The organism is Butyrivibrio sp. WCD3002, assembly GCF_000424265.1.
Classification (GTDB): domain Bacteria; phylum Bacillota; class Clostridia; order Lachnospirales; family Lachnospiraceae; genus Butyrivibrio.
The window spans coordinates 1-57671 of record NZ_AUJO01000006.1 but is presented as its reverse complement, the minus strand read 5'-3'; the positions used below and the strand labels follow the sequence as shown (position 1 = coordinate 57671).

The 57671-nt window shown below is 41.8% G+C and carries 55 protein-coding genes (1 of these 55 running past the window's edge); 51 read left to right on the top strand and 4 right to left on the bottom strand.

Annotated features, from left to right (window positions below; genetic code table 11):
* From G608_RS0108775 to G608_RS0108740, 8 genes are all read left to right on the top strand, one after another.
* Positions 1-304, top strand: partial view of an MFS transporter gene (locus tag G608_RS0108775; protein WP_026495718.1) — the final stretch only. It extends 1166 nt beyond the left edge of the window; 304 of the gene's 1470 nt are visible here — the last part of the coding sequence; the start codon falls outside the window, past its left edge; it ends in the stop codon at positions 302-304.
* Positions 305-330: 26 nt separating this feature from the next.
* Positions 331-2604, top strand: a complete 2274-nt coding sequence (locus G608_RS20555) for a family 78 glycoside hydrolase catalytic domain (protein WP_051209052.1) — start codon at positions 331-333, stop codon at positions 2602-2604.
* A 63-nt stretch (positions 2605-2667) separates the two neighbouring features.
* Positions 2668-4479 (top strand): family 43 glycosylhydrolase, encoded by a 1812-nt coding sequence (locus G608_RS0108765; RefSeq protein ID WP_026495717.1) that lies wholly within the window; start codon positions 2668-2670, stop codon positions 4477-4479.
* The gene (locus tag G608_RS0108760; protein WP_026495716.1) at positions 4476-6137 is read left to right on the top strand and encodes a GH35 family beta-galactosidase; all 1662 of its coding nucleotides are present in this window, start codon (positions 4476-4478) and stop codon (positions 6135-6137) included. The genes G608_RS0108765 and G608_RS0108760 overlap by 4 nt, the downstream gene beginning before the upstream one ends.
* Positions 6138-6155: 18 nt before the next feature.
* Positions 6156-7058: a sugar phosphate isomerase/epimerase family protein gene (locus G608_RS0108755; RefSeq protein ID WP_242829364.1), complete on the top strand. Its 903-nt coding sequence runs from the start codon at positions 6156-6158 to the stop codon at positions 7056-7058.
* A gap of 195 nt (positions 7059-7253) precedes the next feature.
* On the top strand, positions 7254-8525 hold the full coding sequence (locus tag G608_RS0108750) for a sensor histidine kinase (protein WP_081677369.1): 1272 nt from the start codon (positions 7254-7256) through the stop codon (positions 8523-8525).
* Positions 8526-8531: 6 nt separating this feature from the next.
* Positions 8532-9347, top strand: coding sequence for a LytR/AlgR family response regulator transcription factor (locus G608_RS20550; protein ID WP_051209051.1), 816 nt, complete (start codon positions 8532-8534; stop codon positions 9345-9347).
* Positions 9348-9540: 193 nt separating this feature from the next.
* The gene (locus G608_RS0108740; RefSeq protein WP_026495713.1) at positions 9541-12585 is read left to right on the top strand and encodes a glycosyl hydrolase 115 family protein; all 3045 of its coding nucleotides are present in this window, start codon (positions 9541-9543) and stop codon (positions 12583-12585) included.
* Positions 12586-12739: 154 nt separating this feature from the next.
* Here the strand turns inward: G608_RS0108740 and G608_RS0108735 are convergent, their stop codons facing one another.
* On the bottom strand, positions 12740-13375 hold the full coding sequence (locus G608_RS0108735) for a YczE/YyaS/YitT family protein (protein ID WP_081677368.1): 636 nt from the start codon (positions 13373-13375) through the stop codon (positions 12740-12742).
* Positions 13376-13615: 240 nt separating this feature from the next.
* Here G608_RS0108735 and G608_RS0108730 point away from each other — a divergent pair, with 240 nt between their 5' ends.
* Complete coding sequence (locus G608_RS0108730) at positions 13616-14782, top strand: hypothetical protein (protein ID WP_026495711.1); 1167 nt, start codon at positions 13616-13618, stop codon at positions 14780-14782.
* Positions 14783-14785: 3 nt separating this feature from the next.
* On the opposite strand, the gene G608_RS0108725 is transcribed toward G608_RS0108730, so the two are convergent.
* Positions 14786-15649 carry an AraC family transcriptional regulator gene (locus G608_RS0108725; protein WP_026495710.1) on the bottom strand — a complete coding sequence of 288 codons (864 nt, stop codon included), beginning with the start codon at positions 15647-15649 and terminating at the stop codon, positions 14786-14788.
* A 306-nt stretch (positions 15650-15955) separates the two neighbouring features.
* Here G608_RS0108725 and G608_RS0108720 point away from each other — a divergent pair, with 306 nt between their 5' ends.
* The 13 genes from G608_RS0108720 (at position 15956) to G608_RS0108660 (ending at position 32197) form a co-directional block, all read left to right on the top strand.
* Positions 15956-16867, top strand: a complete 912-nt coding sequence (locus G608_RS0108720) for an ABC transporter permease (RefSeq protein WP_155833255.1) — start codon at positions 15956-15958, stop codon at positions 16865-16867.
* A gap of 13 nt (positions 16868-16880) precedes the next feature.
* Positions 16881-17750 carry a carbohydrate ABC transporter permease gene (locus tag G608_RS0108715; RefSeq protein WP_026495708.1) on the top strand — a complete coding sequence of 290 codons (870 nt, stop codon included), beginning with the start codon at positions 16881-16883 and terminating at the stop codon, positions 17748-17750.
* An 82-nt stretch (positions 17751-17832) separates the two neighbouring features.
* Positions 17833-19488, top strand: coding sequence for an extracellular solute-binding protein (locus tag G608_RS0108710; RefSeq protein ID WP_026495707.1), 1656 nt, complete (start codon positions 17833-17835; stop codon positions 19486-19488).
* 21 nt (positions 19489-19509) lie between these two features.
* Positions 19510-20601 carry a Gfo/Idh/MocA family protein gene (locus tag G608_RS0108705; RefSeq protein ID WP_026495706.1) on the top strand — a complete coding sequence of 364 codons (1092 nt, stop codon included), beginning with the start codon at positions 19510-19512 and terminating at the stop codon, positions 20599-20601.
* Positions 20553-21773: a Gfo/Idh/MocA family protein gene (locus G608_RS0108700; protein WP_242829363.1), complete on the top strand. Its 1221-nt coding sequence runs from the start codon at positions 20553-20555 to the stop codon at positions 21771-21773. The genes G608_RS0108705 and G608_RS0108700 overlap by 49 nt, the downstream gene beginning before the upstream one ends.
* A 19-nt stretch (positions 21774-21792) precedes the next feature.
* Positions 21793-22983: a Gfo/Idh/MocA family protein gene (locus tag G608_RS0108695; protein ID WP_026495704.1), complete on the top strand. Its 1191-nt coding sequence runs from the start codon at positions 21793-21795 to the stop codon at positions 22981-22983.
* A gap of 261 nt (positions 22984-23244) precedes the next feature.
* Positions 23245-24534, top strand: coding sequence for an ABC transporter substrate-binding protein (locus tag G608_RS20545; RefSeq protein ID WP_051209049.1), 1290 nt, complete (start codon positions 23245-23247; stop codon positions 24532-24534).
* 81 nt (positions 24535-24615) lie between these two features.
* Positions 24616-25494, top strand: coding sequence for a carbohydrate ABC transporter permease (locus G608_RS0108685; protein ID WP_026495703.1), 879 nt, complete (start codon positions 24616-24618; stop codon positions 25492-25494).
* A gap of 12 nt (positions 25495-25506) precedes the next feature.
* Positions 25507-26322 carry a carbohydrate ABC transporter permease gene (locus tag G608_RS0108680; RefSeq protein ID WP_026495702.1) on the top strand — a complete coding sequence of 272 codons (816 nt, stop codon included), beginning with the start codon at positions 25507-25509 and terminating at the stop codon, positions 26320-26322.
* A 21-nt stretch (positions 26323-26343) separates the two neighbouring features.
* Positions 26344-28806, top strand: coding sequence for a hypothetical protein (locus G608_RS0108675; protein WP_026495701.1), 2463 nt, complete (start codon positions 26344-26346; stop codon positions 28804-28806).
* On the top strand, positions 28796-29683 hold the full coding sequence (locus G608_RS0108670; RefSeq protein WP_026495700.1) for an ROK family protein: 888 nt from the start codon (positions 28796-28798) through the stop codon (positions 29681-29683). The genes G608_RS0108675 and G608_RS0108670 overlap by 11 nt, the downstream gene beginning before the upstream one ends.
* Before the next feature lie 15 nt (positions 29684-29698).
* Positions 29699-30421, top strand: coding sequence for a GntR family transcriptional regulator (locus tag G608_RS0108665; RefSeq protein ID WP_026495699.1), 723 nt, complete (start codon positions 29699-29701; stop codon positions 30419-30421).
* Between the two features lie 12 nt (positions 30422-30433).
* Positions 30434-32197 (top strand): class I mannose-6-phosphate isomerase, encoded by a 1764-nt coding sequence (locus G608_RS0108660; RefSeq protein ID WP_026495698.1) that lies wholly within the window; start codon positions 30434-30436, stop codon positions 32195-32197.
* Positions 32198-32312: 115 nt separating this feature from the next.
* Here the strand turns inward: G608_RS0108660 and G608_RS0108655 are convergent, their stop codons facing one another.
* Positions 32313-32663 (bottom strand): hypothetical protein, encoded by a 351-nt coding sequence (locus G608_RS0108655; RefSeq protein ID WP_026495697.1) that lies wholly within the window; start codon positions 32661-32663, stop codon positions 32313-32315.
* 211 nt (positions 32664-32874) lie between these two features.
* Here G608_RS0108655 and G608_RS0108650 point away from each other — a divergent pair, with 211 nt between their 5' ends.
* The 5 genes from G608_RS0108650 to G608_RS0108630 all read left to right on the top strand — a co-directional run bounded on the left by G608_RS0108650 (position 32875) and on the right by G608_RS0108630 (position 37427).
* Complete coding sequence (locus tag G608_RS0108650; protein WP_026495696.1) at positions 32875-33054, top strand: DUF2179 domain-containing protein; 180 nt, start codon at positions 32875-32877, stop codon at positions 33052-33054.
* A 19-nt stretch (positions 33055-33073) separates the two neighbouring features.
* Positions 33074-34882, top strand: a complete 1809-nt coding sequence (locus G608_RS0108645; protein ID WP_026495695.1) for an ABC-F family ATP-binding cassette domain-containing protein — start codon at positions 33074-33076, stop codon at positions 34880-34882.
* A gap of 55 nt (positions 34883-34937) precedes the next feature.
* Complete coding sequence (locus G608_RS0108640; protein ID WP_026495694.1) at positions 34938-35768, top strand: alpha/beta hydrolase family protein; 831 nt, start codon at positions 34938-34940, stop codon at positions 35766-35768.
* Complete coding sequence (locus tag G608_RS0108635) at positions 35755-36606, top strand: Ig-like domain-containing protein (RefSeq protein WP_026495693.1); 852 nt, start codon at positions 35755-35757, stop codon at positions 36604-36606. The genes G608_RS0108640 and G608_RS0108635 overlap by 14 nt, the downstream gene beginning before the upstream one ends.
* Before the next feature lie 131 nt (positions 36607-36737).
* Positions 36738-37427, top strand: a complete 690-nt coding sequence (locus G608_RS0108630) for a YczE/YyaS/YitT family protein (RefSeq protein ID WP_026495692.1) — start codon at positions 36738-36740, stop codon at positions 37425-37427.
* A gap of 28 nt (positions 37428-37455) precedes the next feature.
* On the opposite strand, the gene G608_RS24275 is transcribed toward G608_RS0108630, so the two are convergent.
* Positions 37456-38370 carry an ATP-binding protein gene (locus G608_RS24275; protein WP_026495691.1) on the bottom strand — a complete coding sequence of 305 codons (915 nt, stop codon included), beginning with the start codon at positions 38368-38370 and terminating at the stop codon, positions 37456-37458.
* Here G608_RS24275 and G608_RS20540 point away from each other — a divergent pair.
* The 24 genes from G608_RS20540 (at position 38351) to G608_RS22385 (ending at position 57577) form a co-directional block, all read left to right on the top strand.
* On the top strand, positions 38351-38539 hold the full coding sequence (locus tag G608_RS20540) for a hypothetical protein (protein ID WP_026495690.1): 189 nt from the start codon (positions 38351-38353) through the stop codon (positions 38537-38539). The genes G608_RS24275 and G608_RS20540 overlap by 20 nt on opposite strands.
* Positions 38540-38754: 215 nt before the next feature.
* Complete coding sequence (locus G608_RS0108615) at positions 38755-39144, top strand: DUF6483 family protein (protein WP_026495689.1); 390 nt, start codon at positions 38755-38757, stop codon at positions 39142-39144.
* Positions 39145-39253: 109 nt separating this feature from the next.
* Entirely contained in the window at positions 39254-39598 is a 345-nt protein-coding gene (locus G608_RS22395; protein ID WP_051209047.1) for a helix-turn-helix domain-containing protein, read from the top strand.
* Between the two features lie 4 nt (positions 39599-39602).
* Positions 39603-40406, top strand: coding sequence for an ImmA/IrrE family metallo-endopeptidase (locus G608_RS0108605; RefSeq protein WP_196810165.1), 804 nt, complete (start codon positions 39603-39605; stop codon positions 40404-40406).
* 2 nt (positions 40407-40408) lie between these two features.
* Positions 40409-40615, top strand: a complete 207-nt coding sequence (locus G608_RS0108600) for a hypothetical protein (RefSeq protein ID WP_026495687.1) — start codon at positions 40409-40411, stop codon at positions 40613-40615.
* 311 nt (positions 40616-40926) lie between these two features.
* Complete coding sequence (locus tag G608_RS0108595) at positions 40927-41631, top strand: LytR/AlgR family response regulator transcription factor (protein WP_026495686.1); 705 nt, start codon at positions 40927-40929, stop codon at positions 41629-41631.
* A gap of 2 nt (positions 41632-41633) precedes the next feature.
* Complete coding sequence (locus G608_RS0108590) at positions 41634-43004, top strand: sensor histidine kinase (RefSeq protein WP_026495685.1); 1371 nt, start codon at positions 41634-41636, stop codon at positions 43002-43004.
* Between the two features lie 170 nt (positions 43005-43174).
* Positions 43175-43804 carry a hypothetical protein gene (locus G608_RS0108585; RefSeq protein ID WP_026495684.1) on the top strand — a complete coding sequence of 210 codons (630 nt, stop codon included), beginning with the start codon at positions 43175-43177 and terminating at the stop codon, positions 43802-43804.
* 156 nt (positions 43805-43960) lie between these two features.
* Positions 43961-44353: a BlaI/MecI/CopY family transcriptional regulator gene (locus G608_RS0108580; RefSeq protein WP_026495683.1), complete on the top strand. Its 393-nt coding sequence runs from the start codon at positions 43961-43963 to the stop codon at positions 44351-44353.
* An 18-nt stretch (positions 44354-44371) separates the two neighbouring features.
* Positions 44372-45640 (top strand): M56 family metallopeptidase, encoded by a 1269-nt coding sequence (locus G608_RS0108575; RefSeq protein WP_081677366.1) that lies wholly within the window; start codon positions 44372-44374, stop codon positions 45638-45640.
* A 139-nt stretch (positions 45641-45779) separates the two neighbouring features.
* Complete coding sequence (locus G608_RS0108570; RefSeq protein WP_026495681.1) at positions 45780-46628, top strand: hypothetical protein; 849 nt, start codon at positions 45780-45782, stop codon at positions 46626-46628.
* Between the two features lie 59 nt (positions 46629-46687).
* Positions 46688-47335: a hypothetical protein gene (locus G608_RS0108565; protein WP_026495680.1), complete on the top strand. Its 648-nt coding sequence runs from the start codon at positions 46688-46690 to the stop codon at positions 47333-47335.
* Positions 47336-47346: 11 nt separating this feature from the next.
* Complete coding sequence (locus G608_RS23210) at positions 47347-47502, top strand: hypothetical protein (protein WP_155833253.1); 156 nt, start codon at positions 47347-47349, stop codon at positions 47500-47502.
* Positions 47468-48082 (top strand): hypothetical protein, encoded by a 615-nt coding sequence (locus G608_RS20530; RefSeq protein WP_196810164.1) that lies wholly within the window; start codon positions 47468-47470, stop codon positions 48080-48082. Before G608_RS23210 ends, G608_RS20530 begins: the two co-directional genes overlap by 35 nt.
* Before the next feature lie 33 nt (positions 48083-48115).
* A complete protein-coding gene (locus tag G608_RS23580) occupies positions 48116-48904 on the top strand; it encodes a hypothetical protein (RefSeq protein ID WP_026495679.1) in 789 nt (262 codons plus the stop codon).
* A gap of 206 nt (positions 48905-49110) precedes the next feature.
* Positions 49111-50067, top strand: a complete 957-nt coding sequence (locus tag G608_RS20520; protein ID WP_051209045.1) for a DUF6033 family protein — start codon at positions 49111-49113, stop codon at positions 50065-50067.
* Between the two features lie 211 nt (positions 50068-50278).
* Complete coding sequence (locus tag G608_RS0108540; protein WP_026495678.1) at positions 50279-50515, top strand: hypothetical protein; 237 nt, start codon at positions 50279-50281, stop codon at positions 50513-50515.
* Positions 50516-50790: 275 nt separating this feature from the next.
* Positions 50791-51447 (top strand): hypothetical protein, encoded by a 657-nt coding sequence (locus G608_RS22390; RefSeq protein WP_022766337.1) that lies wholly within the window; start codon positions 50791-50793, stop codon positions 51445-51447.
* Complete coding sequence (locus G608_RS0108530; RefSeq protein ID WP_026495677.1) at positions 51440-53377, top strand: Mu transposase C-terminal domain-containing protein; 1938 nt, start codon at positions 51440-51442, stop codon at positions 53375-53377. The genes G608_RS22390 and G608_RS0108530 overlap by 8 nt, the downstream gene beginning before the upstream one ends.
* Positions 53378-53380: 3 nt before the next feature.
* The gene (locus tag G608_RS0108525; protein ID WP_026495676.1) at positions 53381-54379 is read left to right on the top strand and encodes an ATP-binding protein; all 999 of its coding nucleotides are present in this window, start codon (positions 53381-53383) and stop codon (positions 54377-54379) included.
* Positions 54360-55688, top strand: a complete 1329-nt coding sequence (locus G608_RS0108520) for a hypothetical protein (protein ID WP_155833252.1) — start codon at positions 54360-54362, stop codon at positions 55686-55688. The genes G608_RS0108525 and G608_RS0108520 overlap by 20 nt, the downstream gene beginning before the upstream one ends.
* 78 nt (positions 55689-55766) lie before the next feature.
* The gene (locus G608_RS0108515; RefSeq protein WP_013282470.1) at positions 55767-56027 is read left to right on the top strand and encodes a type II toxin-antitoxin system HicA family toxin; all 261 of its coding nucleotides are present in this window, start codon (positions 55767-55769) and stop codon (positions 56025-56027) included.
* Positions 56024-56371, top strand: coding sequence for a type II toxin-antitoxin system HicB family antitoxin (locus G608_RS0108510; RefSeq protein ID WP_022766333.1), 348 nt, complete (start codon positions 56024-56026; stop codon positions 56369-56371). The genes G608_RS0108515 and G608_RS0108510 overlap by 4 nt, the downstream gene beginning before the upstream one ends.
* 279 nt (positions 56372-56650) lie before the next feature.
* Positions 56651-57577, top strand: coding sequence for a GNAT family N-acetyltransferase (locus G608_RS22385; RefSeq protein WP_013282472.1), 927 nt, complete (start codon positions 56651-56653; stop codon positions 57575-57577).
* Positions 57578-57671 lie beyond the last annotated feature (94 nt).

The window sequence follows — 57671 nt, the reverse complement described above, 5'->3', positions numbered from 1 at the left end:
ATTTATCCCTGCGGTAATGACAGGCACCTACAGCTTAATTGACAAGATCGTTACTGCTTTTTCAGCAGTTATCGCAACAGGCGCAGTTGCTCTTGTTGGTTATACCCAGACACTGCCTCAGCCCGGCGATCCGCTGACAAGACCTATTTTCTGGATGACAATGTTTTTGCAGTACGGCCTTGCTATGATCGGCTGGATCTGTACCATCGTTGCCATGAGAAAATGTGATCTTACGAAGGAAGAAATGGTGAAGGTACAGCACAGAATTTCTGAGAAAAAGAAGGCAGCTAAAGAGTGTGCCTGATATTGAAAATATTTTGAAGGATTTTTATGACAGAAAAGATTTTTAAAAATGCAAAATGGATAACTCCCGAGCAAATGACGGAGCCTGAAATAAGAAAAGGCGCGGGATATTTAAGAAAAAAACTGATCCTTGAAGCTATTCCGGAAAAGGCGGAGCTTTACGCCACTGCCCATGGTCTTTATGAGATAAAAGTTAACGGAAGAGCTGTGACAGAAGCGAGACTTACTCCCGGATGTACGGAGTATAACAACAGACTTATGTACCAGCAGTACGACATCACAGGTCTTCTAACCGAAGGGAAGAACGAGATTTTCGTTACATTAGGTGATGGTTGGTACAGAGGCTGCATTGGAATTGACGGCACCAGGAACTTTTTCGGAGAAGATATTTCTTTTATCTGCAAGGCAATAGACAAAGCGGGAGAAGTGCTCTTTATGACAGATGAATCCTGGGAAGGCTCAGAGCAGGGGCCCATACTTCTTACAGACTTAGAGCTTGGCGAAAACTATGATGCAAGACTTGAGGATATACAGGAATGGAGCCCTGTGAGGACTATGGATTTTGATATGGAAAATCTGGTTCCGCAGGACGCTCCCCTCATCCTGGAGCATGAGATTTTTGAAGGAAAACTCATAAAAACATCTGCCGGTGAGGACGTTTATGACTTTTCACAGAACCTGGCAGGATACACGGAAATTACGATTGAGAATGCTGTGGCCGGCCAGACTGTTACTCTAATCCATGGCGAAACGCTGGATGAAAACGGGAATTTTACCATAGCAAATTTCCAACCGGGAGACCGAAATAAAGCAGGCGGAATCAAGCAGGAAATTAACTATATCTGCAAGGATGGTAGAAACGAGTTTAAGCCTCATTTTTCAATATTTGGATTTCGTTATGCAAAAATCGTAACGGATATTTCTCTCCAAAACATAAGCATTCAAAGCATCGCTGTTTACTCTGATATGAGAGAAACAGCGGACTTTGAATGCTCCGATGATGCTGTAAACAAGCTTTTTAATAACAGCAAATGGAGTATGAAATCCAACTTCTGCGATATTCCGACGGATTGTCCCACAAGAGAAAGAGCCGGTTGGACCGGAGATGCCGGAGTTTTTGTAAAGACCGGATCTTATCTTATGGACTGCGCGGGTGTGTATCGCAACTGGCTCGCCAGTGTCAGGTTTAACCAGCATTCTGACGGCAAGATGGCATATATCAGTCCAAGAAATGGTGTGCCAGGGAGAATTGCAGAAATGTTCTCCGCATCGGTGGGCTGGGGCGATGCTTCGGTTATTGTTCCTTACTTTTTATATAAGAAATCGGGAGATGTATCTATCCTTTCAGAAAACTATGAAATGATGAAGGCATGGGTAGGCTTTCTTGAGAAAAGAGCCGGCAAAAGTAAGCTGAAAAACCGCTTTGGCAAAAATCCCTTCAGGAAAAACATCATAGATACCGGCATGGATTACGGTGAATGGTGCGAGCCCGGAGCGGATGTCATGAAGGCCATGGCAGCTGCCTTTAAAAATGGTCAGCCCGAGGTGGCAACGGCTTATTTTGCTTATTCTTCAAAGCTGCTGTCAGAAATTGCAGGTATCTTGGGCAATGCAAATGACGCAGACTATTACAGGGATTTATCTGATAAAGCAAGAGCTGCATACAGATATCTTGTATTAAAGGATGGTCATATTCACTCAGAGAGACAGTGCGAATATGTAAGGCCGCTGGCCTTTGGACTTTTAGAAGAGGATGAAGCGGCGAATGCAGCGGAGGATTTGAACAGGCTGGTAATTGATAATGGATATCATTTAAACACCGGTTTTCTTTCCACGCCTTTCCTCTGTGAGGTTTTGTCTAAGCATGGATACGTGGAGTCTGCGTATAAGCTTCTTTTGCAGCGCACATATCCATCCTGGCTTTATTCAGTGGAAAAAGATGCTACAACCATCTGGGAGACCTGGGATGGTATCAGGGAGGATGGCACCGTTCACGATTCGCTAAATCATTATTCCTACGGAGCAATTTCCGGGTGGCTGATATCAGGAGTTTTGGGAATAAATTACGCACATGATGCATTAATTATCGAACCTTTTCCCAGTAAACAATTATCCTTTGCGAAGGGATATTTTGATTCACCAAAAGGCATGATAAGAGTAGAATGGAAGTATATTGATAATGATTGTTCTTTTCATATAGAAATTCCTGACGGAGTAACAGCAACAATCAGATTACCCGGCATGGCTGAAATAGCGGCATGCGGTGGAGAATATGACTACTCCATCAGATTAGGCGATTAGTTACGTACCCCGTATCAAAACGGACTCAGTTAGATATAGGCTGGCAATATAAGGAGGAATGAAATGAGCTACGTTTGCAACCCGATAAACATCAACTACAGATATCAGTTTAATGCTGACCCCAGAAAGGGCGGAGAAATCCAGATTTGCAGAGAAGCTGCGGATCCGTCCATGATCCTTTTCAAGGGCAGATACTATATTTTTGCATCCATGACACTGGGAGTATGGGTGTCTGATGACCTTACAAAGTGGGAAAATCACAGACTTCCTGATGAGCTTCCTTTATACGATTATGCTCCGGATGTACGAGTAATGGGAGATTACGTATATTTTTGCGCATCAAAAAGAGATGAAAACTGCGACCGCTTCAGAACGAAGGATATTCTGAACGGACCCTATGAGAAAATTCCCGGCAACTTTCCTTACTGGGATCCCAATCTTTTCATAGATGATGATGGAAAAGTGTATTTTTACTGGGGCTGCTCCAATACAGAGCCTATTTACGGATGCGAGCTTGACCCTGAAACCATGCTTCCAAAGGGCGAGAGAGTGCCTATGCTTGAGGGACATCCCACAGAGTATGGCTATGAAAGAGTTGGAGAAGATAATTCGATTTTCCCTGCTTCACAAGAGGAAATTGAGAAGGGATTTCAGGGCTTTCTTGCTATGCAGAACACCACAGAAGATCAAATTCCCGATGACCTTAAGCCACTAATCAAGGGTATGTTCTCCAATATGCCCTATATCGAAGGCGCATGGGTGGATAAGCATAACGGAAAATACTATCTGCAATATGCATTTGCAGGAACTCAGTTCAATACCTATGGTGATGGCGTTTACGTATCGGATTCGCCCCTTGGCCCCTATAAGCTGGCTGAAAATAATCCTTATTCCTACAATCCCGGCGGATTTTTACCGGGAGCAGGCCACGGCTCAACCATGGAGGATAAAAGCGGAAATCTCTGGCACACCGCTACCATGAGAATAAGTGTAAATCACGACTTTGAGAGACGAGTAGGACTTTGGCCTGCAGGCTTTGATAAGGACGGAGAACTGTTCTGCAATCAGAGATACGGTAACTGGCCTTTTGAAATAAACGGTGCAAAGCAGGATCCCTGGAAGAATCCGGATTGGTTTTTACTCAGCTATGGCAAAAAGACAAGCTGTTCATCCGCACTGTCAGAGAATCCTTCAGAAAATGTTACGGATGAGGATGTGCAGACACTGTGGCGTCCCGCATCAACCGGCAAGGACGAATGGATTACAGTTGACCTTGGAAAAGTATATAAAGTAAACGCTGTGCAGATTAACTTTGGCGATGGGAAGCTTGATATCCCTGTTCCCGGTGAGATCAGAGGAACCTCTCAGGCGCGTTTTATCGATGACAAGACCTATTACAGCCGCTGGAAAATGGAAGGATCTGTGGACGGCGAAGAGTTCTTTGTTTTAGAGGATAAATCAGAAGCAACAACTGATCTGACTCATGACCTGGTGGTAATGGAAGAAGGCAGGGAGATAAGATACATCAGAGTTTCTAATCTTGAAGTTCCCTATGGACAGATTCCCGCTCTTTCCGGCATTCGCGTATTTGGAAAAGGCGAGGGCGAGTTGCCAAAAGTTCCGGTTTTCTCTGTAAAAAGAGATTCCGGCATCGATATGAGTGTAAAGATTGAAGACGACGATAATGCCGTAGGGCATGTGATTCTCTGGGGAAGCTCTCCTGAAAAGCTCTATCACAGCTGGATGGTACTTGGAGAAGATGCTGTAGGTAGCGCGAAGCGCATAGGTGCTTTGGTTACCGGAAGAGATTACTATCTGAGAGTAGACAGCTTTAACGAAAGCGGCATTACTGAAGGAGAGGTTACAAAATTATGATGAATCACACAATTCCTCACATTGAGACAAGAAACAACAAGCAGGTGCTGATAGTTGAAGACAAACCCTTCATTTTACTTGCAGGTGAAGTTCACAATTCAGACTCCTCATCACCGAAATACATGGAGGAAATCTGGGATATCGCTGGTCAGCTTGGAATGAACACGCTGCTCCTTCCTGCAACCTGGGAAATGATTGAACCGGAGGAGGGCTGTTTTAATTTTGAAGTGCCCACAGAGCTTATAAATCAGGCAAGAGAGCGTGGAATGAAGATCGTCTTTCTCTGGTTTGGAAGCTGGAAAAATGCGGAATGCATGTATGCTCCAGGATGGGTAAAGCAGGACCTTAAGCGATTCCCCAGAGCTCAGATTGAAAAGGGAAAAAACAAGGCAGGCCGGGCAATTTCGCCATCACTTCCCGTAAAAATATCCTACACAACACTGTCTTACCTCGGGGAAGAGACCGTAAAGGCAGATGCAAAGGCCTTTGCCGCTTTCATGTCTTTTCTTAAAACCTATGATGAAGAACAACAGACTGTTATTGCGGTTCAGGTAGAGAACGAAACAGGACTACTTGGAGCAGCAAGAGAGGTATCAGATGCTGCGGATGCTGTATTTGAGGCAGCTGTTCCGGAAGATTTTGCCTCCTATATGAGAAGTCATACAGAGACCATGACAGAAGAAATCAAAGGAGCGGTTCTTTCTGGAAAAGAGCAGGGTAGCTGGAAGGAAGTTTTCGGAGACTGCGCTGATGAAGTTTTCTCTGCATATTATGTATCTAAATTCGTTAATACCGTGGCTGAAGCCGGAAAAAAGGTATATCCGCTTCCCATGACAGCTAACTGCTGGCTTGATAAGGGCGATAAGCCGGGAACCTATCCCACAGGCGGACCTGTCTCAAAGGTTCATGAAGTATGGGATTTTTGTGCTCCAAACATCGATGTATATTGCCCGGACATTTATGTGCCGCAATTTAAAGAAGTTTGCGACGAGTATACAAGGCGCGGAAACGCGCTTTTCATACCGGAGAGTGCAACCCACGGCTACGCTGCTCCAAGACTTTGTTATACAGTAGGGCACTATCACGCTATGTGTTATTCGCCCTTTGGCTTTGACGATATCGGTAAGCCTTTTACTGCAGTTCAGGCATTTTTATTTGGAATGGATGTAACTGACCCGGCCCTGAAAACACCTCAGAATTTTGAGGAATATGCGGCTTACGGTCAGATTTTGAAGGAAATGATGCCGATGCTTGCAGAAGCCTACGGCACAGATCGCCTGCAGGCCGTTTCAGCGGAAACAGATTCTCCCGCACCTGCTGCGGATGGAAATCCCTTCGGGGCACTACCGGCCACTATGAATTTTGGCTCATTTAGCGTAAACGTAACCTTCAAAAGTCCGGTAAATCCACGCTCAGACGGAGCATGTCTCTGCCTTAAAGTAAGCGATAATGAATGCTGGGTAGTAGGAAACGCCTGCGGAATTTCCTTGAATTCGGCAAATCCTGATGTTCCAAACCTGGATTTTTTAGAGGTTACTGAAGGATGCTTTGAAAAGGGCAGATGGATTCCAGGCCGCAGATTAAACGGCGATGAGGCGGCACAGATGTCCATGAGCAGCCCCAGCGTATGGCATATAAGATTTTTTACCTATGAATGATAATAGTGAGGTTTTATTTTGATAAACGGAGAACTTAGCGGAAGCTCTAATACGCCGAAATCAGGTGCAGATTCTGTAAAAAAGGGCCTTCAGCAGATAATGCTTGGAAGAGTCTGCAAAAATCACGACACTACCCTTAATGCCTTAAAAAGAATAAAGGCTGCCGGTTACGATTACATAGAGCTTAACGATTTTATGGTGCAGAAGTCTTCTCTGATAGTAAAGCTTCTGACAAGCTTTGGCGGAATGAGCATCGGAAACAGCGGGAGCCATGACTGGCATAGGCTGATTTCTGAAAGTGGTTTTAAGGTCAGCAGCATCCAATCTAATCTTGGAGCAATAGAATCAGACCCTGTCAGGATTGCTGCGCTGGCAAATAGCTTTGGCACGGACGTTGTGGTGATCACCGGAATGTACAGGTTTGATTACAGCAGCCGCAGCGAAGTAGAAAAGCTGGCGGAACGACTGAATGCAGCAGGAAAAACTCTAAAGGATCAGGGCATACGGGTTTTATATCACAATCATAACAGTGAGCTTCAAAAGGTGAGCCCGGGCGTAACTGCCTACGACGTGCTCATAGAAAAAACTGACCCGGAATACGTTAATTTTGAGCTTGATACCTATTGGATGACAGATGCAGGAGCAGATGTCTACCCGATAATTGATAAGCTGGGTTCAAGGCTGAAGTACTGGCATATCAACGACAGAGGCAACAGAGAAAAAGGTCCATACATGACGCCGATTCTCAAGGAAAATCCCACAGAGCTTGGCTATGGAAATATGAACCTTGAAGGAATTGCTGATGCAATTCAAAAGTATGGAATCGAGGCAGTAATTTTGGAAACCCACATGAACTGGATCCAAAATGATCCTGTTAAAAGCGCGGAAGTAAGCGCAGAATTTATTAGATCACATTTTTAAGTATGCCATTGGGGACGGTTCTTTTTGGCACGAAATGAGACATTTCGTGCCAAAAAGAACCGTCCCCAGTGGCATGCATGTATGACATTTGATGGACAGAAGAGGTTAAACTATTATTAAGAACTTGAACGCTTATTATAGCACCAGGTGTTGGCACGATAGCTACACCTGGTGCTTCTGTGATAAAGTAGTAGCATGAAAACTTATATTAATGATCCGGGTACACAAACACTAATAGCGCTAAACATGACGCTCATAGCACAGCTGGTAGGTGTAACACTGGCGGTTCTTCTTGATCCTTATATTAAAAAGGAGAATAGATTCCGAGTTTTTGTAATCGAGGTAATCATTGCATTTTTGCTTTTTGAACCGCAGTTCAGCGAAGATTTCGGGGATATTTTTTATAAAAATAATCTCTGTTTTTGGCTTACCTTTATGACCTCAATCAGCTATGTACTGCGTTCCATAACCCTGTATCTTTTTATAAGACTGTCGGGAAACGAATGGGGCAAAAAATTCCTATATGGTCTTTTGGCTATCAATGCGGCCATTTGCTTTACAGCTTTCTTTAAGCCCTGGGTTTTTGCCTTTGGAGAAGACGGTTCATGGTGCAGAGGTCCCCTTGGCTACGTGCCGTTTATAACCTGTGCGATACTTATCATTGTTCTTATAATTGGCGCCTATACGCGATATAAGGGTCATAGGCGGGCAGAAAACTTTGTGCCGCTTATAATTTCTGTTTTTGTAGTTGTAGCAGTTTTAATGGATCTGTCCATGAATTTTGGTCCCCGCGTATCTTTCTTGAACGTAGCAATGACCGAAAGCACTGTATTTTTCTATATCTGGCTGCATCTTCAGTTTGTCCGCGAGCACGAGGATGCGCTAAAAGCAGAGCAGAGAATCAGGATAATGATGTCCCAGATTCAGCCTCACTTTTTATTCAATGCGCTGTCCACAATTCAGGCTCTGACTGAGACCGATCCTGACAGAGCATCGAAGGTTATTGAGGAATTCGCAACCTACTTAAGACAAAATATTCATTCTCTGAACCAGGATTCGCTTATATCCGTGAAAAAAGAGATTGAGCATACAAGGGTTTATTCGGATATCGAGCAGGTCAGATTTCCGTCAATTAAGATTGATTACGATATAGATGATGATGATTTCATGATTCCGCCGCTTACGATACAGCCAATGGTTGAAAATGCCATTCGACACGGCGTAAGAGGCAACAAGCACGGTTGGGTAGCTGTAAATACCTACAAGGACGGTGCTTTTCACGTAATTTCAATCAGAGATAACGGAACAGGCTTTGATGTTAATGAGATGCTGGAAGCCACAGAAAACGGTGATCACATTGGAATAAGAAATGTCCGTGACCGTATCGTGAATATGACAGGTGGTACCTTCACCATGGAAAGCGTAAAGGGAGAGGGTACATCAATAACCATAAAAATACCGGAGTAACATTTTATGAACGCAATTTGTGTAGATGATGAGGAGCTTATTCTTTCAAGAACAGCTTCTCTCATGAAAAAAACTAATATTTTCGACTCAGTTGAAGCCTTCATGGATCCCGAAGAGGCCATTAACTACATGGATGAAAAGAAGGTGGATCTGGCACTTCTTGATATTGATATGCCGGGAATGGGCGGACTTGAGCTGGCAACAAATTTAGTACAAAAAAATCCCGAGATTAAGATTATTTTTCTTACAGGCTACTCGGAATATGCCATAGATGCTTACGCAATGCATGCAACAGGATATCTCCTTAAACCTATCGGTTATGACAAGCTGGTTTCCGAGCTGGAATTTGCACTTGGTCCGGCTTTAGAGGAAAAAACAGAGGATAGCGCTGAAGCCAAAAAACCCAAGGTTAAGATTCAGACCTTTGGATATTTCAATATTCTAGTGGATGATAAGCTTGTGACCTTTAAGCGCAACAAAGCCAAGGAAGTGATTGCATGTCTTGTTGACCTCAAAGGTCAATACATTTCCCGCAAGGATCTGTTCTATATCCTCTGGGAAGATGATGATTACGACAGAGCAAAGCAGAAGTACCTTGATACAATCATAAGAAGTCTTAAGGAAACCCTCGAGGAATACGGCATTTCTGATATTTTTGAGGTTGAGAGCGGAATGATGCGCATCGTGCCCGAGAAGCTGGACTGCGACCTCTATCGTTTCCTCAATAATGAAAAGGCTGCTGTGGAAAGCTTCAGAGGAGAGTACATGAACTCATATTCCTGGGCCAGCGCCACAGAAGGCTATCTGACAGAAAGAATGTAGTGTGCCACCGGGGACGGTTCTTTTTGGCACGATATGAGACATTTCGTGCCAAAAAGAACCGTCCCCGGTGGCATGGCATGAAGAACCGTCCCCAATGGCATGCTGGGGCACTAGATTTAATAAAAAGACCGCAAGATAAGACAAGCCTCCATGATTTTTATGTGCAATAATATAAAATCACGGAGGTATTTTTATGCGTAATTTTAGCTTATTTGAAAATGAAAAGATCGCGAGCTTCCTTATTGAGAAGGAAAGCTTCGAAGGAATAAAGATAATCGGTAAAACCGTCGCTGAGGATATAGAACTCGTAACCGGAAGAAGAGCAGAGATTCTTGATGAGATTTCAAATAAGGCTTCTGAAAATCTGATTCTTGCTGCAACTATCGGCAAAAGTCCGATTTTGGACAGACTTATTTCCGATGGAAAAATATCTGTCAATGACATAGACGGGAAACGCGAAGTATTTAAGCTTTCTCTTGTGGAGGCTCCCTTTCCGGAATATGAAAATATAAAAAAGCTGCTGGTAGTAGCAGGTAGTGACAAGCGCGGAACCATATACGCCATGTTTAAAATCTCTGAGCTGTGCGGCGTATCTCCGCTTGTTTTCTGGGGCGACGCAGCACCTGCCAAAAGAGACACTCTTGTTTTTGATTTTGAAAAAGAGATCGTTTCAAAGGAACCTTCCGTTAAATACCGCGGATTTTTCATAAATGATGAGTGGCCTGCCTTTGGAAACTGGTGTACTGAACGCTACGGCGATGTTAATGCAAAAGCCTACGAGAAAATCTTTGAGCTTCTGCTTCGTTTAAAAGGAAATTATATGTGGCCCGCCATGTGGAATTCCTCTTTTTCAGAGGATGGTCCAGGTACCCTGAGCGCAGAGCTCGCTGATACCCTTGGCGTAATAATGGGAACCTCACACCACGAGCCCCTGTGCAGAGCGGGTCTTGAGTGGCAGAGACAGTATAAAAACTACAGCGACGATAACGCCTGGAGCTTTATTACCAATAAAAAGGGCATAAGGAAATTCTGGGAAGACGGCGTTCTCAGAAATAAGGACTTCGAAAACGTCATAACCATCGGTATGCGCGGTGAGTCCGACTCCAAGCTTTTGCCTGAAGATGCCACACTTAAGGACAATATTGATGTGGTAAAAAAAGCTATCATCGCTCAAGACGATATTTTAAGAGAGCAGATGAATCCTGATCTTTCCGGCATTCCTCGCATGCTTGCCATCTACAAAGAGGTTGAGGATTATTACTACGGCGATGAAAGTACTGAAGGACTTAAGGATTGGGATGAGCTTAAGGATGTTATTTTCCTTCTCAGTGATGATAACCACGGCCATGTGAGAGCGCTTCCCACAAAGGACGAAGCGAAGCATCCCGGCGGCTTTGGCATGTATTATCACTTTGATTATCATGGCGCACCCATAAGCTATGAGTGGGTAAACTGTAACAGGCTTACAAAGACCTGCGAGCAGATGAGCCTTGCCTACGAGGCAGGTGTTAGGGAAATGTGGATCGTCAATGTTGGCGATCTTAAGATGAACGAATATCCTCTTAGCTTTTTCATGGAGCTTGCTTATGACTATGAAGGTCATAAGGATTTAGATAAAATAGAGGATTTCATCCGCAGTTGGATTGATTCTCAGTTTGGAGATAGCGCTACCGGTCAGCAGAAGAATGATATCTTCAAGGTTTTGACCGGCTATTCCATCTGGAATTCCACAAGAACCCCGGAAACAACAAATCCGATGATTTATAACCCTGTGGATTTCATGGAGGGTGACAGAGTTTATGCCGAGGTTAATGGCATTTTGGAAACTGCGTTAAAGCTTGATAAAGAGCTGAAAGAGCCTGCACTTACTTCCTACAGAAGTATGATTTTCTATCCGGCTGCAGCTTCGCTTAACAACGTACTTATGAATGTGGAAGCAGGCATGAACAGAGAGCTGGCGCAGCGTGGCTGCGTTTATGCAAATCACTACGCTAAATCCGTTATGGACAGAATCCGTGCAGTTAAAAAATATGTGGCAGATTTCCATGCTTTTAACGACGGAAAATGGAATCACATGATGAGCTCCGCGCACACAGGCTTTAGAAGCTGGGATGCCTATAACTGGTCATATCCCACGGCTTCTGTAGTTTCACCAATTCACGAAGCGAAGGCTGTTATCTCCTTTAGAGGTTCAAGGCAGCTGGATCTTGGCTCCCACTGGCAGGGAAGTCCTGCCCTTAAAAGTGATGCCTTTACAAGACCTGATACAAAGCAGGTTCTGCTTGATATCGACAGCAGAGGTGACATTGGATTTACATACGAAATTGAAAACGACTGCAAATGGCTTATTTGCAAAGAGCCCACAGGAAGAGTGGAGATAGTTGATAATGCTCTTGATATCATAGGTGGCGTGGCTTCCTCGGAAGGAGCTTCAGGCATAGTAAATGATACAGAATCCTCTGAAGGCAGAAAAACTGTGACATTTACTGTGAACAGGGACGCATTATTCGGTAAATCCGTAGCTGAAGCTAAAGTAAAGCTCACCTTCGATAACGGAGCAATATCTGAAACAAGGCTTTCATTTGAAGCTGATAATTCTGATATATCAGAGCTTCTTTCAAATCTTAGTGAGGATTTACAGACACCTGACGGTGCTGTAGACGCAAATAAAGCAGATAATAGAAAAATTTTCATAGAGCGCCAAAACCTCATCGTAATTGGCGCGGAGAATTTTGCAGAGAAAGAGGATGTTGAAGCTGCAGGCTTTAAGGCAATAGCACACCTTGGAAAAGCCGGAAGCTCAGCAATTAAGGTATTCCCTGCGACAGAAAACTACGGCGAAGAACAGATAAAGTCAGGAGCTGTACCCTGTGTTAAGTACTGTTTTATTGCTGAGGAAAGCGGAATCTATGATATCGAATTCCACTGCACAATGAGAAATCCCATCATCCGTGGCGGTCGCCTTAACTTTGGCTACGCCGTAAACGATGGGAATATATGCATTGCTCACGGAGTGGATGAAGGCTATTTTACTGATTATCAGTGCGCCGAGTGGGACAAGGCTGTCCTTGACCACGAGCATGTTACCACCGCCAAGCTTGAACTGCGCAAAGGTCTGAACACTTTGTCAGTATATGCAGGAGATGCGGGATTTGTGCTAGAGAAACTCGTTATGCACAAAGAGTCATTTGAACTTCCGCAGACATATTTAGGACCGGTAGAGAGCTATTTCATTTAAATATGTTGAAGACAGAGATAAAGGCAGGGCTGTTGGACCCTGCCTTGTTTATTCATGCCATTGGGGACGGTTCTTTTTGGCACGATATGCTATTGTGCCAAAAAGAACCGTCCCCAGTGGCATGCGTGCCAAAGAGAACCGTCCCCGGTGGCACTCACTTAACCAATATTTTCTCCGAAACAGTCCTATTGAAGAACTGAATAAATGGTCCAAACCCAAATGCGGAAACCAGTGTGCCGATGCCTACTATTCCGCCTGCAAGGAAGCAGATGAGGGCACAAATGGCATCGCACATGATTCTTGCAAGAAAATACTGGATTTTAGGGAATCTCTCATTGATTATGAGGGCCAGTGCATCGTATGGTGCAACGCCAAGATCCGCTGTCTGATATAACGACAAGCCAAGAGAGATCGCCAGAACACCCATAAATACTATAAATAATCTAAGCACAAAGCCCTGGGGTTCGCCCACGATTCCAAACAGCAGATTGTAGAAGAAGGTGGCAATATATCCAAGGAAAAATGCGTTGATCACCGTTCCGAAACCGATAAGTCTTCTTCCGAAAAGTATCTGAATTACAAAAAGAAGCAGGTTTACAATTATCTGCAAAACAGGGTAGTAGATGCCTGTAACCTCGGCAAGTGCCATGTTCATGCCATCAAAGGGATCGTTTCCCATCATGGAAAGCTTGAAGATGCCCACTCCAAGACCCACAAAAATATTTCCGATAATTACACCGATTACTGTTCTTTTCATGCCTGCATCGGCAAAGTATTTTTTCAAATTCATTTTTTTATTCCTTCTAAAAATTACTAAAACTATAGATTTTTCCTGCAAAATAGCGCAAGAAAATGCGTTCATATCAGTATACCATTTAAATTATTTTTTTGTTGGACTTTTGTTGGACTCATGATGATAATCTGCAAATGGGAAGATACATAGGGCATAAATCAGGAAATCCATAGTATTCAAATTCAGTGTTTTCCCAGGGTAACGAAGACAGATATCATAAATGAGGGGAAGATAGTTATGAAAAGAAATATAGTAAAGTTAATAACAGTATTAACAATATCAGCTGCCGGTGTTATGGGTTGTGGTAATGCAGTATCTGAGCCTGCAACGCAGGAAACCACGGAAACTGCTGCTACAGAAATTTCAGATGAGGAAGTGGCTCAGGCCGACACAGCTGAGGATACTTCTGTCGGAATGGCTAATCCCTGGGTAGAAATCACTGAAGAGGAGGCTAACGGAACCTGCGACAGACTGTTCAAGGCTCCCGATGGCGCACAGGATGTGACCTGGACAAAATGCGACGCTCTTGCCAATTCCGATAAGGGTACAGGTCCCTTGCTTCAGCTCAGCTTTTCTCTGGATGGTTTGAATTTCACTGCAAGAGCTCAGCAGGGTGCTGCAGAGGATGCAGATATCTCAGGCAATTATGTTGAGTGGATAGTTGGTCCTGATGAAGTAACCATGGCTAACTGGGGCGGCGGAAACATGATTGGAAAAACCTATCGCAGCGTAGACGACACAGGGTACGTTGATATGATCACCTGGTACGATATGGAGATAGGAATCGCTTATTCTCTTTCCGTTGCTGCAGCAGACCTTGATGGCTTTGATATCCAGGCTATAGCTGAACAGATGTATAACGGGGAAAACGAACCCTTTACGAATATGCCTAATGATTTCCTCGAGGAACAGTCAGGTAAAACTACCTTTGATTCCTATGATGATGTGATTACCGAACTGACCGAAGGACAGGGCTATGCTTACGTTAAGCTCGTAGGTAGCGATGAAGAGCTTCTTGCAGTAACAGACCTAGTTTTCGAATATGATCACTCTGCTTATCAGGCTTCCATCTATGGCAAGCAGGATGGTGCAGTAACATATCTCGGTCAGGTTACAGGTAACGGCTCCGCATGTCCCCTCAGACTTGAGGACGGAATAATCTATGCAGGCACCAACCACACCTATGAGACCTACTTCATCTCAGAGGAGTACAACTCTGTTATGATGAAGGATATGATCTCAGACGGTATTGGTAACGGTGCAAATGAGTTTAGCGGATTCACAAGAGAAACCAACACCTTCGAGGCCACCACAGAATACACTGGCGGACAGGATGAATTTGATAAGCTTATGGCTGAAAGAGAAAATAAGCCCATTATCGAATTCACACCTATCGGCGAATAATACTTATAAAATGGTTCTGTTGGCCATTTGAAGTTGTTTTGGAGATTTCCCAACATTCTTCGCGAAGGTTCTTGAAAAATTGGAATAATTATTAAAACCGGACATAAAACAGGCATCACTGGGAGAATAACCCTCTCTTAAGAGCTTACACGCCAGGGCTATCTTTTTAGCAATGATATATTGCTGAATGGATAGCCCTGAAAATTTTTTCACACATCTTGAAATATAAGTACCATTATGGTGAATGGCTTCTTCCAGCGTGGAAAGAGTGATCTCCTCCGTAAGGTGCCTGTCTATGTATTCAAAGGTTTTCTTTACGATTTCAGGCATGATATTGGGCAGATTCATAGTCGGAGAATTATTGTATTTAAGCGTCAGCTTGGTCATGATGAGCTTAAGATAAGCATCTGCCATTATATCCGTGCCTGGCTTTGCTGCTTTCAGATTTTTTTGCAGATTTATACAGTAGGATTTAATCTCTTCCAATTCATCATCATCGAGATGAATAGTATGAAGATTGGCATCATTATAAGGCTCAAAGCAGGAAAGAAGATTAAGACTCGGGGACGATGATCGTCTTAAAGCATTGTCATCAACGTTTATAACTGCTCTGTCATAGATACTCGGATCATAGATGGTTGCGGCGTGAAATACATAATTTGGAATAAAAGCCACATCACCGCGCTTCATTTCATGGCCCGTATATTCCGTGAAAAAACCGATATCCCCGTCAAATATGATAATAACCTCATGACATTCATGGTTATGCATATCATCAGTGTAATCAAAAGGCGAATCTACCGTCTTGTTCTCACATGCAAGCTCTGAATTAATTGCAGCATACTTCTTAATTCCCTTACATTTCATATATTTCAGCTCTCCCCAACGATGTTTTTACAAGATCTATAGAAATAGAATAATGCATCAGTTACACCTAAACAACAGGTAACTTTGCGCAAAATGACTTAATAATTTGCGCAAAACGACTTTTTTACGAAAATTCCGGGTATATAGCGAAAATCTGAGTCCATATCGAAAAATATGAAGTCATTTTACGCAAAAAAATTGTGTCGCCAAGTGTAAGAAGTCCAAATTTTTGAATGCTATATTTAGGCATGCAGGGGAGCGAGAGACGAAAAAAGTCGTCGGGAATCAGAGGGAGACTATATGAGAATGTATTTTGAAAAAACTGCAAAAAAAGTTTGGGGTTACAAATGGGTTTATCTGATGTTACTGCCGGTCATAACCTACTATGTTCTTTTTAAGTATGTTCCTATGTACGGAGTAACCATCGCTTTCAAGGATTACAACGTATTCAAGGGCATAACGGAAAGCCCCTGGTGCGGCATCGATGTTTTCCGAAAGCTTTTCAAAAGTAAAAATTTCTGGAACGCCATAAGGAACACGCTGATGCTTAATATGTCGACTTTGCTGGTCAGCTTTCCACTTACGATCATCGTTTCTTTGATGCTGAATGAAGTAAGGAGCAGGCATTTCAAAAAAATAACCCAGTCAGTTCTTTATCTGCCACACTTCATTTCCTGGGTTGTAGTTACGGGAATCGCAAGCAACCTTTTTTCCATGACAAACGGAAGCATAAACAGAGCGCTTGAAAATATGGGAAAGGATCCCATCCCTTTCATGAGCAGTAACGGCTGGTGGATAGTTACATTCGTTATATGCAACGTGTGGAAGGAAATCGGTTGGGGAACGATCATTTATCTTGCTGCGCTGACAGGCGTTGATGAATCTCTTTACGAGGCAGCATACCTGGACGGAGCAACGCAGTTCCAGAGGCTTATCTATATCACCCTGCCTTCGATAAAATCGGTCATCGTCACTATGCTGATACTTCAGATATCAAAAATGATGTCCATCGGACTGGATGCACCGCTTTTGCTGGGGAACAAAAAGGTGGCAGAGGTTTCAGAGGTTATAAGCACTTACACCTACAGATTGGGTATTGAAAAAGCCAAGTACAGCGATTCCACTGCAATAGGATTATTCCAGTCACTGATCAATATCATAATTCTCTTCATTGCTGATAAGTTTGCAAAGGCCATCGGCGAAGACGGAATTATTTAAAAAGGAGAACAGTATGAAAACCAAAAAAATCAGCGCAGGACATGTCATAAATTACATTTTGTTATCCATACTGGCATTTGTATGCATTTATCCCTTTATAAATGTTCTTGCATATTCCGTCAGCGGCTACAACGCAGTTCTGTCCGGAAGAGTAACTTTTTATCCCATAGATTTTAATCTTGAAGCCTATAAACAGATCCTTGGAAAAACACAGATATGGATGGCCATGAAAAATACGGTGGTCGTCACAATACTTGGAACACTTCTGAGCCTTGTTTTAACCATTCTGGCAGCTTTTTCGTTATCAAGAAAGGATCTGCCGGGAAGATCATTTTTAACAGGATTCATACTTTTTACCATGTATTTTAGCGGCGGTATGATCCCCACGTTCCTGACGGTTAAATCCCTGGGACTTTTTGACACAGTATTTGCACTGTTTGTTCCGCAATCCATAAACGTTTTCAATTTCATCGTAATGAGAACGTTTTTCAAAAACATTCCGGAGAGTCTGGAGGAAGCAGCAAGAATAGACGGTGCTTCATATATGAAGGTTCTTATCAACATAATCCTTCCGCTGTCTGTTCCGATTATAGCAACCATGGGACTTTTCTATGCAGTAGGCTACTGGAACACATATTTCGACGCTCTCATTTATATTCAAAAGCCGGAGCTGTATACCCTTCAGCTTACACTTCGAAGCCTTCTGTTTGGTGAAGTTCTGAACAATTCTGGAGCAAATGTCGAGGGCATAGGAACCCAGGTAATGAGCCAGTCTCTTAAGATGGCAACAGTGGCAGTTTCCACAGTTCCGATTCTGGTGGTTTATCCCTGGCTTCAGAAATATTTCGTAAAGGGCGTAATGCTCGGATCAGTTAAAGGATAAATATTCATTCTCAATAAGCGCGCATTGATGAATGTATTTAAAAACAACTATTTAAACTCTAGAAAATAGAAAGGGAAAATGTATGAAAAGAAGATTATTGGCAGGAGCAATGTCTCTGGTATTGGTTTCTTCAATGCTGACAGGATGCGGTGCAAAGAGTACACAGGAAGACGTTTCCGTAGATATGGCACCGGCAATGGATACTAATGAAAATGCTGCAGCTGAGACCACAACACAGACACAGAAAAGTAAATATCAGACTACTTACGGTTCAAAGCAGTTTGATGACGTAACCATCACAGTTGAGCTTTTTGACAGAAGTAATGCACCGGATGGCTCAACCATCACTGACAATAAATGGACAAAGTATGTAAATGAGCAGATGAACAAGGTTGGAATCAACGTTGAATTCGTTCCGGTTCCAAGAGGAGATGAGGTTACAAAAATGCAGGCTATGGTTGCATCACAGACAGCACCGGACCTTACTCTTACTTACACCTATGCTTACGCTGAAGAATACTATAATCAGGGCGGAATCTGGGACCTCAACGAATTTATCGACGGCGAGGATCAGGCTCTGAACATGAAAAAATATATTGGCAAAGATGTCCTTGATATCGGAAGAAATTCCGAGGGCAGTCTGTACGGAATAGTTGCCAGAAGAGCAACCACAGCAAAGAGTAACTACTTCATGAGAAAGGACTGGCTGGATAAGCTTGGACTTGATATTCCCACAAATCCAGATGAGCTCTACACAGCACTTGATAAGATGGTCCATGAAAATCCCGACGGTCTTACAGGTGTATCAGGAATGGTTATCTGGACCGGTTGGAACCTGAAGCAGGTTTTCTCTAAAATTGCATCCGATCCGCTGGCAGTAAATATCTGCGGTGGCGGCGAGTCCGTTATTCAGGACTACTACGATCCCGGTATGTATGACTACTATAAGTACCTCAACAAGCTCTACAACGCAGGTCTTATAAATCAGGAATATTACAACCTTGCAGAGGATGATTTCAAGAGCGAGATCGTTACCGGAAATATCGGTTTTTGCGAGTATAACGTAAACGGAAATGTGGATGTACTTCGCGGTTCACTTCACAAAACACTTACGGAAAATGTTCCTGACGCTGAGTTTGTTTCGATTCCTCAGTTTAAGAATGTAAACGACGGACAGGTTTATTCCGCATCCTACGGTGCAGGCGGTCTTATAGCATTCTGCCCCAAGACAGCAGATGAAGAAACAGTTGAAGCATGCATGACCTACCTTGACTGGATGTGCACAGAAGAAGGCGGTTTCGTTCTTTATCACGGCTTTGAAGGTGAGCACTACAACATGGAAGACGGAATTCCCGTTGTAATCGATGCAACCTACAACGCTCAGGATAAGGATTGGATCAGAACAGATCTTTTCCTTGTTGGAAATCAGGGATATTTCGAAACAGTGGATGATTTCAATAAATGTACCGCAAAGGAAGCTCCCGGCTACGAGGATTATGTAATTCAGAATTATCAGTATGCCCTTGAGGGAAATCTTGCCTACGACACATCATATACATCACCTTCAACAGCAGATCTTCTTACGGATCTCAATATCGCAAGGGATGAGTATCAGGTAAAAATGGTAACCTGCAATCCGGATGAATATGATGACGTTTATGCAGAGTACATGCAGGAATTAAAGGACTACGATATCGATACTATTATTTCGGAGAGAGAAGAACACTACTCTAATTAATAAAAACACAAGAGGTGTGAGATGGCAGATAAACAAAACGGCATGAATTATGCTCCGACGGGTAAGCCTGACCCTGTTGTAAAGGAAGGTGAGTTTGTAATAGCGGCTATTGCTCTGGACCACGGACACATATATGGAATGTGCAACGGTCTTATAGAAGCCGGTGCAACCCTTAAGTGGGTTTATGACAGAGACAGGCAAAAGGCTGAGGCCTTTAAGAAAACCTATCCTCAGGTTACGATCGCAGATTCGGAGGATGAAATCTTAAATGATCCCGAGGTAAAGCTTGTGTGCGGCGCAGCTGAAACCTGGAAAAGATGTGATCTTGGAATCAGAGTCATGGAGCATGGTAAGGACTATTTTACAGATAAAGCTCCGCTGACCTCACTGGAGCAGCTGGAAAGGGCAAAGGAAACCGTCCTTAAAACAGGGAAAAAATACATGGTTTATTACAGCGAAAGAATCCATGTAGAATCCGCAGTTTTTGCAGGACAGCTCATAGAGCAGGGTGCCATTGGAAAACCGATACATATCGACGGCTTTGGCCCTCACAGAATCGGTGACCCCAAGAGCCGCCCGGACTGGTTTTATGTAAAGGAACAATATGGCGGTATTCTGTGCGATATAGGCTCACATCAGATCGAGCAGTTCCTTTTCTACTGTGGCGCAAAGGATGCTGAGGTTGCCTACAGCGAAGTTGGCAATTATCACCATCCGGAATATCCGGAGTTGGATGATTTTGGAGATGCTAACCTTGTTGGAGATAACGGTACAACCCAGCATTTCAGAGTTGACTGGTTCACACCTGACGGTCTTTCAACATGGGGCGATGGTAGAACCTTTATCCTTGGAACAGAGGGCTATATCGAGATCAGAAAATACGTGAATGTGGGAACAAATGACGGAACTTCTAACCATGTTTTTCTTGTAAACAAGGACGGTGAACAGCATTTCGAAGTAAGCGGTAAGGTTGGATATCCCTTTTTTGGTCAGCTCATTCTGGATTGCATGAACAGAACAGAAAATGCCATGACTCAGGATCACGCCTTTAAGGCTGCTGAGTTATGCGTAAGGGCACAAATGAAGGCGGCAGAGCTAACAGGAAGGAAGTAAATAAAATGATTGATGTTGCTATAGTAGGAACCGGTGGTATTTCCAATTTTCATATCCAGGGACTTCTGGAGTTTCCCGAAAGATGCAGGATTGTGGCTTTATGCGACATTTATCCGGAAAAGTGTGAAAAAATCAAAGAAAAGTACCATCTGGATAAGGATATTCCTGTTTTTAAGGATCACGAAGAAATGCTTGAATCCGGCGTTCATATAGATGTGGTTCACGTATGTACTCCTCCTTATGTTCATTCGCAGATAAGCATCAACTGTATGAATAAGGGAATCAACGTTCTTGTGGAAAAGCCCATGGCAGCCAGCATTGAGGAATGCGATATGATGCTGGCCGCCGAAAAGGCCAACAATGTGACCCTTGGCGTTATTGCACAGAACCGCTTCAGGAATGGTGTTTACAAGCTGAAGAAAATCGCAGATTCCGGTCTTGCGGGAAAAATATGCTTTGCAAGAGTCAATTCCAACTGGTGGCGCGACCACAGCTATTATGACCTTTGGTGGAGAGGCACCTGGGAAAAAGAGGGCGGTGGTCCTACCTTAAACCACGCCGTCCATCACATCGATATGCTGAACTGGATTGAAAACAGGTCTCCTGTAGAGGCAACATCAGTCCTTACAAATATCATGCATGATAATGCTGAGGTTGAAGATCTGTCTTTTTCCTGCTTCAAGTATGACGACGACAGCATAGCGGAGGTGATTGCATCCGTTGTAAGTCACGGCGAAGAGCAGGGCATTGTCCTTCAGTGTGAAAAGGCAAGGATATCAATGCCCTGGGATGTTAAGGCTGAGATCGGAATGGACAACGGTTTTCCTGATGATAAGAAAAATGAGGAGCTGATCCAAAAGCTTAATAAGTGTTATGAGGAGATAGAAGACCTTAAATATGAGGGACATGTTGGCGAGATAGACAACTACCTGTCCGCAATAGAAAAGGGTGAAAAGCCCCTTATAACCGGTGTCGATGGAAAAAGAACCCTTGAGCTTATAACTGCTGTCTATGCAGCAGGCTTTGAGAAAAAGACAATTTCACTTCCCGTAACTCCTGATTCAAAGTATTACAGGACAGGCGGTATTCAGGAAAACGCTGTGCACTTCTATGAAAAGGCAAACTCTGTTGAGAATTTTGAAGAAGACAAGCTCACAGTAGGAAATTACTAATTCCGGGCAGGAGAAGTCAATGGATAAAGTAAGATTAGCAGTAATTGGAATAGGAAATATGGGAAGCGCCCACGCCAAAGCCATATTTGACGAAAAAATAAGTAACGCGACGCTTTCCTGCGTTGCAGATATCGATGAAGATAAGCTTAAATGGGCCGGTGAAGCCTTTGGCGAAAAGGTTGCCCGTTTTAGGGATTATAACGAGCTGCTAAGTTCAGGCCTTGCAGATGCAGTAATCATCGCAACTCCGCATTATCTGCATCCGATCATAGCCATTGCGGCCTTTAACAAAGGCTTCCATGTGCTTACCGAAAAACCCGCAGGTGTTGATACTACTGAGGTTGAGGCCATGAACGAAGCAGCTTCCGCAAGCGGAAAAACCTTTGCTATCATGTTTAACCAGCGAACAGACAGCCTTTATCTTAAGCTTGCCCGGAGTGTTCGTGAAGGCAAGCTTGGCACCATAAAAAGATTTGTCTGGATAATAAATAACTGGTACAGAACTCAGGCCTACTACGATTCAGCTTCCTGGCGTGCATCCTGGAACGGAGAAGGCGGAGGGGCGCTGCTTAACCAGTGCCCCCATAATCTGGATATCTGGCAGTGGATCCTGGGCGTTCCGGATACCCTTAAAGCCTTTTGCCATGAGGGCCGCTTCCACGATATCAAGGTGGAGGACGACGTTACGATCTATGCAGAATATAAGAGCGGTGCCTCCGCGGTTTTTATCACATCAACAGGAGAATTTCCCGGAACCAACAGGCTTGAAATAAGCGGAACAAAGGGAAAAGCAGTAGTTGAAAACGGTAAGCTTGAATTTTTCATCCTGGATGATGACGAGAGAAATATCTGCTTTAACTCAGATGAAGCCATGCCTAAAGCGCATTATTCCGAGGAGATAATCGAAGCCCAAAAGGCAGAAGACGGGCACATTCTGATTATACGTAATTTCGTCAATAACATTTTGTTTGGTGAGGAACTTATTGCTCCCGGCGAGCAGGGCATAAAAAGCCTGCAGATAAGTAACGCTGCCTATTTGTCCACCTGGACCAACTCTGAGGTAAGCGTTCCTGCAGATAAGCGCCTTTTTTCCAGACTTCTTAATGAGAAAAAGGAAAGAGAAATAATTAAATATCATTCGGATGCCCATACGGCAAGCCTAAAGGAGAGTGCAGGAGTATACAGCAGCCGGTGGGACGTTACATGGTAATGTATATAAGCTCAGAAATTCTTATGGATTTCTGAGCTTTTTTATTGCCATGGGATTTTACAAATAGCCTTTTTAGAAGTAAAATCCGCTCATTCTGTGCATTTTAGACAAAATGTTTTAAGTAAAAACATGAAAATAAACTAAATGAGGAAAATGAATTGACTGGTTTAATTATCGTAATATTATAATGTTATAACATTTGAAAGAGCGGTATACCATCTTAAGAAAATTGAAATACATAAAAACCATAGGAGGATTGAAATGAAAAGGGAACTAATAGCTTATGCTCTTGGTACAGCTATTTTGGCGGGAGCTCTTACAGGATGCGGAGCATCTAATGCCGGCAGTGCAGGTGCAAATGATGAAGCATCCGTTTTAGGAGCAAAGACCGGAACAGTAGAATTGTGGAATGACAAATTAAATAATACAGATCAGTCAGCGATAGATGAGCTCACGGAAAGCGCATCCTCTCTAAGCGGAGTTAACGTATCCTGCGTGGCTTATCCTGACACAGCTTCTTACCAAACAGCACTTCAACAGTCAATCACAACGGCTGATGCACCGGGACTTTTCACCTGGTGGAGCGGCCCACAGCTGATGACTCTTGCTGAGAGCGGAAATCTGGCGGATCTGACTGATATATGGAATGAATATGTCGTGCCTAACGGTGTTGCAGACAGTGTTAAAGACTCACTCACATACGATGGCAAAATCTATGCAGTACCCTATAGCATAATCTACAACATGATCATCTATAACAAAAATGTTTTTGCTGAAAACAAAATTGATGTACCTACCACCTTTGATGAACTTTTAGCTGTATGCGAGACCCTTAAGTCAAAGGGTATCACACCAATTGCGCTTAAGAATGACAGCTGGGCAGGATTTATCTGGTTCCAGGCTATGCTGGCTGCTTATGATCCGAATCTGTATCAGGGCGTTTGTGACGGATCCATAGCCTATACGGATGATAAGGTTGTTGAGGTTATGCATATCTGGCAGGACATGATCGATAAGGGCTATTTTTCAGAGCCCATGCAGATTACAGACATGGATAAATCCCTTGCTAACGGAACTGTTGCCATGATGCTTGAGCCTAATTATGAGTGCAAAAACCTGACCAATGATTATGGCATGGAGCCCGAAGAAGATATGAGCGTATTTGTTGTACCTTCCATGAATGGGGAAAAGAGCATCATCTTTTATGAGATAGCACCTCTTTGTGTAGCGGAAAACAGCGGTGATAAAGATTCTGCCAAAGAAGTGCTAAAGAGCTGGTATACAAAAGAAAATCAGACAGTATTTACCAACGTAACAGGATTTTTGTGCACCAGCCAGGTTGTAAGTGAAAATGCGACTTCTAATCAGATGGTTTCACTTACTCAGGACGACAGCAAATATGAAATGATGCTTCGCTACTACGAAAACACAAATGATGCAATAAGGGATGTTGCACTGGATGAGCTTATGAAATTCGAAACAAAGGCAGCTACCGCAGATGATATTTTACCAGTAATTCAGAAGAAGGCTGATGAAGTATTCGGACAATAAACTAGATCACAAAACGGACTTTAGGCGGGGGACATAAGGTCCCCCATCCGTTTGTATGATCACGGAGGAGATGAGAATTATATGGCTTTTAAAGCTGGCCAAAATAAAGAAAAGTCAGTTATAAGGGATTATTTATATATCGCACCGGCTGTTTTACTGGTAGCAATATATTTTATATCTTCAATTCTGTATACATTTTTCCTTAGTTTCCATGACTGGGATGGCGTTAATCAGATGATGTTCTGCGGAATAGATAATTACAGGTCTCTTTTTGCAGATAGTAATTTTCTGATATCCGTTGGAAATACACTTATTTGGGTAGTGTCTTCGCTTGTGATATCGGTTTTACTACCGCTTTTACTGGCTATTATGATAACCAAAAGCTCATTTGCAAAGCTTTTTACAAATGTCTTTTATTTCCCTACAGCCATATCCGCGACAGTAAGCGGAGTTATCATGGCTACACTTTTGTCTACCTATGGAATTCCTTACCTTTTTGGACTGATGGGGCATCCTGAAATGGTAAAGGACTGGCTTGCCGTTCCCTATGTAAATACTTTTGTAATGATACTGACGGGGATCTGGCAGGGCATTGGACTTAACCTGGTTTTATATGTGGCTGCTTTCAGAAATGTGGATCTTTCGCCTGTTGAAGCCGCCATGATAGATGGAGTAGGCGCAGTAAAAATGTACACAAAAGTGATACTTCCGTTGATAAGACCGACGATCATTGTGGTACTTTTAATGTCACTTGTAAACAGCTTCAAAGTATTTGATGGCATCTGGGTTATGACAAAGGGAGGACCTTATCGCTCATCAGAAACATTGGCACTTACAATGTATGAGGAGAGTTTTATCTATAACAGATACGGAAGAGGCGCTGCAGTAGCCATAGTCTTAACGGTAGTCATTCTTATCGTTTCATACTTCAACCTAAAAAATACATTTCGAGAAGATTAGAGGTGCTGCAGGATGAAAATTACAAAAAGAACTAAGGTTATATTTAATGTTATTTTATCGATAATATCGATTATTTGGATGTCTCCCATATTCTTCGTTTTTCTTAATGTTTTTAAAACGAAGCAGGAGTACAATCTTGGATCCTTATGGGCTATGCCGCAGGGAAATTATCTTTTGGAAAATATCAAAACTCTGGTAAGTAACCGTGTACTGCAATCACTTATGGTCACATTGATATATGCCCTTAGCGGTGCGATTTTGGCAGTTGTTATCGCGATGTTTTCAGCCTATGCTCTTACGCATCTTAGGATAAAGCACAAGTTTTTCTGGTTCATAATGATATACTGCGGAACAATTTTCCCGTTTCAGGTATATTTGATTCCAATTTTCAAGGCATATCAGAAGATTGGATTGTATAATACTCGTATAGGAATGATCATTTTTTATTGTGCCATCTGCATTCCTTACAGTATGTTTGTTTTCAGGAATTTTTTCCTGGGAATAGACAGGGAGTTGTGCGAATCTGCAAGAATCGAAGGGGCTTCTGAGTTCAAGATTTTAACAAGAATTTTTCTCCCGATGTCAACGGCGCCGGTGGCGATTGTATTTTTATCACAGTTCACCTGGTGCTGGAATGATCTGATGTTTGGACTGACATTCACAAAATCTGAGGAAACGCGTCCAATCATGGCAAGCCTGTCTATGATAGGCGGAGGTAATCCTCCTGCACTGTTTGTAGCCTGTATTGCCACATCACTTCCGACTCTGATACTCTTTTTCATTTTAAATGGAAAATTTCAGACCGGATTTGCTTATATGAGTAAATAGTTAAAGAGGAGTATAGAAAAAATGTCAGAAAAAATTTGGGATGTATATCTGATACACCACTCACACACTGATATCGGATATACAGAAAGACAGGATAAAATCACAAGATATCATTATGATTTTATCAGGCAGGCAATCAAGCTTTTGGACCTCATGCACCAGCAGCAAAAACCGGAATATCAGGGATTTGTGTGGCAATGCGAGAACTTTTGGCAGGTCAAACAGTTTTACAGATTTGCAGATGATGAATTAAAAAATAAATTTGAAGCCTATGTAAAAAGCGGAGAAATCGGACTCTCCGGCAATTATCTCAACATGACCGATCTGACGCTTGAAGCTGCTTTTTCCGATGTTATGGAGCAGGTGAAAGATTACGGGAAAAGAATAGGCCATACTATTACGGCAGGAATGAGCGCTGACATTAACGGTCTTGCCTGGGGATATCCCGAGATTTTGTTCAAGCATGGTCTTAGATACTTTTATACCGCTTTACATCCGCATCATGGAATGTTTCCGCTTAATAAGAAAACATGCCCATATTACTGGGAGACTGAATCCGGAAACAGGATACTAATGTGGAACGGTGATCATTATCATCTTGGTAATGAGATGTTTTTGGTTCCTCATGCAGGTTCCGATTATACTTTCCATGATGAATATACGGATGGCCTTAGAAATAATTCCATTTTAAATAAAGATGCAGATTCCATAGAGCAAAAGGAACTTGAAATTTGTACAAAACGAATTGGGCGTTATCTTGATAATCTGGAGCAGGAGGGATATCCCTATGATCTTGTTCCCTTCATGGTATCAGGGGCTATTACAGACAATGCTCCGCCAAATATTGAAATAGCAAGAAGAGCCCACAAATTAACAGAACTTTTCGAAGGACGAGTTCGCTTTAAAATGGTTACCCTGGAGCAGTTTTTTGAGCAGGTTGAAAAGCGCTGTTGCAACATTCCCACCTATAGAGGAGACTTCACAGACTGGTGGGCAGATGGTGTTGGTTCTACGCCAGCGGCTACTAAAATTTATCTTGATGCTGCAAGAAAATATGATCTGTGCAAAAAGCTTGATCCTGATAACAAGGTCATTTCAAGTGAAGATATGCTAAGTGCTGCGGAAAACCTGATGCTCTATGCAGAGCATACCTGGGGCTATTCCAGCAGTGTTTCCGAACCCTGGGACAGCATGGTAGAGTCCCTGGAATATAAAAAAACAGCCTACGCAACCAACGCAAATACTGCAATATCAAAGGGTCTTGATGATATTATGGCAGATCTTGGAGAAGTAGCGATACGTCAGGATAAACCCCAGCATTATATTATAAAAAATCCGCACAACCACAGACTTAGAACAAGCTGCTATCTGTATATCGAATTCTGGGAATATATTGATGGCGTATGCTATGACTCATCAATGCCTATAGTCGTGACAAACAGTAAAACCGGAGAGGTATTAAAAAGCCAGATAAAGGGAATTGCAAGAGCCACGCAGGTTGAAGTCACTGTAGACTTAGCCCCTGGTGAAATGATAACAGCAGAGCTGCATCTGGAAAATGATGTATGTGGCAAAGAAAACACTGTAAAAAATCATGCACATATAGGTGCAGATGGGATAGAAGACCTACTTCAGGATGTACGAAAAGACGAATATCAGATTGATACAAAGTGCTTTAGAATCCGCTTTAATGAAAATAAAGGAATTGAGTCTATCGTATGGAATGCAGATGGTACTGAACTTTTGAGACACGACAGTGATCTTGCGCCTTTTTCCGGAGTGTACGAAATAACGGATATAGATACCAATCCCTGTGATGTCAGAAGACGTATGGGAAGAAACCGCAAATCCTGTGCAACTCACAGATATTTTAGCAAACTAAGGAACAGAAGAATTGTCGAGGATGGCCCCGTTTACAGTGCTATAGAGCTGGATTATGAGCTTATGGGGACCGGTATTTACACTATTTTTCTTAAGGCTTATGCCGAACTGCCAAAGCTTGAATTCAACGTCCGCATTCATAAATCCAGCAACTGGGAGCCTGAAAATCTCTATATTGCGCTTCCATTTACAACAGGGGATGACAGCAGCCTTTATGTAAATAAAACCGGCTGTATAATACGCCCAGGAATAGATCAGTTGCCCGGAACCTGTCAGGATTTTTATTTAATCCAAAATACAGTGGCCTGGAACAATGGACACAAAACTGTTGCCCTTATCACAAAAGATGCTCCTCTTATCACTCTTGGTGATTTACAGCCAAGAAGGATAGTCCTTTGCAATCAAGCTGATGAAGAGCGAAACAGAGATCAGGTATTTTCCTGGCCCATGAATAATTTCTGGGAGACCAATTTCAAGGTTAGTCTGGGCGGCTTCTATGAGTTTCGCTACACGTTGATGGTGGATGAGGATTCTGCTGTGACAGATGTTTTCAAAAAATGTGAATCTGAGAATGAAGGAATACTAACCGGCTATGCAGAATAAAAACGATTGTTACATTCTACTTGATGTTGGCGGAACAGGCATAAAGGGCTGCGTTTCCGATATTGCAGGAAAGCTTACATGCGATTACCACGAATATCCTTCTAAAGCAGATAAAACAAAAGAAGAAATCTTTGATAACTTTTATAATATAATACAGGATTTAAAAGGCGACAGGCACCTTATAAAGCTAGGCTTTGCATTTCCAGGACCCTTTGATTTTGAAAATGGAATAAGCCTGATGCAGGGACTAAACAAATACGATGCAATATTGGGCATTCCAATAAGAGCCGAACTCGTAAAGCGCGACGAGGCCCTGGCGGATACTCAAATGTTATTTTTACATGATATAGAAGCCTTCGCGCTTGGATGCTTTAACTACGGAGAAGCTGCTAATTTCAGCAATATTATGTGTCTCTGTATAGGAACAGGTGCAGGATCCTGCTTTATAAAAAATGGACAGGTTATTAAGGATAGTGCAAAAGGAGTTCCGGAAAACGGCTGGATTTATAATACGCCGTTTCGTGAAAGTATTATAGATGATTATCTGTCGGTTCGAGGTTTAAACAGACTGACCAAAACCATGATCGGTGATGACATTGACGGATATGAGTTATATAGTCGGTGTATTGTTGGGGATCCGGATGCGAAGCGAGTTTACGATGTTTTTGGCGAGTTGATTGCGGAAGCAATTTCGCCTTTTATCGCTGAATTTAAACCTGAGGTACTTGTACTTGGCGGAAATATTTCTAAAAGCTTTGCATTTTTCGGAGGTCCGCTTAGAAAGATTCTTAACAATAAGAACACAGTAATCATACTTGAAGAAAATACTTCAATACGCGCTATGCAGGGCTTACTTGCAGAATTAAGGAAACTGTAGAAAAGGGGTTATGTTATGGAACTTAACAGAGAAAAGGGGGCAACACCGCTGTATCTTCAGCTGGAGGATTTGATTCGAATGGAGATAGAGAGCGGCAAATACATCAAAGGAGACATTCTTCCGTCAGAGAAAGAATACATGGATAAATATGATATTTCCAGAGTGACGACAAGACAGGCACTGGCTGCACTGGTTCAGGAGGGTTATATAAAAAGAGCCCGAGGAATCGGTACTGTTGTTTCTTATGAAAAAATCAGTGAAGCCATCAGTAACGTAATCAGCTTTACCGAGGAAATGAAAAAGCACAATATCACCATGGAGACCTCCTACTGCAAGATGGAGCTGATATCTCCGGATACCAAAACCGCACTTTCTCTGGGAATTCTTAAAAGTGATACCTGCTACAAACTAAGCAGAGTCAGAGATGTTGAGGGCAAACCGCTTGTCTATACAGTTACATATTTGAAAAATCTTATGGAACTCCCGCTGGACCCCGGATATTACAAAGAATCTCTGTATAAGTTCCTTCATGATAAATACAATATCAGCATAGTCAGAGGCAATGATACTCTTGAAGCAGCTCTTCCAAATGATGATGTCAGAAATATGCTTCAAATCAGTGCTGATATGCCTATTTTTATAAGGACCCGCAAAACTTTTCTGCCAAATGACGAAATATTCGAGTATTCCGTCTGTTACTATCCAGGTAACAGATATAAGTACTCGGTAGATTTATAGAAAGAGAGTCTTATGGGTAAATTTAGCAGTTATAACAACTATGATTTTGCTCCCATTACCGAAATAGAAGGCTATGACAACCATGCCTTCGGTAGCTTGGAAGAAATAATCACAGAATTGAATTCTGCTGTTTTAAGAAAAAAAGAGCAGGAAAATAAAAATCCGCTTGTTGTATCTCTTGATCTTTATCCTGGCGTAAACAAATCGGCGATTATGGAGATTGCAAAAAGACTCCGGACAGACGAGATAATAGATATTGAAAATGCCGCTAAATCAGAACAGGAAAGATTTGAGGAATTTAAGGATTTTATAACAGATGACCGTGTTTTTGGCGTCATTTGCCATAAAAAGCCTGAATCCTTTTACGACGAGAGCAAGAGACTGTTATTGTCAAAAGAAATAAGTGAAAAAGATGGAATCGTTGTGCTGGTGGGCTTTGCAACGGAGCTTTTTGCAAAATCAGATATACATGTTTTCTGTGATATCTCAAGATGGGAGATTCAGCTGCGATACAGAGCCGGAATGTCTAACTGGAATTGCAGCAATAACGATGCACCTTTGCTCACCAAGTATAAAATCGGATATTTCATTGAATGGAGATTGGCCGACAGATATAAAAGGTCTCACTTCGATGACATGGACTACGTGATTGACGCTAACAGAAATGAAAATCCTAAAATGGTGACAGGAGAAGCTTTTCTTGCCGGACTAAAAGCAGTGTCCACAAGGCCCTTTAGAATGGAGCCCTATTTTGATCCCGGAGTATGGGGCGGCAAATGGATGCAGAACATGCTTGGTGTTGGGCAAGAGGAAAAAAATCTTGCCTGGTGCTTTGATGGCGTACCGGAAGAAAACGCAATTAATCTTGGCTATGGTGATAATGTACTTCAGTTTCCTACAACAGACGTTACGCTGTATTGTCCAAGGCAGCTTCTCGGAGAACGCGTCCACGGAAGATATGGTGCGGAGTTCCCAATTCGCTTCGATTTCCTGGACACAATCGGCGGTGAGAATCTTTCACTTCAGGTACATCCACTGACTGAGTATATACAGGACCAGTTTGGAATGCACTATACACAGGATGAAAGCTATTATATTCTCGATGTTGATGAAGAAAAGCAGAACTATGTATATCTGGGAGTTAAGACAGATGTAGATAAAGAGCAGGTTGCCAGGGATCTTAAGGCAGCTGAAAAAGGAGAATTATCTTTTCCCGCTGAAAAATATGTAAACAAAATACCTGTAAAAAAGCATGATCATCTGCTAATTCCTGCAGGAACGGTGCATTGCTCTGGTGAAGGCTGTATGGTACTTGAAATAAGCTCAACTCCTTACATTTTTACCTTTAAATTATGGGATTGGGGACGCGTAGGATTAGATGGTATTCCAAGACCAATTCATGTAGATCATGGTCTTAACAACATACAATGGGACAGAGATACAGAATATGTATATAGAGAGCTGGTTCATCAGGAAAAAACCATAGCTGAAGGTCATGGTTACACGGTTGAAAGAACCGGTCTTCACAGCAGAGAACCTATAGAAGTTATGCGCTACTCTATTGACCGCCCCCTTGATATTGATAGTGATGATTCCGTTATACAGGGTAATCTGGTAAACGGAAGAGAGGCGGCAATAGAGAGCTGCGATGGAAGCTTTCCGCCATTGACGGTTCACTATGCCGAAAGCTTCATCATCCCTGCATCCGTCGGAAAATTCAGACTTGTTCCGAAGGATAATGATGTCATGGTTATACTGGCATCAATAAGAAAGTAAACATTATTGTCTTATTTAGTGCATACATATATTTTAAGCTTGGTTTTGACGGCCTTGGGCTTACTCCAGTTTGAGTAGGTCTTTGCGCCGCCATTTTGCTTGTAGGTACGGATTCTTACTTTTCATATTTAACAGTGCCGTGAACAGGCTCCTGCTTTGGCTTTTCCTTAGGCTCCTCCTTCTGATCCTCTGAGGATGCTATACCATTTTGAATACGGAAAACATATTCGTGATACTCAGGAGTTTTAGCTGCATAATCATCGCAGGTCTCAACGGTAAGATGCGTATTTTTCGCAAGATCACCCCAAAAATCCACGTAATCCGGCTCAAACCATTTTGCACAGGATGAAAGGTCATATTCATTTCCGGCAACGCCTTGACCAGCCAAAGTGTGCATTCTGACACTTGAGAGCATCATAAATACTGCCATTATCATAATAATGGCCTTTTTAAAACTTTTTTTCATACATTCACCCCTAAATATAATTAAAATTTGAGAACATTCCTGTTCTCACCCCGTTAATGAATTTATCAAAAATTACTATTCAAAACAAGTCATCATCCGCGGAAATATGCTAAACTTTAAACGTATATATTTGAATTCCGGCTCAGACCGTAATCTACATATTTGACAGCGTTAATAATACAATCCGGTTTAGGGAAAAGGAGAAGATCTTTTGGCTAAGAAACTCAACAAGACCTGTACTCTTATGAATTCCTACGGAATGATAGCAGGAGAGAACAAAACTCTTATCTGCTATGTGAGCTACTTTGAACTGCAAAAAATGAAGGAGATCATTTCAAGGAACAAGGGTAGTTTTAGTACAGTTTCAACTGTTGATGAAATATTGAGATAAAAACTTATTTTTAAATGCCATGAATATATTAAATATAGAAAACGTTTCAAAATCATATATGTCAAAGCCTGTACTTAGTGGGGTTTCTGTGGGAATAAGCGATACGGACAAGATCGGCGTGGTAGGTACCAACGGAACAGGTAAATCCACCCTTCTTTCCATAGTTGCAGGCGTGACCACTCCCGATAGCGGACAGGTCATAGTAAGCAATGGTCTTCGCATATCATACCTGCCACAGAACCCTGTTTTTGATATGGACAAAACTCTTTTGGAAAACATAGCAGGAACCATTTATGCCGGAGGTGATCACTGGGATAAAATGGGCGAGATAAAAGCAACTCTTTCCAAATTTGGGATTGATGACCCGGAGTGCAATCCGTCTATCTTATCAGGAGGGCAGAAGAAGAGAGCGGCCCTTGTTGCAGCGATCATGACGCCTTCAGATCTTCTGATTTTGGATGAACCCACCAACCATCTCGATTCTGACATGATCGAGTGGCTTGAGGATTTCCTTCAGCATTTCAGAGGTGCGCTCCTTATGATCACCCATGACAGATATTTCCTTGATGAAGTGACCAATCAGATTCTGGAAATTGATAAGGGCAGCGTATATCGCTATGAATCCAATTATTCGGGTTTTCTTGAATTAAAACAGCAAAGACTTGACTACGAGCAGGCTGCTGAGAGAAAGGCAGCAAGTCTCTACAGAAAAGACCTCGCGTGGATGCTAAGAGGTGCAAGGGCACGTTCAACCAAGCAGAAGGCCCACATTCAGAGATTTGAGGAGCTCCGTGACAGACAGCGCCCGGAAGAGGAGAGGCAGGTGGAGCTTTCCTCACTTCCCACAAGAATGGGCAATAAAACCATCATCGTTGATAGTATTTCAAAGGCCTATGAAGGAAAAACTCTTTTCAGAGACTTTTCCTATATATTCGGTAAGCTGGACAGAATAGGAATTATTGGCCCTAACGGCTGCGGAAAATCCACGCTCCTTAAGTGCATCGTGGGAACCGTAACCCCTGATTCCGGCTCTGTGGAAATAGGGCAGACCATCAAAATAGGCTACTTTGGACAGGAAAACGAAGCCCTTGATGAAAGCAAAAGAGTTATCGACTACATACGAGATACCGCGGAGTTCATAAGAACCACTGACGGTCTGACTTCAGCATCTGTTATGTGCGACAGATTCCTGTTTAATCCGGAGATGCAGTATGCTCCGATTTCCAAGCTTTCCGGCGGTGAAAAGAGGAGACTATACCTCCTTAAGGTCCTTATGGAGCAACCAAACGTCATCATATTGGATGAGCCCACCAACGACCTGGACATCCAGACCCTTAGAATTCTGGAGGACTATCTGGACAGCTTTGCAGGAATCATCATCACCGTAAGCCACGACAGATATTTCCTCGACCGCGTGGTTACAAGGATTTTTGCCTTTGAAAAGGACGGAAGCCTGTATCAGAGCGAGGGCGGTTACTCAGATTTTCTTGTTCATAAAAAGGAAGCTGCCGGTGCGACGGAGGTTAACTCTGGCCCCAAAGCTGCCACAGCAGAAGACAAAGCCCCCAAGGGTAAGTACCGCGCTCCGCGCGAGAAGACCAAGCTCTCGTTTAAGGAACAGCGCGAGTACGATAATATCGAGTCTGAGATAGAAGCACTCGAAGAAAAGAGCGCTGAGCTGGAGTCACAGATTGCAGAAGCAGCAACCGATTATCCAAAACTTATTGCTCTTAGCAAGGAAAAAGAAGAGGTTGATGCTGAAATAGAGAGAAAAATGGATAGATATGTGGAGCTTCAGGAGATGGTGGACAGTTTCCAAAATAATTGATGTAAAGACAAAATAAAACTGTTTTGGGAAAAGGAATTTTGGGGAGGTGATCAGTATGGATTACAAGAAGGCTTTTGTAGAATATGATATAGATGATCCGCAGTATTTTCCGGACATAATAGAACTTAACATTGTAAGCGGTGGCGTTCACCTGTATGGATATCTTCTTTCACCGGACAAGAGAATTAAAGGTCCCTATCCAACCGTCATTACGTCCCACGGTTTTCCGGGATATACCACCAACAATGATCTTGAACTGGCCCTTATGAGAATGGGATGTGTTGTAATTCATATGAATCACAGAGGCGCCTGGGGAAGTGAAGGAAATTATCTTTTTACTAATCTGAAGGATGATTTGGTGGCAGTAGCGAAATGGGCCCACAATGCTGCAATTGCGGATCAGTACAATATTGATGTTAACAATATTTTCTTGGTGGGACACAGTATGGGTGGCCAGACCGTGCTTAATGCAGCTAAGGATTTACCCTTTATAAAAGGAATTGCCGCTATGGCTGCATACGATATTGGCGCGGCGTTTAGGTACAAGATGGAAAAGGATCTGTTCCTAATGATAGAGACAGAGGGGCAGTGCCTTAAAATGCAATCAGCCAGTGAAGTATTCGAAAATGCCTTAATTTATCAGCAGGAGCTGAGCGTCCTCAACAGATATGAAGACTTATTAACCAAAAATGTTCTGTTTGTGGAAGCGTCCTATGACACGATTGCTCCACCGGATAAGATGCTGAAACCTTTGGCAGACAAGCTTGAAGAAGCCGGCGGAAAAATCATGTATGAAAAAATCGCCAGCAATCACAGCTTTATCGGACAGCGCATGAAACTGACACAGATTGTCGGAAAATGGATACAGTCAGTTGTGGAATATTAGGGTTGTAAATGGCTCCTGGACTGACGGCACAACGGAAGATAAGCTAGTAACGCTCTCAGGATCTCCGAGTGATGTGTTAAAGCTGGCTAACCGCCAGATCCCCAAGGTTGGTGACAACCCCGGGCAGGGCTATATGGCCGGAAGCTGGGATGTGACACCGAAAAAAGATATGGTGATCACATCAGATAAAACCTTCACCTACACATATATTGCTGAAAGCATCATTGAAAATAACTTTGAAAATGACTCTGAAAATCAGCCGAAAACTGCTAGTTTTAACTCAGGCATTAAGATGGCCCAGAAAAAGGGGAAAATTAATCTTTCCTGGGATAAGACTGAAGGAATATCAAAATATGAAGTATATATAACCTATTATGGAAAAAAATTTACGAAGAAGCCCGCAAAGGTTGTAAATTCCAATTCTGTGACAATCAAAAAGATAAACAGCAAAAAGATTGATTTCACAAAGAACATAAAGCTTTATATAAAAGGCTATGACAGCAATAACAATCTCGTTGGCGAGACAGTGACTGCGTTTTTTGCCGGAAAGGACAGTACAAAATATAAGAACCCTAAAGAAGTGAAGCTTTCCACAAAAAGCATAACTCTGGGAAAAGGCAACAGCGCAGCGATCAAGGCATCTGTAAAGATGGAAAAAGGAAAGAGAAAGGCTCTTCCTGAAAAATATGCAGCCAAACTTCGATACAGGTCAGACAATCCAAACGTTGCAACTGTCGATAATAAAGGAACAGTAACAGCAATTAATCCCGGAACCTGCACTGTATATGTATATGCCAAAAATGGCCTTGCAAAGAAAGTTGCGGTTACCGTTAACTGACAGGTGCGAAGTTTTGATTGGGAGGAATTGGAAATTCTTAGTATGAAAACTCACATAGAGAAAGTAGTCAATAAAGTCTTAGACGTAATTATTTTAGTAGCAATTTTTAATTAGATAGGTAGTGTTGATTAATGTTTAGAAATTTTGTAGTAAAAGAAAATAGAACGACCAGAGCTATAGTTGCAAATATGTTTCTGGCAGCTATAAGTTTATTTGTTAACGGTTTCGGTGTATATCTCACAATTCAGGCAAATATCGGTGCCGGTCCCTGGGATGTACTTAATCTTGGATTGTCAAATACATTGGGGATATTATACGGAACAGCATCAGTCGCTGTTTCTTATGCGATTCTTGGAATAGACATCGCGCTTAAGGAACCCATTGGTATTGCCATGTTTATAGATGCCTTTGTTGTAGGCAAGGCAGTGGATCTTTTTAATAAATTGAATGTCGTACATAAATGCGATTCCCTGTGGACCGGTATACCTGTAATGATCATTGGACTGGTAATCATGGCGTATACCCAGTACACGTATATGAGTGCTTCTCTTGGCTGTGGTCCCAGAGATACACTCCTTGTTGCACTTGCAAAACGTGCAAAGAAAATTCCTATTGGAATTGTAAGCATTACACTTCTTAGTCTTGCAACTTTTATCGGATGGCTATTGGGAGGACCTGTAGGAATAGGAACACTTATCTGTGCCTTTGCAACAGGCCCTATTATGCAGATAGCTTTTGCCTCAGTAAAATTTAATGCTACCAATGTTCATCATCAGCATCTTGCAACGACTATCAAAATATTCATGAATAAAACAGCCTAAGCATTTGCTTGGCTGTTTTTTGCAAATATCAATACATATCATCGATTCCGATAAGCAAACAATCTCCTTTGTTGTTTTTTACATAATCAGAAAATCCGCCAAGAGAAAATATGCATACCAGAGGATTTGTGACCGGAAGGTACTTTATCTTATCCATCAGATTTTTAAAATCAGACTTGTCAAACTGGGAGTTCTTAAATTTGCATTCACCAACAAGGAGAATGTCTTTTCCATTTTTGCCAAGAAGATCTATTTCTATCTGTTTAGGTTTTCGTTCTTCGTCTAAAACAGAATCCTGATAATCAGTAATTTCAGTCAAGATAGGGAGCCCATTATTGCCGGCATTGAGCATGAGGTATTCTTTTGCCATTTTTTCAAATATTTTCCCCATAAAGTCATGAAGATGATCTTTTACATTTGAGTAATAATATGCCTGGCCGTTGTCTGCGTTTATTAAGCTTGTTGCTCTGTTTACATATCGAAACCAGAATTCGAGCATGCTATCATTAAGCACGTAATAAGGTTTTTTTGACATCCTCTTTTCAAGGATTTCTGCATTGGTAAGGACCTTAAGAGGATAGGTCACATCATCTGCACCTACACATGAAGCAATCTCTCCGTTTTTTGTGTGTCCGGTTGCTACTGCAGATATGATGGAGTTATATAAAGCCGGACTCTGTTTTTCACTGGTGACAGTGGTCCTTATCTGTTCCTCAGAGAAATATCCGCCAATAGAATAGAACTGATCAAGGATGTTTTCCTCAAGACTAAGGGATGTATCGAACTGTACAATGTATTTTGCCACTCCATTGGTGAGTCCATAGCAGATTGCTTTATCTTCACTATTGTATCCACCAAGAAACTGTGCTGTTTCAATATGAGTGTCGGGGAGAACTGTGTCAAGATGGGAGACCGGATCAAATATGCCAGATCTTGCAATCATGATAGAACTCGCTGATTACTATGATATTGACATTAAGGAGCTCCTTAATGGAGAAAGGAAAAGCGAGATGGATAAAGAACTAAAAGAAACCTTGAAAACGGTAGCTGATTATACAGATATTCAGAAGCAGGAGCATGGAATGGCACAAAAAAGGAATCTGATGTCATAAGCAGGAATCTCCTTGTCAGTGCGGTTACTTCATTGGTGTTTACAGTACCGTTTTTCTTAATTGCACTTAGATATTCTGTAAGAAATGAATTTCAGCTGTCGATTGCTTTCTTTGGAATTATCTTTATCATATCCTTTGTTGTGCTAAGAACCCTGGCCGCCATTTCGTCCAGGCACAGGAAATAATGCATTATCGTTTAAGAGCGGAGGTGCATTATGACATTTGACGATGAAAAAGACTACATCATTCGAATCATCAAGGAAATGGCAAGAGTTCTGTTTTCGCTGATGCTTGGGAAAAAGTATGTTGCTGTTGAGATGGAGCGCAATAACGGATATGAAGTTTCCGGGAGAAAACTGAATGAGCTGCTTGGTATGATAGATTGCGGAGAGATTAATAGAGCTGAAAATCTCTTACTGGAAAGTATTGATTATTCTGATAAGCAAAGCGTTGCTGCTGCGGCGTTGTTCTATCAATACTTGTCTGAAAAAGAGGAAGGGTTCCTGACGGAGCATGATTTTTCGAAAGAAGAAGTCCTTGATGGAATGAATCGGTTGCTGCAGAAATCAGGATATGGTGATGTTACTCATATCGTCAATAATTAGAAAACGATAGCAGGTACCTGGTAAACATATTGTTGACCAGATGCCTGTTTTATTATATTCTTAAGTTGTAAGAATGGTTTAATTTATAGATTGAAATGGAGGAAACATTATGTATGCAATGGATTTTGCACAAGTTGGCGCTAATATATTGAGCAAAATAGAAAGCAGGGGTATGACTCAGCAGAATCTTGCGGATGCACTCGGTATTTCCAAGCAGGTTATGAATAAAATAATTAAGGGCAGCAAGGCTATCAATGTAAATGAACTTGCAAAGATAGCGTCAATAATTGGAACTACAACAGATGAGCTACTTACTGTAACAGGAGAGCCAGTGTCTGCAGATAGTATGAGTTTCATGGGATCAGTAACGGACGATGAGACGTTAGAAAAAATAGAACTGATGAGATCAGCTATTGATGAGATTCATATGTTGGAGGAATTACTCCATGCGTAAATCTTTGAATGATTTTGAAATAGAAGAAGTAAAAAAACAAGCCTGGGAAAAACTTGGTATATGCAGAAAAACAGGGGATGTTATCGGGACCCAGATTTTCTCTATACTAAGCATTTATGCCAGGGTAATATATTATCCGCTTGGGGAAGCGGCACCATGGGGATTTACAAGGATAAGCGGATGTAGGGATGATGCTTCTTTAGAAAAACCCTTTGTTGCGATTAATACCTCGATTCCGGTTGACTGCCAGGTCTTTGCAGCTGCTCATGAGCTGTATCATATCTGGTATGAACAGAAACCCGACATTTTACCATCAGATTTACTTAACGAAGACGGCAAGGAATCTAATGAGAAGAAGGCAAATAGATTTGCTGCGGAATTTCTGATGGATGAAGGTATGCTCCGACAGGAAATTAACACATATGGAACAAGAACTTTTGATATAAAAGAAGTTCTACAGTTAGCGCAGTTGTTTGTAGTGCCATATAGGGCTATGGCAAAGAGACTTTACGAGATTTCAGTAATCGATGAAAAGAAAATGGATGCTTTATTGTCTGTTTCCGAGTCTGAGGTTGATCAGTATAGAAAGAGATATGCCATTGTTGTCCCGAACTTGGATAACAGAATCTATATTGATAACCTTGCGGAACTGTCGGTTACCGCATATGAACAAGGCCTTATTACTTATGAGAAATTGGAATATCAGTTGTCTATCTGTGGATTGAAACCAGAAGATATAGGTATTGCAAAGCAGAGCATAAACGCATTTCCTTCTGATGAAGAATTAGACAGCATTATGGAGGAATGAGCATGATAAAAGAAATGATCGTTGATGCGGACCTCTGCATAAAGCTCGGAGGCAGCGACAAGTACAGATATCTTTATGATGTTTTGCCTCTTGTTGCTGAAAAAATCTACATGCATACCCATGCGCATGGTGAAGTCATGATGCCACCAAGTGCGGTCAAACTACTGTTCTTAAAGTTGAAAGACGCGACAAGACAACTGGAACAGTGATACCTGTCTTTATACATAAAAACTATAAGGAATGATAATATAACTATGACCGGGTTGGAGTATTCCAGTCTGGTCTTTTATTTTATAGAAAATGCAGAGGAATAAAACACTGAGGATAAATACGCCACTGACATTTCACACTCAAAAAAGGTCGTTTCACATATGTATCATATAAAAAATCCAAGACCCGGCCTACAATAAAAGTGGAGCTGTATGCCGTTATCGCACGTACTTTGGGCGATTACGGCATACGTATCCGATCGGTTTAATAAAAGTTTATTCGTATGATAACAGAGGTGGATTAGACCATTATGAGAATAGCTATATGTGATGATGAAGAAAAAGTAAGGGAGATACTTCTGAGGAAAGTCGGGGCTGCATTTCCGGAAGATCCAATAGATACTTTTTCAAGTGGGGAGGAGCTTCTCAAAGCGAGCGAAGTACCGGACATTCTCCTTCTTGATATAAAGATGCCGGGGATATCAGGGATGGAAGTGGCAAAAGCGCTCCGTGAAAGAGCCGATAAAACTGTGATCATTTTCATAACCGGAGAAGAACAGTATGTCTTTGATTCTTTTGACGTACAGGCTTTTCATTATCTTGTAAAGCCGTTCTCAGATCAGAAGCTGGAAGAGGTGCTTAACAAGGCTAAAGAATTGATTACAAAAGAAAAAAGGCAGCCTGAAAAGAAGTATGTCATGGTCAATTCAGGAGGATCCCATATTCGTATATGCCTAAGCGATGTTATTTATGCCGAGGTTTTTAATTCCAAGGTCATAGTCCATACCACAGATTCAGACATTGAGTATTATGGAAGACTAACGGAGCTTGAAAAACTGGCAGGTGAGGATTTTTTCAGGACTCACAGGGCATATCTTGTGCATCTGAAGTTTGTGAAAAAATATGATGCCACAAATGTTTACCTGAAGAAGGGGCAGGCACTTGTTTCAAAACAGAATTATCCAAAGCTGGTAAAGAAAATACTTGATTATAACAGAAGAGAGGGGCTTTTCTGATTATGGATATGGAAAAATATTGGGATATTGTCAATTTGGCATTCAGGATAATAAATCTCTTGGTTAATGCTATATTGGTCGGAACATTTGTGAAACCGTTTTTACGTGAAAAGCGAAATCAGCATGTGGTGATGGCATCGTTCTTATTGTCAATGATAGTGCTGTTAATCATGCCTTATGAAATCAGTAGCAGCGCCGCATATGGAATAGGGGTTCTTATCACCTTTTTGTTGTGTGTGATTACAGATAGATACAACAAGTTGCAGAAGATATTCTTGGCAGTTAGTGCATATCTGATACTGTGGATAGCATCGGGAATAATAAATGAACCATGGAATCAGATATGGATGCTGACTGTTGGAAAAATCCCAGCTGAGCGAGATGGATTACAGTTTGTTGCATTCATATTTATGGAAGTCTTATTCGTAGTGTTTGAAAACACAGTTCTCTATTTAATGATAAGACTTTTACACAGAGTCTATAAAAATAAAATGGAAATCATGAGCGGAAAGGAGCTGTTTTTACTTCTTTCCCCATATCTGTCGATAGTGTCGGGATATTGGGTTATCCAGTTTTTGACAAGCGTTTATGAGATGGATACTTCTTTTTATTTATGGAATGAACATACATGGTACCGGGGGCTTGTGTCTGCATATCAGATACTGTCATTTGCCGCGATCGTAACTGGTGTAATGTCATATGGATGGATAAAGGAATCTGAGGAAGACAGGCTTCAGAGAGCAGTGCTCGCAGGACAGATAAAAGATATGAAGGATCATGTTGATAAAGTAGAGGGACTATATCAGGGAATAAGAAGCATAAAGCATGACATTAATAATCACATCATGGTATTGGAGGATCTCGTAGCAAGTGGAAACGGAAAGGTTGCCAAAGAATATCTGGAAGATATGAGGAAAGACTTTGATGACAGCAATCTTTCAGTAAAAACAGGTAATCCTGTTACGGATGTGATCATATCGGAAAAACAAAAAGATGCATTGGATAGCGGCATGGAATTCCAAAGCAAATTTGTGTTTCCAAATAATGGAAATATATCCACTTATGATATAAGCGTTGTGCTTGGAAATATGATAACTAACGCTTTTGAAGCTGCACAGAAAAGTGAAAGAAAAAAGATAATTGTATCGTCCGCGATGAAAGATCAGATTTATTTTATTGAGGTTAAGAACAGTTTTGATGGTGTGTTGAGCATAGATGATGTAACAGGGCTCCCTAAATCAGACAAGGAGCAGGGGCATGGTTATGGTCTAAGAAATGTTAAAAAGGTTGCAGAAAAATACTTCGGCACACTGGAAATTAGTCAGAATAAGGGTGAAGTGAGGACTACGGTAATGATGATAATGCCTTCTTAGCAAAGGTTAATAGTAAGATAAGTCCGTTCACAAAGGAAAAAGGGCCATTCACATAATCTTTATTATTATAAAGCTATAGTATTCCGAAGCAGATTATAAGAAACCATATTGTGTTTAATGTCAGATTTGAATCTGACTTATGTTATTGTCAGAAACAAGGAGGTACTAAGATGGCTATAACAAATGTGATGACGCAGTCACTTATATCTGCGGGTAACACAATGAAACAGATCCAGTTGCAGCAGAGTGTCAGGAAAGAGCTTAAGGGAAAAGCAGGAGTCCTGGATTCTGAGATAAAAAGAGATGAAGCATCCGGGGCGGATACCACGGCAAAGAAGGAAGAACTTGCTGAAACAGAAAAGAAGGTCGACGACATTGCGAACAAGCAGATGACCCAGATGTCCGAGATGAACAAAGATATGAAGGAAGCGGCCAAGGCTGATGCCGAAGAGCAGAAAAGGAATGAGAAGCTCGAAGCTCAGAGAGAAGCCAAGCGTGCTGAACGTAAGAAGCAGGCAGCGGCGCTCCAGGAAAAGAGTGCCCAAAGAGCAGCAGAGAACGAGATCAGACTGGAAAATGCAAGAGAAAATGCCGTAGAAGAAGGTACAGATACAGTATCTGTGGGGGACACAAACGTCAAGACCGTTGTTGTCGGCGGAGCAAAGACAAAAGTCATTTCTGAATCGAACCATGCTACAAAGGTCCCTCATATCGACGAGAAGATCACTCCACCGACCTCATCTGAGATTTCAGTATCGGTTTCAGATGCCGGCGGGCACAGTGTCGATGTGAAGGCATAAATTTTTGATAAAAATTTAATAACAAGGGTTAACAATTAACTTATGTTATCCGATAATAAGAGTGTAAGGAATACTATAACTATTTCCTGCACTCTTATTATCACTGAACATACTATCTACGTGCAGGTTCCACATAAAACGATGGGAGGATAGCATATGGGAAGAGAAGAGATGCTTCCTAGCGAAAGTGAATGGCTGATCATGGAGACACTTTGGAGCTGCGGACATGACCTTACATCTGCAGAGATCACAGACAGACTCCCCAAAACATCAAGCATGACACAGAGAATGGTAAGGGTTCTGATAAACAGGCTCTGCAAAAAGGGGCTTTTATCTTACACTGTGGATACCAATGACAGCAGGGTGTATCACTACACAGCCACTAAAGGAAGGGATGAACTCAGGCGTGAAAAGAGCAGGGAGTTTATAGACAGCTATTTTGAAGGTAACAGGCTCGGAGCAGCCTTTGCATTTCTGGAAGACGGAAAGCTGACTAATGAGCAGATAGATGCTCTTGAGGAGATAGTCAGGAAAGCAAAAAGAAAATAGATTATTCAAGGCTCATGGATGAGCGGAGGGAAACACGGAATGTTTACAGCTTTCTTTTATGATCTATATCAGTTTTTAAGATTTGTATGTGTATATTATGCGACCATACTTGGGTTCTGTATGGTCATTTCTATCTGGGCTTTAGGAATCATAATGCTTCTTAGAGGTACGCTTTTTTCAAAGTATGTATATGGGAAAGCGGCACTGTGGATGCTTGTGGTTCCTTGTTTATTTTGTGGGAAGCTTCACCTTTATTTTGAAAACAGGGTAGGCGTCAGGCTTTTTTACTGGTGGTATTACATATGCTCGAAGTTTCAGGCATTATGCCTGATCTATATCGCAGGCGGAATAATTTTAGCGGTATATCTGATCCGAAGAAGAAAGAAACTGCATGGGTATCTTAACACCCTGGATGATTATGGAAAGGTCAGGGGATCCAGTCCTATAAAAATGTTTCCGGCGGAAATTTCATCATTCTGCACCGGCTGCTTTTACCCGGTCATTGTTGTCCCTGAGAATATCACGGATGATCAGGCAGAAGTTATCGTACGGCATGAGGAAACTCATATAAAGACGGGACATCTCTGGATAGAGGCTGGCTGGGAAATCATAAGAGTTCTTCTATGGCCCAATATCCTGCTGCACATATGTGAGAGATTTCTAAAGCGTGACCTTGAGGAGGTCTGCGATGCAGTAACAATACAGAGACTCGGAATAGACCAGGCAGATTACGGACAAATCCTGCTTGATAATGCCAGGAAACTGTCTCTGTCCGGGAAGAGATCCGGTACAGTAAGCAGTATGTCCTTTGCATGGGATGACAGCTACAGGGCTCTTAGAAAGAGATTATTCAGGATCACAGAACACAAACCTGTAAGGAAAGGGACAATATATATCGGACTGTCAGCCATGCTGGTTATGGTTTTCATCATGATAGCAGGGATAAAACAGGTTTCCTATGCAAGAACAAATCCTATGGAAATATCAAGTGTATTCAGTGTTGATAAGATGGAAACTGTCATTTTAGACACTGATTCATCTGTTGTAACACATTTTGATGATGAGCACATCTACATAGATGGAAGAGAATTAAAAAAGCAGTATCCTTCAGTTAATAAAGAAAAGAAGGAACTCTATTTTGGTGTGGGCGGATACTATAAGATACCGGGAATCGGCGGTGGCGGAGGATGGGGATTTCTTGATCCTTCGCTTGTAACAGATGGGATCATCACAATAGAAAATCATAACGATACGGATATCTGGAACATGATAATCCAATGGCTATGATCAGAAAAAATGAGATCATATACAAAGCAGAAGCAAGGAGCTGGGGACCGTTAGCGCCTGTCCTGTAGGCGATTACGGACCCCGTATCCGAACGGATTCAGATAGATACGGATTAAGATATACAAAGGTGGCGATGGCTATGTATGGATATGAACTTGAGATAAGAGGGAATACGGAGAGATACATAAAGAAACTGTATGATGCCAGCGGTATTCATGTAGGCACCATTTCCATGTCAAGACCAAGGAAGACATCTTCAGGTAGTAAGAAAAAGAAACCTGCATGTTACAGCTTCAAACAGGTATCATCTCAGGTACTCAGCGCAAAAACTTCGTCCAAGGCTGCCCAGGTATCTATGAGCATCCGCATGAAGATCGGGATGCTAAAGAAACAGCTGAAAAACGGGGATGTTGACGAGGAAGAGATAGCGAGGGCTATCCTTCATGCACAGATGGTTCAGCGAGCTTGTGACAAGAAACGTAAGAACCTGAAGATGGAGGAAACAGCAGAGCGGAATATTAAGTGCGAGGAAGAGATGCCAGCTGAACCACAGGACTCAATGGACGAAGCAGCTTCCCAGGAGGAAGTAAAGGAACTTGAACAGGAAGAATTTGAAGCACTTATGGAAAAGCTGGAACTGTCTGAAGACGAAATGATAGAGATGGCAGAAGAAACAGCCGAATTTGATGAGGAACTTGATGAAATGGCAGAAGCCCTGTCAGGGGCAATGACTCCGGAGGACCTTGAGCAGCTGAAGGTAAAGCACCGTTCTGACGAGGCAAGGGATATTCTGAAGGCAGACCTTAAGTACCTTAAGGCTCTCTTTGACAGGCTCCAGTCGGAGAAGGAAAATGCGGGTAAAGCGGTAATGTCTTCATCCGGGTCAGACAGCGGAGTGATGCTTTCACTTGGCGGATCGGATATGCCGGTCATGACCGGTGAAACTGCTACGGCAGATGTGGGCAGTGCAGTGGATGTTGAAGCATAAAAAGCGTATTTTTTTAACCATATGATTAACAGATGTTAATAAACAAGGAGGTATTTTTTATGAGTACAGGATTAGTAGGAAGCATTCAGAATACTGATTATTCAGTTATGAACACGGAAAACAGTAAGAAAAAGGATAAGAAAAATGAAAGTGTTCAGGAAGTAGCGAATGAGAACAAGGAAGTAGCGGCTGTTTATGAAAAAACTTCCGGTGAATCAGGTGAAAAGGATGCCGGGATCTACAGCATAAACAAAAAGTCACCTGCAGACAGGGCAGCCATCGTACAGCAGATGAAACAGGCGGAAGAAGACCAGAGGAACAAACTTCTTGAGATCGTTCAGAAAACTCTTCAGGGACAGGTCGGTGCATTTGGAAAAGCGAATAATGACAGTTTCTGGAAGAATCTTGCCGGAGGCAATTTCAAGGTGGATTCTGCTACAAGAGCGCAGGCGCAGAAGGACATTTCTGAGGATGGATACTACGGCGTAAAGCAGACATCGCAGCGTCTTTTTGACTTTGCATCAGCCCTGGCAGGAGATGATGTGGATAAGATGAAGCAGATGCAGAAAGCCATGGAAAAAGGTTTTAAGCTTGCAACAAAGGCCTGGGGAAGAGATCTTCCTTCCATATGTAATGACACCCTGGATGCAGCAAACAAGCTGTTTGAGGACTATTACAAATCAAAGGAGCAGGATGTTCAGGAATAAGGAGCGGAGCCATGATGGGAAAGGTTTTGGAAATCATCAGAGAATTTTTGGAGCCCAGTCCCATAAAGAAGAAATCCTATGTCCTTACAAAGGAACAATATGCGGAACTGGAGAAAATCTTGGAGAGTGCTTATGAACATAAACGTGCAGGGACTAACACTGTTTAACAGGATCGGGGCCAGTAAGAGTACCCTAGATCGCCTGGACAGACAGGAAAAGCGGGATAACAAGATTGCTTTTATAGAAAAGCAGAAAGATAACTTAAAAAACATAAAATCAGAATCCATCGAGGATATACAGAGGAAGCTTGCTATGCTTGATGATTATAACGAGCAGATAGCAGCTGCAAAGGCTGAATATAATCACGAGCAGGCTTTCCATGTGCTTGACGAAGCGTGGGAGCAGGGTGAAAAGATTGCTGAAGCTGCAGAAAAAGCTGCGCCTAAGACTCCTGAGGAACGCCGCGAAGAACTTATTGAAGAGGCAACAGGCATTGAAAAGAATGACGGATTGCTCGCAGATATGCTTGATGAGACCATGGAAGAGCTAGAAGACCTGGCAGAAGCTTCCGAAGAGCTTATGGAGGAGACTGAAGCGGTTCAGGATCTTGAAACGGCAGAAAATCTGGAAGCCACAGAAGAATTGGAAAAACTTGAAGCTGACCCGTTAAAAGGCCAGTATCCTTCTGGAATGACTGAAGAGGAAAAACTCCTTACCCATTACAAAAGGATTGATTTGAAAGTGTAATTACATACCGCTATGTGAAAGGAGGCGCATACCATGTCAACCATAAGGGATTATGCAAACAGCAACTATTATGATGATTATGGCACGGATTACAGCATGTATAACGAAAGTGCCAGCTCATTTCTTGCAGGGCTTAATATAAATAGCGGATCAGGGAGCGGTTCATCAGATGCGTTCAGCATATCGGATTATGCCATGATCAAAAATGGCTCGTATAAGAAGCTCTGTAAGGCGTACTATGCAAAACAGAAAGCTGAAAACGCTGCATCAGGCCGAGATTCTTCGCAGAAGCTCACTTCCATGGGAAGTACTGCCGGGTCTCTTGCTAAATCAGCAGAAAGCCTCATGAAGGATTCTCTCTGGCAGAAAAAAGATATCAAGACCAAGGATCCTGATACCGGAGAGGAGACCATGACACAGGATTATGACTGGAACAGCATTACCAAGGCAGTAAAATCCTTCGTGGATTCATATAATAAAACCGTGGAGAGTTCAGGCAATTCAAATACCAAAGACGTGTTAAGGAGTGCCGCCTGGATGACCAAGACAACTTCAGCATATGAAAAAACGCTTGAAAAAGTGGGTATCAGTGTTGGCGCAGATAACAAGTTGGAGGTTGATGAGGATAAGCTTAAGGAAGCGGATATCGGAACACTCAAAGACCTCTTTACAGGACACAATTCCTATGCCTCCAAGATGAATGATAAAGCCCATTCGATCACAAATGCAGCAGCAAGGGCAGGTGGCACATATAACAGCTCAGGAAGATATTCGGATTATCTCTCATCAATACTTCCGTCAAATATTGATAAGAAGGAATAATTTTCATCAGGTGTTAAGATTATCCTGAGCCATGCCGATATATAGAAAGATAGGGAAAGGAGTCCCTTTTTCGTTCAATTTGCAATTGAACGAAACGCTCCGCTATGGATGCGCACTCGCGCGAGATGAATGTGTTGCCTATGGCAACCGCGCTCGGCGCTAGAATGCCACAAGTGGCATTCTGTTATATCAAGGAGGATGAATCTATGAGTGATATATCCGGCTTATCTAATTATGTCATGTCAAAGAGCGTGACTGAAAGTTACAAATCCCAGAAACTGGAAGTTAATACAAAATCAAAGAGTGCAAAAGCTGACTCATCTTTGTCTGTAAAGTATGAGCAGTCCAGCTATTCTTCCGCAGCGGTGTATACCAAAAGCTATGGCCCCACGAATGCAGAAGGGTATGACCGCTATGGCAGGAAAGCAGATGGAGCAGAAGGGAGCACAGAGAAGGCGACTGCACTTCAGATAAAGAATAGCACAGGAAAATCATCCATCCCTCAGATAACCAACATGGAGGGGTATGGCAAGGTCATAGGTGAACCAAAGCTTTCGGAGGCTGGCCAGAAATACTATAGTGAGCTTAAAAAGAAGTTCGGGAACATGGATTTTGTGCTCGTAAGCCAGGATATGAAAGCAGCTGCGCATGCAAATGCTGCAAGCTATGGCAGCCCGAACAGGATGGTCGTACTTATTGACGATGAAAAGCTTGAGCGCATGGCAACAGATGAGAGCTTCCGTAAGAAATATGAAGGCATAATTGCAATGGCTCAGAACGGCAGCCAGAAGCTTCAGGCTGTAGCACAGAAGAACCCCGGAATAAGAAAAATTGGTATCAATACTCTTGATAACGGGGCAGGTTCTTTTATGGCAGCTGTAGCCAAAAACAATACCGAGGCTTCCAAAGTTCTGGAGAAAAAGCGTGCCCTGAAAGCCAAAGAGAAGAAGGCTGAGGCAAAAAAGGCAGAAAAGCACAGAGAAAAGAAGCTGGAAGAGAAGCGACGCGAAGAAAGGATACATGAGAGACACGAAGCTGCATATCCTGATAAGAACCGCGATGATATATTTGAGGAACTTCGCAGCAAGAGCGTGTGGGAAGAAAGCGATTTTTCCGAATATAAGAATGATGATTATGAGATAATCTATGCAGATTCTCCGTAAGAACTTGCTGACAAGCTTGAAGCCTACAGTAAAAATACAGGTTCCGAAAGATTAAATGAGCATGGAAACTATGCTGATTTCAAGGCTTAAATTTGACATTTACAATTGCTAATGTTTTTCAATTCCAAACCGATATACGTTATAGCAAGGATTGCCAGACAATGGTGGACGGATCACCACCAGTGTCTGGCTTTTTTATAGGAGGACGGAAATGTTAACAGAAAATATTAGCGGCTCAGAATTTCAGCACCAAATATATACCCACAGTCTTAATCCGGTTATGAGCTTAAGGGAAGTCGGGTTGGATTACTTACCAGACGATATTAAGAGACCCGGTAAGGATGACAAAATCCAAGAATTAGTCATTCCGCTTGATTATGTTAAAGCAGAGTGGCTGCCTGGAGCAGTTCAGGACACAGCTAATATTCGAAGAAATAATGGTAAATAGCTGTCAGATTAACCTAAAACAGTAAAATATACATATACGAGAAAGCTCACAACCATGGGCTTTCTTTTTTTTCACATTTTACATTACTCTCCATTTAGGTTAAATTTTTAAAGCTAAAAATCGTAAAAAGCCGTACCATTTAAGCTATTTTTGTAAAAAGCCGTAATTTTAAAGATAAAAGTGTAAAAAGCCGAATATGAGTGCCAAGGATATAATTATGCCGATAATATTATCGTTATATAAACTTAATTTTATCGATAGGAGGTGCACTAAAAATGTATCGATACGAGGAACCTATTTTCAGGCTGAGAAGTTCAAGCTATGGCAGTAACTATTGGGTATTTCACAGCAGAAAACTTCGGAGAAGAGTAGCAGTATTTTCTAACCTTGAATATGAGAATATTCTTACTCTTGAGATGAATCCTGATGTGGAGTGGTACTGTGAATATCCTTTGGAAACTACTGTCTATATAGGAGGGAAGGAGTCAAAGGTTCTGTTCAATGCATGGGTAAAATATAAAGACGGAACAGAAGAATATCAAGGTGTTGCATATCTTTGCAGTTCTGATGATAGTAAGGATCATGTGAAGGTTGCCTGCCAGTCGGCGTGGTGCTTACAGAATGATGTCAATTTTGTATTCCGAAACGAAAAGAATATTGAAATAGGACCTTTCTATATCCGAAATATATCGCTTCTTGCAGCCAGGGCCAGAAGATTCACAGCTTGTGGATTAAATGCAGACAGGATCTTCCTAAGTTTTATCCAGGCAAAAAGGCATATATGTATCGGTGAACTTGAAAAGATGGGGCGCCTAGAAAAGTACAGAGCGCTGGATTATATTTCAGATCTGTACTATAGAGGATTGGTCACACTGAGCAATATGAATACAGACTGCATCTCTGCAGATACGGAGGTGATCTCCATTGGCTAATAAAAAATATAATATCGAAGAACTCCGCCAGGCAAGGAGCATGTGGACTGAACCGCTTATCAGTACTGTCCCTGAATCTAAAAGAAGTAGGTATATGCTAAATAAGCAGGCTGTAGATATGTACATAGATGGCGAATCTGTAAAAAAGATTACTGAAATGACAGGTATCCCCGGTTCGAGAATGGTATCGCTGATAGAAAGATGTCTTTCTTCAAATGATACAGGGAATATTCTTGGATATCACGGTCTTTTAACAGGAAGTAAACCCTTTAGAGAAACGAGATCAGGACATGGCAGAGAGTTTGATCAGCTTCTGGAGAAGTATCCTCAATTGAAAGAGTTCATAGTAGGGTGTTATTTTGGTGACAGGAAATATACGCTTGTCAGGAACATGAACATAACATCACTTCACAGGTTATTTCTTAAAGAATGCCGCAATCTTGGCATCACAGAGTGGCAGTACCCATTTACTACAGAAAACCGTGGATATGTCAGCATGTGTGCCTACGTCCATAAACTTGAAGCTGATAACATTTCTTTAAATGCCAGAAGATTTGATAAAAATACTGCCCAGAAGCTTGCGTCTACAGGGATTGGGCACAGGCTTACAGTCAATCCGGTGGCTCCTTTTGCTACAGTACAGATTGACGGCCACATCATAGATATCGAATATGTAATTGATGTACCCAATACAGACGGCACTGTTAGCAAGGTTGTTGCTACAAGGGCGTGGTTAATAGCCGTGATAGATATAGCAACAAGATGTATCCTTGGATATTCCCTTTCTCAGGAATTTAATTACGACCAGTATGATGTCATGGATGCTATTAAAAATGCCATCATACCGAAAACTCTGCTGGATCTGACCATCGAAGGACTTCAGTATCCATCTAATGGCGGTTTCTATTCAACCGCGTTTTCTGATTTCAAATATGCAGTCTTTGATTCAATAATGCTGGATAATGCAAAATCGCATATGTCAGCATACACGGTAGGAAAACTTGTAGATGAGCTTGGCTGCTGCGTTAACTATGGATCTGTTGCAACTCCCGAAACAAGAGGAATTGTTGAAAGATTTTTCGGAACGCTAGAGTCCAGAGGATTCCATATGCTGCCATCAACAACCGGGTCAGATACCAAAGATCCTGTCAGAAAAAACCCTGAAAAAAATGCAATAAAATATGATGTCACATATGAACAGATGACTGAACTGATAGATGTTCTCATAGCTGAGTATAATAACACACCCCATAAAGGGGTAGATGGACTTTCACCCTTAGAGTGCATGAGCTGCAAACTGTTTCAAGCAGGGCTTTACCCATATGTGGCTGACGAAGATATGATCATATCAGTCATAGAACGTCTGAACATGAGGATGGACAAACGCACTGTCAGAGGTAGGGCAGCACATGGCAAACACGCATATATTCAGTTTATGGGTACTGAGTATCGTAGCAAGATACTCTCTGCCACTGAACTCTACCTTGGACAGTCACTGACCATCCTTTATGACCCCAGGGATATTTCCAGTATTGAGGCATATGATCAGGATGGCAGATATATAGACACGCTTAAGGCAAGTGGGGAATTCGGTACAAAATCACATTCCGTCAGGACGAGAAAGAATGCCCTGAAGCTTGCCAGAGAGCGTGGGAGATCAAAACTAATATTTGATACACCGATAGATGCATATATATCAAGCCTTGATGTCAAAGGAAAGAAAAGCCGGAGAAACGCTACCAGGGCAGATATAGTCAGACGTGAGATTAGCAAGGGCATAGCAGCAGAACAGCAAAGTGATAATACATTTAACCTGGAGACTGTACGTAAAAAACAGGAAACTGGGGCTGTACTAAGATATGAAGATATTAAAGGTCTTTCACCGGAAGACCTTTATACGTTGATGTTCCAAAACAGAAAGGAGGGTTAATGCGTGTATTCTGCAAAAGAAGCTGTATCAGCTAATAATATATCAGAACAGTTCATATCACAGATGACTATCCGCTATCTTACTTCCCGTAAGCTTGTATTTCCGACTAAGAGCATCCTTGATGAAGAACGGAGAATCAATTCATGGCTCGGCATAGGAGCTTGTGGGAGTATTACTTATGGAAGAGCCAGGATAGGCAAGACGGTGTGCATGAACTATGTAGCTGAATCCATAAGAAATCAATATGGGAGCCGTGAAATGGTCATTATATGGAATGTGACTGACCACCCCGAAACTGAGAGAAACTTCTATGCCTCGATACTTATGGCTATGGGCTATGAATGTCCCAGATACAGTACCGCACTAATACTAAAAGAACGAGTTCTTAATGAACTTATATTACGTGCTCACGAGACCCCCTTTAAGAAAGCAGTCATGTTCATTGATGAAGCATGGAAACTAAGGGAAAAGGATTTTTACTGGCTTATGGATTTATATAACAATCTTAGCGGAAAAGATATCCAGTTATCTGTGTTCATGTACGGAACAAGGGAACTTAAGGATCTTAAGCATTCCTTTAAACTTCAGGGCAAAGATCAGATAGTTGGACGTTTCATGATCAATGAAAGCCAGTTCTTTGGTATACAGGATCCCAAAGAGCTCCAGTTCTGCATGGCTTCGGTAGATAAACTTCATGTTTGCATGACAGACTATGAAATATTATCGGATGGACTTGTGGATTTTTATTTTCCTTACGCAGATGGTAAGACCTTTTTTGATATCAGCAATGACTTCTGGGAAGCATTTCAGAGTGTAAGGATCCAAAAGAGGATTGCGGCAGAAGATATTCCCATGAAATATTTCATAGATTCACTGGTGATCTGCCTCAATAAGCATGGAAAACTGGGAAGCAGTCCAATTGCATTCCCTACGAGAAAGGAACTTGAAAGTTGTGTAGCGCTTTCGGGCTATGGTGAATCAGATGATGAATACACTAAATAAAGAGGATTTACTTTTTTCCAGAAAATACAGATGGGATAAAAAATGGGTGAGACCTTATGAATCCATATTCAGCATTCTTGCAAACTTTTGCAGGGTCAACATATGTTCAAGTAAACATGCGCTCAAAATGCTTGGAGCTGAAGCGACCAACGAGAAGAAATATATAGAAGGATTTCAGATGGATGGACATTGCAGAAACAGTTTAGAAACAATCGAGTGCCTTAATAAAATTTTGCCCCAGTGGTATATAGACAAAATGGAAATCTTTGCGCATATGGATTATAACACTGCAAGATCTTATTTTGGTACATATCATATGCGAATATGCCCCAAATGCCTGAAAGATGGATATCATAGCATAATCCATCAGTTCCATTATGTAAAGACCTGCCCTTTCCACCCGGGAACAGGGACGGATGGGAGATTTGTTTTTGAACATAATTTCTATCACGCTGAAGGAATCAGATGCAGTCCGTATGAGAAAGGGACAGGATTTAATGCTTATTTATTACCCCTTCCTTGTTGCAGGACTAATCCAAATGACTTTTATGATACAGATGTGATCAATAGATCTTTTGAAAAATATGGGAAAGTGTACACTTCAAATATAAGTTATCTTTATTCACCTATTCTTTCTAAAGAAGCAGATAAAACGCCTATAATATCGAAAATGTATGTTGATCGACGCCCGGAAACATATGATTGTTTTCAAGCGGGTTTCTTCACGTGGTTTAATCAGCAGAATGTAGTATATAACCCATTTGAGCGCATAAAGAAGTTCTTCCGTATTATGCCTGCAGAGTATGACTCTTATGATATGGTTGACTGCTTTTTATTCGCAAAATATATGTCTATCATAGGCAAGGGCATTTTCTCACTGTCAGAAAACGATGTTAACACCTTACATTACGTGGACAGTATCCGTGATTCGGATATGACACTGCTCGCAATATGCTTCACATGGATAATGCAGGGCTTCGAAGAGCCCAGTGATGCTATCAGCGCAGCCTGCCTTGGACACAACATCTGGCCTGTAATGCAAAGAAATTTACGGTCATATACTCTGGAAGATGTTACTTGTGTAGGTGGGATGCGTTTTTACGAAATTGGCGAATCTGAAGCAGATAAAGTTTATCTTAAACTTTTCATCATGTCAGATATGATAGATGACCTATGGATCCAGTTTAAGAAATCAGCAACGTCTACAGGCGGAGTATATATATCTGATCCATGGAACACACTAATAATCCCGACATATCAGGTATTGTATCTGAAACATGAAGATATGTATGAAATAAGGAAATGCTAGCTGTTACTCTGTTGGAATTGACGAGGTAGGGCTAAAGTGTTATATTGTAACTAGAAAATAGTTGCAAGAGGAATTACTGTGCCAAAGAAATCAAAATTACTAGAAAAAATACTGTCCAAACCCGCACCGACAAGTTTTACAATAAGAGAACTGGACGCACTTATGAAGCAATGTGGCTGCGAAAAGTTCGAGGGCGGAAGAGGATCAGGAATAGGCTATTATCATGTTGAAACCAAGCGCATCCTTCAATTTGACGGTCCACACCCAGGCAATGAGCTGTACAGGTATCATGTAAAGATGGTCATAGCATTTCTTAAGGAAGTAGGTGAGATAGAATGATAAGTTCACTGATGGAATACAACGGATATCATGCAAAGGTAGAATTTGACCAGGAAGATCAGATTTTTATCGGTCATGTTCTCGGAATCAATGATTCTCTGAACTTTCATGGAGAATCGGTAAAAGAGCTTTCCCAGTCAATGCATGACTGTATAGATAATTACCTGGATTACTGCAAAAAGATTGGTAAAGAGCCTGAGCGTGAGTTTAAAGGCTCCTTCAATGTCCGTATTAAACCCGAACAGCACAAGAAAATTGCATTATATGCTGCCAATGAAGGAATCACAATAAACCAGTTTGTATCCAGAGCTATTGATGATGAACTGGACATCCTAGAAGGTTAGCCCAAAGACGCAATATTTTTGTTAATTCGCCGATTCGAGAACTGATAACTAAAGATGGATTTTATAATGGAAAGGCCTTGATGACAAGGCTTTTCTTTATTTGTTTCAACTATTAAAAAATAAGGGTATGAAACCTTTTCTGAGCAAATTAGATATGATGAGTTTAAAAAAGTTGTGGAGAAAATTAGGACATTATAATCTGTAGAAGTGATTCATTTCGCTGATTAGATTTCAGTTAAAACTGACTAAGACAAACTAAAGATTTAGGGGCTGAACTAAGTGATAACTATTAAAGAATCAACATATGATGATATCAAGAATATACAAAACCTGTGGGCAGATGAAGACGTCATGCAGTATATCTGGCCAGGAGGATTGCATGAGACAGGGGAAGCAGTACGAGAATGGTTAGATAGATTCATATCTGCAAGACCAAAGCAAAATCATTATTCAATTTTTGAAGATGGCAAATACTGCGGTGAGACTCAATATCGTATTGATTCGGAAACTAAAAATGCTTCTTTGGATATTAAGTTATTTGAATTTGCCAGGGGCCGAGGGATTGCAACGCAGGCGCTACTATACTCTATTCAAGAAGCTTTTAAACAAGGAGCTGAAAATCTGTGGGTTGATCCCCATCCAGCTAATGCCAAGGCAATAAATTTGTACCGTAAGTTGGGATTTATTCAGAAAGAAATGCCTGAGTATGTTATTGCTTTAGGAGAAGATCCTTCTCTTTATATTTACATGGAACTGGGTAAAAAAGAATTCAATGATAAGTTTGAAAAATCTTGCGGGGCAATAGTATACACTATAGACGGTGGAGTAATAAAATATCTTTTAGTTGAGGAGATGAGCGGATCTCACAGCTTTCCAAAAGGACATATGGAAGAAGGCGAGACTGAAATAGAAACTGCGCTTCGTGAAATAAAGGAAGAAACAAATCTGAAAGTCGAGTTAGACACTGAATTTAGAGCAAGCGAACAGTATACGCTTTCAGAAAAACCTGGAGTGACAAAGCAGGTAGTTTATTTCCTTGCTAAGTATAAAGACTCATCTCCGAGCATAACAAGACCAGACGAGGTCAAAGCTCTGAAGATTCTTAAACTTGAAGATGCTATCAATACCATAGAGTATGATAACAAAAAAGAGATGCTTAAAAAGGCTGATAGCTATCTTAAGAGTAAGGCAGAGAATACTTTTTAAATTTCAGTATATATGACAATAGAGAGGTTGATATGAATTTTCTATTTGTAGCACTTGGTGGTGCCTTGGGTGCAGTAGCGCGATATGCAATAAG

What these genes read in the sequence shown, in the direction of transcription:
- G608_RS0108585 (WP_026495684.1), top strand. Translation starts at nt 43,175, where the DNA reads ATGGCTATAACAAATGTGATGACGCAGTCACTTATATCTGCGGGTAAC.
- G608_RS0108580 (WP_026495683.1), top strand. Translation starts at nt 43,961, where the DNA reads ATGGGAAGAGAAGAGATGCTTCCTAGCGAAAGTGAATGGCTGATCATG.
- G608_RS0108735 (WP_081677368.1), bottom strand. Translation starts at nt 13,375, where the DNA reads ATGAATTTGAAAAAATACTTTGCCGATGCAGGCATGAAAAGAACAGTA.
- G608_RS0108720 (WP_155833255.1), top strand. Translation starts at nt 15,956, where the DNA reads ATGTATTTTGAAAAAACTGCAAAAAAAGTTTGGGGTTACAAATGGGTT.
- G608_RS0108725 (WP_026495710.1), bottom strand. Translation starts at nt 15,649, where the DNA reads ATGAAATGTAAGGGAATTAAGAAGTATGCTGCAATTAATTCAGAGCTT.
- G608_RS0108655 (WP_026495697.1), bottom strand. Translation starts at nt 32,663, where the DNA reads ATGAAAAAAAGTTTTAAAAAGGCCATTATTATGATAATGGCAGTATTT.
- G608_RS0108705 (WP_026495706.1), top strand. Translation starts at nt 19,510, where the DNA reads ATGGCAGATAAACAAAACGGCATGAATTATGCTCCGACGGGTAAGCCT.
- G608_RS0108675 (WP_026495701.1), top strand. Translation starts at nt 26,344, where the DNA reads ATGTCAGAAAAAATTTGGGATGTATATCTGATACACCACTCACACACT.
- G608_RS0108670 (WP_026495700.1), top strand. Translation starts at nt 28,796, where the DNA reads ATGCAGAATAAAAACGATTGTTACATTCTACTTGATGTTGGCGGAACA.
- G608_RS0108565 (WP_026495680.1), top strand. Translation starts at nt 46,688, where the DNA reads ATGAGTACAGGATTAGTAGGAAGCATTCAGAATACTGATTATTCAGTT.
- G608_RS0108575 (WP_081677366.1), top strand. Translation starts at nt 44,372, where the DNA reads ATGAGCGGAGGGAAACACGGAATGTTTACAGCTTTCTTTTATGATCTA.
- G608_RS0108750 (WP_081677369.1), top strand. Translation starts at nt 7,254, where the DNA reads ATGAAAACTTATATTAATGATCCGGGTACACAAACACTAATAGCGCTA.
- G608_RS0108615 (WP_026495689.1), top strand. Translation starts at nt 38,755, where the DNA reads ATGACATTTGACGATGAAAAAGACTACATCATTCGAATCATCAAGGAA.
- G608_RS20540 (WP_026495690.1), top strand. Translation starts at nt 38,351, where the DNA reads ATGCCAGATCTTGCAATCATGATAGAACTCGCTGATTACTATGATATT.
- G608_RS0108740 (WP_026495713.1), top strand. Translation starts at nt 9,541, where the DNA reads ATGCGTAATTTTAGCTTATTTGAAAATGAAAAGATCGCGAGCTTCCTT.
- G608_RS0108665 (WP_026495699.1), top strand. Translation starts at nt 29,699, where the DNA reads ATGGAACTTAACAGAGAAAAGGGGGCAACACCGCTGTATCTTCAGCTG.
- G608_RS0108715 (WP_026495708.1), top strand. Translation starts at nt 16,881, where the DNA reads ATGAAAACCAAAAAAATCAGCGCAGGACATGTCATAAATTACATTTTG.
- G608_RS0108760 (WP_026495716.1), top strand. Translation starts at nt 4,476, where the DNA reads ATGATGAATCACACAATTCCTCACATTGAGACAAGAAACAACAAGCAG.
- G608_RS0108730 (WP_026495711.1), top strand. Translation starts at nt 13,616, where the DNA reads ATGAAAAGAAATATAGTAAAGTTAATAACAGTATTAACAATATCAGCT.
- G608_RS0108510 (WP_022766333.1), top strand. Translation starts at nt 56,024, where the DNA reads ATGATAAGTTCACTGATGGAATACAACGGATATCATGCAAAGGTAGAA.
- G608_RS0108660 (WP_026495698.1), top strand. Translation starts at nt 30,434, where the DNA reads ATGGGTAAATTTAGCAGTTATAACAACTATGATTTTGCTCCCATTACC.
- G608_RS20555 (WP_051209052.1), top strand. Translation starts at nt 331, where the DNA reads ATGACAGAAAAGATTTTTAAAAATGCAAAATGGATAACTCCCGAGCAA.
- G608_RS0108570 (WP_026495681.1), top strand. Translation starts at nt 45,780, where the DNA reads ATGTATGGATATGAACTTGAGATAAGAGGGAATACGGAGAGATACATA.
- G608_RS0108630 (WP_026495692.1), top strand. Translation starts at nt 36,738, where the DNA reads ATGTTTAGAAATTTTGTAGTAAAAGAAAATAGAACGACCAGAGCTATA.
- G608_RS0108710 (WP_026495707.1), top strand. Translation starts at nt 17,833, where the DNA reads ATGAAAAGAAGATTATTGGCAGGAGCAATGTCTCTGGTATTGGTTTCT.
- G608_RS24275 (WP_026495691.1), bottom strand. Translation starts at nt 38,370, where the DNA reads ATGATTGCAAGATCTGGCATATTTGATCCGGTCTCCCATCTTGACACA.
- G608_RS0108765 (WP_026495717.1), top strand. Translation starts at nt 2,668, where the DNA reads ATGAGCTACGTTTGCAACCCGATAAACATCAACTACAGATATCAGTTT.
- G608_RS20550 (WP_051209051.1), top strand. Translation starts at nt 8,532, where the DNA reads ATGAACGCAATTTGTGTAGATGATGAGGAGCTTATTCTTTCAAGAACA.
- G608_RS23210 (WP_155833253.1), top strand. Translation starts at nt 47,347, where the DNA reads ATGATGGGAAAGGTTTTGGAAATCATCAGAGAATTTTTGGAGCCCAGT.
- G608_RS20530 (WP_196810164.1), top strand. Translation starts at nt 47,468, where the DNA reads ATGAACATAAACGTGCAGGGACTAACACTGTTTAACAGGATCGGGGCC.
- G608_RS22390 (WP_022766337.1), top strand. Translation starts at nt 50,791, where the DNA reads ATGTATCGATACGAGGAACCTATTTTCAGGCTGAGAAGTTCAAGCTAT.
- G608_RS0108640 (WP_026495694.1), top strand. Translation starts at nt 34,938, where the DNA reads ATGGATTACAAGAAGGCTTTTGTAGAATATGATATAGATGATCCGCAG.
- G608_RS0108540 (WP_026495678.1), top strand. Translation starts at nt 50,279, where the DNA reads ATGTTAACAGAAAATATTAGCGGCTCAGAATTTCAGCACCAAATATAT.
- G608_RS0108520 (WP_155833252.1), top strand. Translation starts at nt 54,360, where the DNA reads ATGATGAATACACTAAATAAAGAGGATTTACTTTTTTCCAGAAAATAC.
- G608_RS0108700 (WP_242829363.1), top strand. Translation starts at nt 20,553, where the DNA reads ATGCGTAAGGGCACAAATGAAGGCGGCAGAGCTAACAGGAAGGAAGTA.
- G608_RS22395 (WP_051209047.1), top strand. Translation starts at nt 39,254, where the DNA reads ATGTATGCAATGGATTTTGCACAAGTTGGCGCTAATATATTGAGCAAA.
- G608_RS0108695 (WP_026495704.1), top strand. Translation starts at nt 21,793, where the DNA reads ATGGATAAAGTAAGATTAGCAGTAATTGGAATAGGAAATATGGGAAGC.
- G608_RS23580 (WP_026495679.1), top strand. Translation starts at nt 48,116, where the DNA reads ATGTCAACCATAAGGGATTATGCAAACAGCAACTATTATGATGATTAT.
- G608_RS0108685 (WP_026495703.1), top strand. Translation starts at nt 24,616, where the DNA reads ATGGCTTTTAAAGCTGGCCAAAATAAAGAAAAGTCAGTTATAAGGGAT.
- G608_RS20520 (WP_051209045.1), top strand. Translation starts at nt 49,111, where the DNA reads ATGAGTGATATATCCGGCTTATCTAATTATGTCATGTCAAAGAGCGTG.
- G608_RS0108600 (WP_026495687.1), top strand. Translation starts at nt 40,409, where the DNA reads ATGATAAAAGAAATGATCGTTGATGCGGACCTCTGCATAAAGCTCGGA.
- G608_RS0108590 (WP_026495685.1), top strand. Translation starts at nt 41,634, where the DNA reads ATGGATATGGAAAAATATTGGGATATTGTCAATTTGGCATTCAGGATA.
- G608_RS0108680 (WP_026495702.1), top strand. Translation starts at nt 25,507, where the DNA reads ATGAAAATTACAAAAAGAACTAAGGTTATATTTAATGTTATTTTATCG.
- G608_RS0108595 (WP_026495686.1), top strand. Translation starts at nt 40,927, where the DNA reads ATGAGAATAGCTATATGTGATGATGAAGAAAAAGTAAGGGAGATACTT.
- G608_RS0108645 (WP_026495695.1), top strand. Translation starts at nt 33,074, where the DNA reads ATGAATATATTAAATATAGAAAACGTTTCAAAATCATATATGTCAAAG.
- G608_RS20545 (WP_051209049.1), top strand. Translation starts at nt 23,245, where the DNA reads ATGAAAAGGGAACTAATAGCTTATGCTCTTGGTACAGCTATTTTGGCG.